The organism is Paenibacillus sp. LK1 (assembly GCF_002750415.1).
Lineage (GTDB): Bacteria > Bacillota > Bacilli > Paenibacillales > Paenibacillaceae > Paenibacillus > Paenibacillus taichungensis.
The window spans coordinates 1-57,671 of the sequence record NZ_PEII01000005.1; the positions used below are offsets into that span (position 1 = coordinate 1).

51 protein-coding genes and 1 pseudogene are annotated in these 57,671 nt (G+C 45.2%); 8 read left to right on the top strand and 44 right to left on the bottom strand.

Annotation, left to right across the window (positions count from 1 at the left end; all coding sequences use genetic code 11):
* The 5 genes and pseudogenes from CS562_RS12235 to CS562_RS12255 all read right to left on the bottom strand — a co-directional run.
* Positions 1–187 (bottom strand): annotated as a pseudogene (locus CS562_RS12235) (sugar ABC transporter substrate-binding protein); the annotation flags it as partial.
* A gap of 164 nt (positions 188–351) precedes the next feature.
* Positions 352–1,890 (bottom strand): response regulator transcription factor, encoded by a 1,539-nt coding sequence (locus CS562_RS12240; protein ID WP_099855974.1) that lies wholly within the window; start codon positions 1,888–1,890, stop codon positions 352–354.
* Positions 1,880–3,703: a sensor histidine kinase gene (locus CS562_RS12245; RefSeq protein ID WP_246318093.1), complete on the bottom strand. Its 1,824-nt coding sequence runs from the start codon at positions 3,701–3,703 to the stop codon at positions 1,880–1,882. The genes CS562_RS12240 and CS562_RS12245 overlap by 11 nt, the downstream gene beginning before the upstream one ends.
* 43 nt (positions 3,704–3,746) lie before the next feature.
* Positions 3,747–5,273: a response regulator transcription factor gene (locus tag CS562_RS12250; protein WP_099855977.1), complete on the bottom strand. Its 1,527-nt coding sequence runs from the start codon at positions 5,271–5,273 to the stop codon at positions 3,747–3,749.
* Positions 5,274–5,687: 414 nt separating this feature from the next.
* Positions 5,688–6,041 carry a VOC family protein gene (locus CS562_RS12255; RefSeq protein WP_076289331.1) on the bottom strand — a complete coding sequence of 118 codons (354 nt, stop codon included), beginning with the start codon at positions 6,039–6,041 and terminating at the stop codon, positions 5,688–5,690.
* Between the two features lie 217 nt (positions 6,042–6,258).
* Here CS562_RS12255 and CS562_RS12260 point away from each other — a divergent pair, with 217 nt between their 5' ends.
* Positions 6,259–6,723: a CBO0543 family protein gene (locus tag CS562_RS12260; RefSeq protein ID WP_076289330.1), complete on the top strand. Its 465-nt coding sequence runs from the start codon at positions 6,259–6,261 to the stop codon at positions 6,721–6,723.
* 25 nt (positions 6,724–6,748) lie between these two features.
* On the opposite strand, the gene CS562_RS12265 is transcribed toward CS562_RS12260, so the two are convergent.
* Entirely contained in the window at positions 6,749–8,035 is a 1,287-nt protein-coding gene (locus CS562_RS12265) for a cellulase-like family protein (protein WP_076289329.1), read from the bottom strand.
* A gap of 97 nt (positions 8,036–8,132) precedes the next feature.
* Positions 8,133–11,528, bottom strand: a complete 3,396-nt coding sequence (locus tag CS562_RS12270) for a tetratricopeptide repeat protein (protein ID WP_099855979.1) — start codon at positions 11,526–11,528, stop codon at positions 8,133–8,135.
* A gap of 127 nt (positions 11,529–11,655) precedes the next feature.
* Between CS562_RS12270 and CS562_RS12275 the strand changes: the two genes are divergently transcribed.
* Positions 11,656–12,552 (top strand): AraC family transcriptional regulator, encoded by an 897-nt coding sequence (locus CS562_RS12275; RefSeq protein WP_099855981.1) that lies wholly within the window; start codon positions 11,656–11,658, stop codon positions 12,550–12,552.
* Between the two features lie 118 nt (positions 12,553–12,670).
* Here the strand turns inward: CS562_RS12275 and CS562_RS12280 are convergent, their stop codons facing one another.
* From CS562_RS12280 to CS562_RS12435, 32 genes are all read right to left on the bottom strand, one after another.
* Positions 12,671–13,900 carry a multidrug effflux MFS transporter gene (locus tag CS562_RS12280; RefSeq protein WP_099855983.1) on the bottom strand — a complete coding sequence of 410 codons (1,230 nt, stop codon included), beginning with the start codon at positions 13,898–13,900 and terminating at the stop codon, positions 12,671–12,673.
* Between the two features lie 395 nt (positions 13,901–14,295).
* On the bottom strand, positions 14,296–16,554 hold the full coding sequence (locus tag CS562_RS12285; RefSeq protein WP_099855985.1) for an FAD-dependent oxidoreductase: 2,259 nt from the start codon (positions 16,552–16,554) through the stop codon (positions 14,296–14,298).
* A gap of 19 nt (positions 16,555–16,573) precedes the next feature.
* Positions 16,574–17,401: a carbohydrate ABC transporter permease gene (locus CS562_RS12290; RefSeq protein WP_064637560.1), complete on the bottom strand. Its 828-nt coding sequence runs from the start codon at positions 17,399–17,401 to the stop codon at positions 16,574–16,576.
* Between the two features lie 15 nt (positions 17,402–17,416).
* On the bottom strand, positions 17,417–18,301 hold the full coding sequence (locus CS562_RS12295) for a carbohydrate ABC transporter permease (protein ID WP_076289323.1): 885 nt from the start codon (positions 18,299–18,301) through the stop codon (positions 17,417–17,419).
* Positions 18,302–18,430: 129 nt separating this feature from the next.
* Complete coding sequence (locus CS562_RS12300) at positions 18,431–19,738, bottom strand: ABC transporter substrate-binding protein (protein ID WP_099855987.1); 1,308 nt, start codon at positions 19,736–19,738, stop codon at positions 18,431–18,433.
* A gap of 93 nt (positions 19,739–19,831) precedes the next feature.
* Positions 19,832–20,599, bottom strand: a complete 768-nt coding sequence (locus CS562_RS12305) for a response regulator transcription factor (RefSeq protein WP_099855989.1) — start codon at positions 20,597–20,599, stop codon at positions 19,832–19,834.
* Positions 20,577–22,418, bottom strand: coding sequence for a cache domain-containing sensor histidine kinase (locus tag CS562_RS12310; protein ID WP_099855991.1), 1,842 nt, complete (start codon positions 22,416–22,418; stop codon positions 20,577–20,579). The genes CS562_RS12305 and CS562_RS12310 overlap by 23 nt, the downstream gene beginning before the upstream one ends.
* A 165-nt stretch (positions 22,419–22,583) precedes the next feature.
* Positions 22,584–23,414, bottom strand: coding sequence for a phosphoenolpyruvate hydrolase family protein (locus CS562_RS12315; protein ID WP_099855993.1), 831 nt, complete (start codon positions 23,412–23,414; stop codon positions 22,584–22,586).
* Between the two features lie 25 nt (positions 23,415–23,439).
* Positions 23,440–24,654, bottom strand: a complete 1,215-nt coding sequence (locus CS562_RS12320) for a Tm-1-like ATP-binding domain-containing protein (protein WP_099855995.1) — start codon at positions 24,652–24,654, stop codon at positions 23,440–23,442.
* Positions 24,655–24,775: 121 nt separating this feature from the next.
* On the bottom strand, positions 24,776–26,002 hold the full coding sequence (locus tag CS562_RS12325) for a phosphoenolpyruvate hydrolase family protein (RefSeq protein WP_076289372.1): 1,227 nt from the start codon (positions 26,000–26,002) through the stop codon (positions 24,776–24,778).
* A gap of 167 nt (positions 26,003–26,169) precedes the next feature.
* Complete coding sequence (gene map, locus CS562_RS12330) at positions 26,170–26,910, bottom strand: type I methionyl aminopeptidase (RefSeq protein WP_099855997.1); 741 nt, start codon at positions 26,908–26,910, stop codon at positions 26,170–26,172.
* 181 nt (positions 26,911–27,091) lie between these two features.
* Entirely contained in the window at positions 27,092–27,610 is a 519-nt protein-coding gene (locus CS562_RS12335; protein WP_099855999.1) for a hypothetical protein, read from the bottom strand.
* 226 nt (positions 27,611–27,836) lie between these two features.
* A complete protein-coding gene (locus tag CS562_RS12340) occupies positions 27,837–29,147 on the bottom strand; it encodes an ABC transporter substrate-binding protein (protein ID WP_099856001.1) in 1,311 nt (436 codons plus the stop codon).
* Between the two features lie 24 nt (positions 29,148–29,171).
* Positions 29,172–29,996, bottom strand: a complete 825-nt coding sequence (locus tag CS562_RS12345) for a carbohydrate ABC transporter permease (RefSeq protein WP_064637538.1) — start codon at positions 29,994–29,996, stop codon at positions 29,172–29,174.
* A gap of 18 nt (positions 29,997–30,014) precedes the next feature.
* Positions 30,015–30,887, bottom strand: coding sequence for a carbohydrate ABC transporter permease (locus CS562_RS12350; RefSeq protein ID WP_076289313.1), 873 nt, complete (start codon positions 30,885–30,887; stop codon positions 30,015–30,017).
* On the bottom strand, positions 30,884–31,972 hold the full coding sequence (locus CS562_RS12355; RefSeq protein WP_099856003.1) for an ABC transporter ATP-binding protein: 1,089 nt from the start codon (positions 31,970–31,972) through the stop codon (positions 30,884–30,886). The genes CS562_RS12350 and CS562_RS12355 overlap by 4 nt, the downstream gene beginning before the upstream one ends.
* Positions 31,973–31,996: 24 nt before the next feature.
* Positions 31,997–32,833: a metallophosphoesterase family protein gene (locus tag CS562_RS12360; RefSeq protein ID WP_180287115.1), complete on the bottom strand. Its 837-nt coding sequence runs from the start codon at positions 32,831–32,833 to the stop codon at positions 31,997–31,999.
* Between the two features lie 38 nt (positions 32,834–32,871).
* Positions 32,872–33,705 carry an HAD-IIA family hydrolase gene (locus tag CS562_RS12365; RefSeq protein ID WP_099856007.1) on the bottom strand — a complete coding sequence of 278 codons (834 nt, stop codon included), beginning with the start codon at positions 33,703–33,705 and terminating at the stop codon, positions 32,872–32,874.
* Positions 33,706–33,723: 18 nt separating this feature from the next.
* On the bottom strand, positions 33,724–34,437 hold the full coding sequence (locus CS562_RS12370; RefSeq protein WP_099856009.1) for a glycerophosphodiester phosphodiesterase: 714 nt from the start codon (positions 34,435–34,437) through the stop codon (positions 33,724–33,726).
* 144 nt (positions 34,438–34,581) lie between these two features.
* The gene (locus CS562_RS12375) at positions 34,582–35,121 is read right to left on the bottom strand and encodes a glycerol-3-phosphate responsive antiterminator (RefSeq protein WP_099856012.1); all 540 of its coding nucleotides are present in this window, start codon (positions 35,119–35,121) and stop codon (positions 34,582–34,584) included.
* Positions 35,122–35,309: 188 nt separating this feature from the next.
* A complete protein-coding gene (locus tag CS562_RS12380) occupies positions 35,310–36,149 on the bottom strand; it encodes an ABC transporter permease (protein WP_076289307.1) in 840 nt (279 codons plus the stop codon).
* Positions 36,146–37,312, bottom strand: a complete 1,167-nt coding sequence (locus tag CS562_RS12385; RefSeq protein ID WP_099856015.1) for an extracellular solute-binding protein — start codon at positions 37,310–37,312, stop codon at positions 36,146–36,148. Before CS562_RS12385 ends, CS562_RS12380 begins: the two co-directional genes overlap by 4 nt.
* 14 nt (positions 37,313–37,326) lie before the next feature.
* Positions 37,327–38,367 (bottom strand): ABC transporter ATP-binding protein, encoded by a 1,041-nt coding sequence (locus CS562_RS12390; RefSeq protein ID WP_099856016.1) that lies wholly within the window; start codon positions 38,365–38,367, stop codon positions 37,327–37,329.
* Between the two features lie 42 nt (positions 38,368–38,409).
* Positions 38,410–39,234 (bottom strand): ABC transporter permease, encoded by an 825-nt coding sequence (locus tag CS562_RS12395; RefSeq protein ID WP_076289304.1) that lies wholly within the window; start codon positions 39,232–39,234, stop codon positions 38,410–38,412.
* Positions 39,210–40,274 carry a LacI family DNA-binding transcriptional regulator gene (locus CS562_RS12400; protein WP_099856018.1) on the bottom strand — a complete coding sequence of 355 codons (1,065 nt, stop codon included), beginning with the start codon at positions 40,272–40,274 and terminating at the stop codon, positions 39,210–39,212. The genes CS562_RS12395 and CS562_RS12400 overlap by 25 nt, the downstream gene beginning before the upstream one ends.
* On the bottom strand, positions 40,259–41,011 hold the full coding sequence (locus CS562_RS12405; protein ID WP_099856020.1) for a glycerophosphodiester phosphodiesterase: 753 nt from the start codon (positions 41,009–41,011) through the stop codon (positions 40,259–40,261). The genes CS562_RS12400 and CS562_RS12405 overlap by 16 nt, the downstream gene beginning before the upstream one ends.
* On the bottom strand, positions 41,008–42,084 hold the full coding sequence (locus CS562_RS12410) for a CehA/McbA family metallohydrolase (protein ID WP_099856022.1): 1,077 nt from the start codon (positions 42,082–42,084) through the stop codon (positions 41,008–41,010). Before CS562_RS12410 ends, CS562_RS12405 begins: the two co-directional genes overlap by 4 nt.
* Positions 42,081–42,548 carry a hypothetical protein gene (locus CS562_RS12415; RefSeq protein ID WP_099856024.1) on the bottom strand — a complete coding sequence of 156 codons (468 nt, stop codon included), beginning with the start codon at positions 42,546–42,548 and terminating at the stop codon, positions 42,081–42,083. The genes CS562_RS12410 and CS562_RS12415 overlap by 4 nt, the downstream gene beginning before the upstream one ends.
* Positions 42,549–42,810: 262 nt before the next feature.
* A complete protein-coding gene (gene solA, locus CS562_RS12420; RefSeq protein ID WP_076289300.1) occupies positions 42,811–43,938 on the bottom strand; it encodes an N-methyl-L-tryptophan oxidase in 1,128 nt (375 codons plus the stop codon).
* A 178-nt stretch (positions 43,939–44,116) separates the two neighbouring features.
* On the bottom strand, positions 44,117–44,863 hold the full coding sequence (gene map, locus CS562_RS12425) for a type I methionyl aminopeptidase (RefSeq protein WP_076289299.1): 747 nt from the start codon (positions 44,861–44,863) through the stop codon (positions 44,117–44,119).
* 27 nt (positions 44,864–44,890) lie between these two features.
* Positions 44,891–45,613, bottom strand: a complete 723-nt coding sequence (locus CS562_RS12430) for a TetR/AcrR family transcriptional regulator (protein WP_099856025.1) — start codon at positions 45,611–45,613, stop codon at positions 44,891–44,893.
* A gap of 297 nt (positions 45,614–45,910) precedes the next feature.
* Positions 45,911–46,621 carry an SDR family NAD(P)-dependent oxidoreductase gene (locus CS562_RS12435; protein WP_099856027.1) on the bottom strand — a complete coding sequence of 237 codons (711 nt, stop codon included), beginning with the start codon at positions 46,619–46,621 and terminating at the stop codon, positions 45,911–45,913.
* Positions 46,622–46,722: 101 nt separating this feature from the next.
* Between CS562_RS12435 and CS562_RS12440 the strand changes: the two genes are divergently transcribed.
* From CS562_RS12440 to CS562_RS12450, 3 genes are all read left to right on the top strand, one after another.
* Positions 46,723–47,082: a MerR family transcriptional regulator gene (locus tag CS562_RS12440; RefSeq protein ID WP_076289296.1), complete on the top strand. Its 360-nt coding sequence runs from the start codon at positions 46,723–46,725 to the stop codon at positions 47,080–47,082.
* A 321-nt stretch (positions 47,083–47,403) separates the two neighbouring features.
* The gene (locus CS562_RS12445) at positions 47,404–48,231 is read left to right on the top strand and encodes a helix-turn-helix transcriptional regulator (protein ID WP_099856029.1); all 828 of its coding nucleotides are present in this window, start codon (positions 47,404–47,406) and stop codon (positions 48,229–48,231) included.
* Between the two features lie 207 nt (positions 48,232–48,438).
* On the top strand, positions 48,439–48,699 hold the full coding sequence (locus CS562_RS12450; protein ID WP_373561724.1) for a cupin domain-containing protein: 261 nt from the start codon (positions 48,439–48,441) through the stop codon (positions 48,697–48,699).
* Between the two features lie 130 nt (positions 48,700–48,829).
* Here the strand turns inward: CS562_RS12450 and CS562_RS12455 are convergent, their stop codons facing one another.
* Positions 48,830–51,328 (bottom strand): FAD-dependent oxidoreductase, encoded by a 2,499-nt coding sequence (locus tag CS562_RS12455; RefSeq protein ID WP_099856033.1) that lies wholly within the window; start codon positions 51,326–51,328, stop codon positions 48,830–48,832.
* Entirely contained in the window at positions 51,325–51,639 is a 315-nt protein-coding gene (locus CS562_RS12460; RefSeq protein ID WP_099856035.1) for an ArsR/SmtB family transcription factor, read from the bottom strand. The genes CS562_RS12455 and CS562_RS12460 overlap by 4 nt, the downstream gene beginning before the upstream one ends.
* A gap of 857 nt (positions 51,640–52,496) precedes the next feature.
* On the opposite strand from CS562_RS12460, the gene CS562_RS12470 reads away from it, so the two are divergent.
* The 3 genes from CS562_RS12470 to CS562_RS12480 all read left to right on the top strand — a co-directional run bounded on the left by CS562_RS12470 (position 52,497) and on the right by CS562_RS12480 (position 55,384).
* The gene (locus CS562_RS12470) at positions 52,497–53,111 is read left to right on the top strand and encodes a TetR/AcrR family transcriptional regulator (protein WP_099856039.1); all 615 of its coding nucleotides are present in this window, start codon (positions 52,497–52,499) and stop codon (positions 53,109–53,111) included.
* Positions 53,112–53,190: 79 nt separating this feature from the next.
* On the top strand, positions 53,191–54,705 hold the full coding sequence (locus CS562_RS12475) for a DHA2 family efflux MFS transporter permease subunit (protein ID WP_099856041.1): 1,515 nt from the start codon (positions 53,191–53,193) through the stop codon (positions 54,703–54,705).
* A gap of 199 nt (positions 54,706–54,904) precedes the next feature.
* Positions 54,905–55,384, top strand: coding sequence for a DUF421 domain-containing protein (locus tag CS562_RS12480; protein ID WP_099856043.1), 480 nt, complete (start codon positions 54,905–54,907; stop codon positions 55,382–55,384).
* A gap of 128 nt (positions 55,385–55,512) precedes the next feature.
* On the opposite strand, the gene arsC is transcribed toward CS562_RS12480, so the two are convergent.
* The 3 genes from arsC to CS562_RS12495 all read right to left on the bottom strand — a co-directional run bounded on the left by arsC (position 55,513) and on the right by CS562_RS12495 (position 57,657).
* Complete coding sequence (gene arsC / locus CS562_RS12485; RefSeq protein WP_099856717.1) at positions 55,513–55,932, bottom strand: arsenate reductase (thioredoxin); 420 nt, start codon at positions 55,930–55,932, stop codon at positions 55,513–55,515.
* A gap of 29 nt (positions 55,933–55,961) precedes the next feature.
* Positions 55,962–57,257 (bottom strand): arsenic transporter, encoded by a 1,296-nt coding sequence (locus CS562_RS12490; protein WP_076289287.1) that lies wholly within the window; start codon positions 57,255–57,257, stop codon positions 55,962–55,964.
* Between the two features lie 73 nt (positions 57,258–57,330).
* Positions 57,331–57,657, bottom strand: coding sequence for an ArsR/SmtB family transcription factor (locus CS562_RS12495; protein WP_099856047.1), 327 nt, complete (start codon positions 57,655–57,657; stop codon positions 57,331–57,333).
* Positions 57,658–57,671 lie beyond the last annotated feature (14 nt).

Here is a 57,671-nt window from a genome sequence, read left to right on the forward strand (position 1 = left end):
TTGGCTGCTGTCCGGCCTCGTTCAGGAATACCGAGATTTCTAACGGACTATCCGCCCCCACCTCACTACCTTTACTACTCTCCTCTCCGCTGCCTGAATTGCTACCTGAGCAACCTGCTAGCACAACGCTCAATGATAATAACAACGTTGCCCCCATACGGAAAAATGATTTTTTACTGTCCCCCATAAAGCACCTCCAAAGTTTGATCTCACTATATGAAAGCCCTTTCATTTGAATAATTTAATTATAAATTTACATCTTCATGGAAACTATATTCGAATTATAGCTCTTTCCGAGAAAACCTCAGGTTTTCTTAAAATATCGAAATGGGCTTCTTTGAAGATACATCGCTAGACGTTTTTCTTATATTCGTTAGGAGACATGCCCATTCGTTTCTCAAATTGTTTTAAAAAATGATGGTAATTAGCGTATCCAACCTTTTCCGAGACTTCGCTATTTTTGTACTGATTCATATGCAGCAATCGACATGCCTCTTCAACCCGCAGGTTATGAAGCAGTTCATTAAAGCCGATTCCATTTTTTCGTATCAACAGTTGTCCCAAGTAAGCTGGATGCAGGAAGAAACGCTCTGCAAGCAACTTAATGGTCAATCCCTCGCGGAAATGCGCATGAATATAATCGTTAATATCCTGTACAATACCCTGTGCTTCGAAGACGCTCTCTTTAAGCAAAATCTCAAAGCAGACTCTTCCGCACGAACGCAACATGCCAATCAAATCATCAAAGGTTAACAGTGTTTCATCCAGATCCGGAATTTCGAACAAACGGTAATTCTCTGAATCTTCTGCCATTTGCGACCTCACGTAGGCCCGAATTTCATGAAGAAGGTAAATGACAAATTTTCGAGCCTCATCCGGATGGACCCTCATCTGCCGAAACGATTGCTCCATAAACTCCACAGCGGATTGGTAATTGGCGTAATCAATGAGCTGAAGTGCTCCGAGTACTCGCTCAATCAGTTCAACCTGTTTGTTGTGTCTTTGAAAATCACGGTTCTGAAGATCAGCATAATCCATTATGCTGTTCACTTCGGCTTCATAAAAGGCGTGCAGTAACGCCTTCTCTGCTGTTATTCGGGAGTTGCTGATTCGATGAAGAGAGGATTCCGTTGAGCCAATCGCCATATATGTACGAAAGCCCGCCAGACGGCGAGCCAGTCCTTCTAATAATGTTCTTAAATCCTCGCTCGTTCTCTGCGGTCCGGAGGAAACATCGCCGAACACAATGGATACGAGATCATTTCGCATACGAATGAAATAAATGACATGCTTGCCATTCAGAACCTCTGAAGCAAGACTACTCCACTGGCCAAACTCTTTCTCGGATACCTGAACCAGACATACACACCAGGATTCAGCTGACTGAGAAAGGGACTGAATTAGTTGAGTACTTTCTGGAGATCGCACTTTGCCTAATAAAGCCTCCTTCATCGTCAGAATTTCCTGTTCTCTCCATGCAATCTGCCCAATATATAGCTGCTCTTGCTCCTTTAGCAGTTCCATGCCCATTGTACGAATCTCGGACTCCGCCTGTTCCTCATCTAATGGTTTTAACAGATAACCGGAAACTTTGAATTTAAGCGCTTTTCGTGCAAATTCAAAATCGCTGTACCCCGTAAGTATAATGAACTTGGTCGACCAGTTTCCTCTACGACGCCATTCTTCAATCATTTCCAGTCCATTCATAATGGGCATATGAATATCAACCACGACAAGATCTGGCTTTTGCTCTTCCATTCGTTGCAATCCTTCCGCACCATTGCTGCACAAAGCGCATACCTCAAAGCCAAGACTTTCCCATGGAATCCACAGCTGCAAGCCCTCTAGCGCCAATGGCTCGTCATCAATCAACAGTACTTTAAATGCCATTGTCCCTGCCTCCTTCTTTATCCTGATGCTCTAGCAGTTGCAATGGAATTTCGAAGGAAACCTCTGTCCCTTCACCTATTATGCTCACCAGGTTAAAATCCACTTTATCGTCATAATACAACTCAAGACGGCGATATACGTTACGTATGCCAATATGACTCCCTCCGCACTCCTCCTTGCTCCGCATATGGTACAGAACCTCTTGTAAGCGTTCCTTATCCATGCCCTTACCATTATCAGATACAACGACTCGCAGGCGCTCGCTCACAACTTCCGCTTTAATTTTCACATAGCCGAGTCCCTCAATAGCCTGAATACCATGTTTGCAAGCATTCTCAGCCAATTGCTGGATACTCATTTTTGGAATTCTATACTGCCTCGCCTCATCGCTAATATCAATGTAATATTCAAACTTGTCTCGGAAACGAAATTTCTCAATTCCAAGATACATGACCGTAAAACTCATTTCCTCTTCCAGCGTGACCAAATCGTCCTTCCAATTCAATAAACGGCGAAGCAGCTTGGATAAGTCCTTGATAATATCCTTGACATCCGCATAATTGTTTTTGGTGCTAACCACCAACAGCGCATTTAGTGTATTGAATAAAAAATGGGGATTCATCTGGCTCTGCAGCAAATTCAGCTCAGCACGAATGCGCTCAGCCTCCTGACTCCGCTGTTGAATTTCAAGCTTGTACACATTATTGATCAAGGAATGGATCTGAGCGGTCATCATGTTGAAATTACGTATTAGATGACCTATCTCATCCTTTCCACCATCAATGTTGATCAGATCAAATTTCTCGTTACCCACCTTTTGCATATGTCTTGAAAGGCGTTTTACTCGATAATTGTATGATCGCAGCACGACATAGATAAAGATAGAGGTAACCAAGGTAATGATACCAGCGAGCATGCCAAAATAAAGCTTCATGGAAAGCATCGCTTGTTTGACACGTGTTTCTTGAGGCACACCAATGAGTTTCCAACCTTTCACATAGCTGGCATTGCCAATTGGAACGATATGTAGATCCTTGTCCGATGCCTTGCTCATATTGAATAACGCATAATCACTATCGACCTCGCCCTGATACTTGTCATCTGTGGATACGATAATCTGATTTTTGGCGTTGACCAAATACAGATCCAGCGAACTTTTCTCTCTCGCAATAACGTCATAGAATCGATTAAGATAAAAATCAATGCGCACCAGCTTCTTGTAAGAGTTGTCCGAGTTGTAATAGTCCATTTTTTCAATTACGCTAAAATACGACGAGATCGCCGCGCGATCATTTGCTGCCTTATCGCGGTATGCAAGCACACTCAGTGACTCCCCTGACGTTTCCCATTGCCTGAACCAGGTACTGGTGTTCATTGAGCTGTCCAGATAATAATAATCCCCTCCTGAGACAATGGTTGGGTTATCCGTGTAGATGCCAATTCGCTGAATCTGATTGTTCACGGGAATATAGGAAGTCACCCGATGGCGAAGCTGTTCATCGAACGTATTGTAAAAATCCAGTTGACCATTGTATACACGATCCATGGATTCGGACAATAGCTTATCCGTGATTAATGCGTGACTGACAGCGATCCCCCCGTCAATCATGGTGTGAATGTCCTTTCTGGCTCGCTCCAGCGAGATTTGCAAATTCTGTTCTTCCCGCTCCTTGATCAGCCCAGACATACGATCCATGAACAAATAATTGCTTGCTATGATTGGAAGCAAAATACCAATAACGTATATCAGTATAAACTTGTAGTTCAAAGGAATATCGTTCACGATACCGCGAAATCGGAATTTCCTAAACATGTCTTCCATCGCCATCCTTCATTTGTTACTTGTCATATCAGACCTATGATTGTTTTCTGTAAGTAGAAGGAGCCATACCCGTCATTCGCTTGAACTGACTTACAAAATAGTCAGCATTGGGGTACCCTGAACTGACCGCAACTTCGGCTATGCTGGAACAGCTCTGACGTAATAGTCTCTTGGCCTCCTCGATCCGTTTATCATTCAGATATTCCCGAAAAGACTTGCCAGTCTGCTGTTTGAAGGCTTGCCCCAAGTAGTTGGCATTCATATGAAATTTCTGTGCAAGTTCCTGGAGCTGCAGCTTCTGCCGAAACTCATGGTTAACATACTGCACTACACGAAAAATCGTGCTGCATTCCTTTTCTTTTCGCTGCTCCTGCAGAGCTCTCAAAGCGTTGATACTTAATACCAGTGCATATTCCCGAAATGCAGGATAGGAATCAATGTCGGTTAAGCCGCCCAACATATGTTGTAGCTGCAACTTAAACCTGTCTACATCCCCATCCAGCTCCTTCAGGTGCTTGAGAACTCCCATCTCAAGGGCAAGTAATTGTACCCGAACATATTCTATATCCGACACAGGCAGTCCTGAACCTGGATTTGCAAGCAGCTCGTTTACCTCTCTCTCGATCCCGCCCTCTTCACCCGTTAAAATGATATTAAACAGGTTAGTTAGAGTCTTTTGGTTCACAGTCGCCATGATACCATTCCTTGGCAAATCTTGATCGCAAATAATGCCACTCTCTTCTTGATAACGCTTCCATTTCAAGGCAGAAAATGCTTTTTCATATGCCGGCCGCATAGCGACTACTCCACCTGAGTGATATCCAAATGCCGCTATGATTGATGCATGACCGGAGTACATCTCAAACAGGTTTCTCCCTAGCCTCTCAAGCCAACTCAGGGAATCTTCAATTTCAGCAGCAAATACACCCATTCTTCCGTCAGCATCAATAAAAAATTCGTAGTGAGGAGCGCTAGCAAAACGCTGTACGTGTGATTGTATGTCCGCATTACAAGTATCCGCCTCAATTAAAAGACAGGCCATGTTCTCATGACCCTCCATTTGCATTATACTTTCCACTTCGGCTTGCAGTTCACTGCTGTCCTCACCCTCAAACAGACGGTTGAACAAACAGTTTACATATAAATTACGCTCATGTTGATACAGCTTCTCCGAGACAAGCTCGTTCTGAATTTTACGGCTCATCTGTTCTAATACGTTTTCAATCTCAACCTCATCAATGGGCTTGAGTAAATAATCCTCAACACGCTGTTCCAGCGCTGTTTTCACATAATCGAAGCTATCGTATCCGCTTAATATGACAAAACGCGGCGGTTTGGCTAGATTTTGTATCGAACGGTCAATCAGTTCAAGTCCGCTCACTGATGGCATATGAATATCTGTAAACACCAGGTCTGGCCGAAGGTTCTCAATAATGGACCAAGCAGCGTTTCCGTTCTCTGCCTCTCCACAAATTTGAAAACCGTATTTATTCCAATTTACCATTGTTCGCAGACCTTCAAGTACCCATGGCTCATCATCCACCAACAAAACATTCATCATTCTTAGTTCCCCCCGATAATAGTGATGAATAATCTGCTTTTACCTTGGACACAAACGTGGATCATTGCACATTGGAAAATGTGTACCTATATAATTATTCAGATCTTTCAGCTCTTATACAATAGACAATACTTGATTTAGTATCCAAAACTTTACTCTTTTATAGCTTTGGGTATAGTTCTCATTTTATGATAGCCAACTTTTTTCAGCACCACACCTCAGCAGCTTTATGTACCACATTGGCGATGATTCTGGTTCAATTTTGTCATTGTACACCTTGAATTTGCGACTATTAGTTAATCATAACATCCGAGAAAAGAATGCCAATACTTCAAACCAATATACAATAATTTTTAAAGAAAGAACTTTAATTTAAACAGTAACTCTGCTTGTACACACTCTCTGACAACTGATTTAATGTATATGAGCAAGGATATTGATTAACTTACCAAATGGATCACGGACATAGAATCGACGAACTCCCCAGGGCTCATCCGTAAGATCATATTCTATTGTATAACCAGCGCTTTTCATGCGTTCGTACGCTTCATCGACATCATCGACTTCAATTGAAAGGTCAGGTGTAGATGTATTTGAGCCACCTTGTGTGGCTATACTTATTTGAACGTTCTCCTCCCCAAGTAATCCGTATGTTTCAATCCAACCATGATTCATCAATAAATCTAGTTCAAGCACATCCTGGTAAAAGTTTTTTGCTGCTGGAACGTTTTGTGTATTAATATTGGTGACAATTCGTTTTACCCTCATTTTCAAAACCTCGATTCAAATAATATATTTCCCCAATGAGGAAACCTCGCCCTTATTTCACATTATCATCTAGTACCACGTTATTCAATCGACAAAAAGGCCAACCAGAAGATTCTGGCTAGCCTGCTAATACAAAAGTGAGATGCATCCCTTATGAAATTTTAAATTTGGTTAATAATAAGAAATTATTCAGATGAAAACTTATGGGAGTGATTTGATGCTGGGGAATGTCATTTTTGGTTTGGTTATCCCCATCTTAATTGGTGGTTGGATTCTACGCAGAAACGTCAACATCCTCTTAGCTTATTATCCGCTGGGAGTAGCCACCTCTTCTTGTCTAAACGGTGTGGGTTTTAATTTCTTTTGGAATATACTTCCAAACACTCACAACCAGTCATATGCAGGCCTCCCTTTCGACTTAGGTATATACCCTATTGCCGGGTGCCTCATGATCTACGTGATTCTTGAAAAAAATACGAAGTCATGGCTAGCAATTCTAATCACATCTTTTACATTAACGCTGATCGAATGGTTGGCTAAGGAGATGGGTAGAGTTATATATTTTAATGGCTGGAACATCTATTGGACTTTCTTTTCTTACTTTCTTCCTTTAGTCGTAGTATACGGATATAGTAAAGTATTCACTATGATGTACGACGTTTCTAAAAAGAAGAGAACATAAAATTCAATTCTTGCCAACATAACAATTATTGCGATGCAAGAATATATCGATTCCATTTCTGCTGCCAGGCGACATCGTCCCAGAAAGGATGATGTGGTGCACAGTTGGAGCATAGAGTCATTCCCCAGAAGCCAAGAGCCATTCCTTTACGCAGCGCGTACTCTGCAATAAATTTCCCTATAGGCCCCTCTTCGAATCCCGCTAACAACGGCGTGTACCCAACATACCCTTCCCCAATAACGACCGGCAGGCCTGAATGAGCCGCCCATTCGTGAGCTTCCTCGAAGCGCATATCTACCTTTTGCAGCATAGCCAGCTTATGTTTACTATAATTGTCGTATAAAAAAAGATCCCATTTATCGGGCTCCACCCAGTCATGAAGATAGAGCAGTCTTAACCCTACCGGATTTCCATCCATCCTCCATTCCTGGTCACGCGGTAGCGTATACTCTTCAAATGCAGGCGCGTCCTCTCGCAGGAGCGATTGGACGAATGAGCCGGGAAAAGGCGTATGTTTATCATCAATTCCAGCCGCTTCGGTTAATTCATTCAATACCCCTTTGATATAGAGATGGAAATGTGCAACCTGTAAATTTCCCGCTACATAGGATTTGGGATAGGCTTCATTTAGTGTATAACTTGCTGTCATCAGGATATCCGGGTGGACACTTCTAAGATAACCTACGGCCTCTTCAATATAAGGCTGCATGGCTTCCACCAGTGCCGGTACATTGGACTGAGCAATGCCTTGAGCGTTTCCAATCTCGGTCAGTTGCCCGAACTCCACCTCATTATGCAACTCTGTGTAGACGATCTGTTCGTCATATCCTTCCGCTTTTATATACCGGATAAGCTGATCCATGGATCTCGCAATAGCCATAAATCGCTCCTCGGGAGCTATGGCAGCCAGTTCATCGCGCAACCCGGGAAAGGCCAGAAAGCTGGGGCTCTGCTGATATTCCCAAGAAGACAAGATGATATAACAGCCATGGGCCTTGGCCTGTCTGAACAACTCCAGTAAATGCGCATGTCCATCCAGCTCGGCGCCGCCCCGGCAGTTATACCAGCGTGTCCGCTGCCCGATCTCTCCAAGGCTGCCGAAGTGTAACGGACCCGGCCGCTTGCCTTCCGCCGTGAACAATAAAAAGGGCATCGCACAGATTCGGATCGTATTATAGCCCCTCTCCACCGCTTCCTTAAATCTCGCCTCAAGGTCGCTATAGTGTTCTCCCGGTAAGGTCATGGTGTACCAGGAAAAATCCCACATCGTGATGGTCAGTTTGCGCGGCAACTCCCTACGCCCTACATCCATTATCATTACACCCTCCTTTTTGTTTTTAGCAATACAGGTTTATTCTTTGTAATACAGTCAATGAACAATATCTCTACATCTCTTTGATGATGGAGCATTAAGGTTGACATCCTTCGCGCAGTCGCCGGGAATACCGTCTATGAACCATTGCCCCTTGATGATTAGGCTCCATTTCCAGAGCCAACTCAAGTTCGGTTCCGGCTTCTTTGTCACGGCCTAGCCCCAGAAGTCCTAACCCCCTCATGTACCGGCAATGGATTACATTGCGCCGGTTCAGATCATCATCAAATACCAGGAAATCTGGCAAAGATACCGCAAAATAATCCATTTTGATATCGTCAAAAATATGCTTTTCAGCATAATCGATCAGTTTATTAAAACGACGCTTAGCTTCCTTCACGTTACGGAGCTTCAACCAGGCCAACCCTTGGTAAAAAATCATTTCTGGCGGCTGATCGTTGTAGAACAACGCACTTGTCGGCTCAGCTAGACCCTGTGAAGCTATGGTGTAACTAGCGATGGCTTCTGATTCCCGCTGCAGACCTTCGTAGGCCATGCCGAGATAATAATAAATATTATTCTCCTGAGTTCCTTCCAACTTACCTTCTCCCAGATTCAACGGATAGACTAATGCTTGTTGTAAATGCTGAGCTGCTGCTTCATAATGACCGTTTTGCAGCGCTTGTTTACCAAGCTCGGTATGAGCCAACTTATATTGCCCGGGCACTTTCCCCTCTCCACCTTCCCACGGATGGAAATTGCGCCGAGACAAGGCAGCGCTTGCCTCTTGATAACGTTCAAGATTGTTTAACAGGGTTACGTATTCCACATACAGATCATCCCGCTTCTCAACCAGATCTCGCCTCTCTTCAAGAATATGGAGGCGTTTGTCTATTGACCACGCGAGTTTCTTACGCAGCTGATCCAGTTCAAAGAAAATACGACCATCATCCGGTGCACAAGCAAAGGCCTGTTCAAGCGAAGCTAGGGCCGCTTGCGGATTGTTGTGTTTATTATAATAGGCCAACCCCAAGTTTCGGTGTACCGTCGGAAAATCATCCCGCAGTTCGCGGGACTTCTCCCAGCTCGCAATCGCCTCGATAGGCCGTTTTTTGTCATAATAAAAGTTTCCGAGATAGTAATGAGCCTTGTCGTCCTTCGGATTAGCATGAACTGCACTTACCAGCAGCTCAAGTTCATACAAGGTGTTCGGGAAACAATAGGTTGGGTTGGCCAATTGTCCCTTACGACGAGCTTCTTGAGCATGTTCATGTTGTCCGGTACGTTCATATAATTCAGCTAGTGCATAATGCAGCATCGGGTAGACTGAATTCTCCATGTCCACTATGCTTTTCCCTACTCCAATGGCTTCTTCATAGAAACCGCTGTCCATATAGTCTGCGATGACATTCAGATAGTTGTGGGCGTCATTTCTCATCAATTGCTGCAATTCAATCAGAATACCTTGTGCAGCATCCTTGTCTCCCATAGCTGTATGAGCCAAAGCCAACTCATTATAAGCTCCAAAATCCGCAACATCCAATTCAAGGGTTTCAAACGCACAGGCCTTTGCATTATCAATCAGACCAAGCTTGCGCAGCAAGGCGGCTTTCAGATTACGTGCTTTATAGTTTCGTGAATTGCGGATGAGTGAACGATCAACATGCTCCAGAGCCTCAGTGTACTGGCCTTTCAAGCTGGAAATCTGAGCAAGGGAGAAGTACCCTGCATCCTGCCACGCTGCCGACCATACCGATTTGTGAAAAGCAGTAAAAGCCTCCTCCAAACGGCCTTGACCACGAAGTGCTACTCCCAGCTGATAGTAGGCCTCGCTGTCATATGGGTTCGGATTTCGCCAGTTCAACCGCTCAATCGCTTTGCGGAAATACTGTTCGCTGTCTATATATAATCCACGACGAAGCAGTAAAGTTCCATAAGCTACATTCAACCGGATATCACCGTTATCCCGCTTCAATCCTTCCAGATAGTACGCTTCAGGCTCAAACGTAGCATGCCGATATTGCTCCAGATGCTGGCCTGCCAGATACAGTTCTTCGGTCGAACGCAGTTCTTCTGGTGCTGCCAGTGGTTTAGCAGCTTCAGGAATCTGTTCAATATCCGGACGTTTCGGTTGATAGGAAATCAGGACTCTGCCTTCCCTATTTCGAACCAAAAGCTTCAAATCATGCTCCTGCTCCCCACTCTCCAGCGGAATTACCTTTTGATATACATCTACAGGGGACAATTCAACCGTTTCCTGCAAATACCGGGTTGCCGCCCCACTCAACTCCACAACGGCATGTTCGAGTTTAGATGTTGCATATACCTTGATCACTGCCTCTCCGGCTTCAGCATCAACTTCCAGATTGATGGCTGCTTCAATGGAGGCATTTTTTACGACACCGATGTTTTTGTATGGCATGAAATACTGGGTAAAGGTCTTCTCCTCGTAGGGTTGTAGCCAAGTGAAGTCAGGCTGATTGTCTGTGTACACTCCAGTCATGAGTTCAATATACGGTCCATCTTCATCGGTCAATTGACGGTCCCACGCCTGACCGAACTCCCCATTCCCCCACGTCCATTGCTTCTTGCCGGGAGAAATATGATGATTCGCCACATGCAGCAATCCGGCTTCTACGCCGTGATCGTATGCGCCGACGAAATTATAATCGGATTTATAAGCCATGTACGAAGTCGGAACCGGGATGTTTTTATACCGGGAAATATCAACGCCTTCCGAGTAATCCTGTTTGTAATAAGTTCCGGTAGCGATAGGAAAACGCGAGACATCCCTTTTGCCATGATCAAATACAGCCGTTACGTCTGGAGGAAACACGGATTGCGTATATTCATTAACCGCTACGGCCGGATTTGCCCACCACAGAAAGGTCTGCGGCTCAGGTGTCCGGTTGTATAATTGAGCTTGGATCTCCACATAGGCCTTATCCGAATAGAGTTTGAAGGCTGCAGTGACTTTTGTACCGTACATCCGGTCGATCTCACTAACCCAGACTGTAGCACTGCCATCACCAGTTGCTTCGTATTTGTATTCAACCGGACCAAATGTATTAGGACGGTGATGCTGTGGCCAGTTAAATTCAATTCCTCCGGATATCCAAGGACCAGCAAGGCCCACCAGTGCAGGCTTAATGACGCGGTTATAATAGACAAAATCATAATTGTTCGTTTTATCAAGCGCACGATAGATTCTACCGCCGATTTCCGGCATGATCTCAATACGGATATACTGATTCTCCAGGATAACCAATTTGTAATTTTTATCATGCTTCACATCCGAGATACTCTCGATCACTGGATGCGGATACACACGGCCGGTGCTTCCCTGATAGATTCTTTTCTCCAGAAACATAGGATTTGGGTCAGCTTCACCCGCCTCATATGTAGGTATCAACACGTTTGTCTCCCACACTTGTACCTGACTGGATCCGGTTGGATCCGCCTTCAGCTTGTGATCCACAGCCTCATGCTTCATGTTAGAACTGCCTCCCTTGTCTTGATAGTTATACTGTATATTCTGTCAAGGAAGGTTCCAATTGACGAAATGCGGGAAGTGATGGATTATATTCTTATTCGGATTATGAATTATGGGGGTAACTGGAATGAGTCCTGACCACATACGCAAGCGTGAAGGATTTCTAGAGGAGAAGCTATATGTACTTCCAGAATACTGGATGAAAGAATTGGAACAAGAGGAACTAACCTCTACCTTATTTATTACGGACATCGGCTATTTCTCTAACGCTCAATATCATTTCAGGGAGCGCCTGGAAGGTAGCCCCTCGCATATTTTCATCTTTTGCGAAGCGGGAGAAGGATGGGTTGAGTTGAATCATGGAGAACGAATACTCATGCAGCAAGGAGATATGATAATAATTCCACCCGAAACTGCACATCGTTACGGGGCAATGCAGGAAAATCCATGGAGTATCTTCTGGTTTCATTTCAAAGGCAGCCATGCGAATAAATTGGTGAAGATGTTTGGTTTGTCTAACGCATCACTCGCTTTATCCCCAAGCGGCAAAGCCCGTTTAATGGAATGGTTCGCACCCACCTATGAAATACTGGCCGAGCGGACATATGCCCTGACTACCCATGTACATGTGGCCCAAACTACAAGACAGTTGCTCTCTGGAATTGGTTTAAATGCCGTCAAATCGGCACAAGAGAAGAAACGTGAAACTTATCTGGAACAGGCGATTCAATACATGAATGCTCATATGAGTGGCTCTATTTCTCTTACGGAGTTGGCTAATCATGTCGGGGTGTCGAAACAGCATCTGATCTTTCTGTTTAATTCTGAAACGGGAGTCGCTCCAATTGAATATTTCCTACGGCTCAAAATTCAGCGGGCAGGTCATCTTCTGGATCTTACCGAAATGAGCATCAAGGAAGTCAGCTCTACAGTGGGCATCAGCGATCCCTATTATTTCTCCCGACTCTTTAAGAAGATTTCGGGATTCTCCCCTTCCAGCTACCGGAAGATCCCGAAAGGCTAGACTTTCAAAAGTTTCTTTGCCGTCTTTCCATTACCACAATATAAAAAACCGTTGATTCTTTAAATTTAAAGTTCAACGGTTTTTTATATCTAATAGAATCAATCCCTCATATTCTCAATTAAAAGTTAGAATCAGACTGAGCATGTTGAGGTGTGTGATGCGATATTTTTTTAACGAGTAGGAAGTACGTAAGAATCGCAACGAGACTGGTCATTAATAAAGTGAGTCCAAGTGGGACGGCAGTGTCTTCACCTGCGATACCAACCAGAGGAGCAACCAGGGCGCCCAAAAGAAAAGGAACCACGCCGAGCAGTGCTGCTGCACTTCCAGCCATCTTGGCTTGGCTCTCCATCGCAAGTGGAAATGCCGCAGTAGACGTAATACCGATGGAGCAAACAAAGAAGAACAATGGAATGACCAATGCGAACAGCGGGCCATGAACTAAGGTTACCACCAAAGCTGCAACACTTGCCGCTAAAGCAAGCCAGAGTCCAGATAATAGAAGAGTCTGCTCAGGTATACGTTGTGCTAACCGACCCACAATTTGGGAACCGATGATTAAGCTGATCCCGTTCGAAGCAAACAATATAGCAAATACAGTTGGTGTGACTCCATAAATATTTTGGTATATAAATGGTGTTCCTGCTACATATGCAAATACCCCAGCCGTCATGATTCCCTGTGCAAGCATATAGCCAACAAACTTGCGGTCACGTAGTAGCGTTCTGTAATTGCCCAACTGTTGTTTGAAGTTGGGAGCCATGCGTCGTTCAGGCGGGTTGGACTCCTTCAAACCCCATTTGGTCATTATTAATAAGAAAATGCCCAAAAATGAGAGTGAAATAAAGACACCAATCCATGTCGTGAATGAAAGAATGCCACTTCCAGCGATCGGTGCTGCCAAAGGCCCCAAATTCCCTACAAGCAACAGCAAAGAGAAAAATTTAGTGAGTTCATGTCCACTATAAAGGTCCCTAGCTATCGCACGAGAAATGACAATTCCTGCTGAAGCCGCAAATCCTTGAGTGAAACGAAACAAAATCAATAGTCCGATATTAGGAGCAAAAGCGCACGCCAAGGAGCAAATAATATAGGCTGCCATGGAGATTAACAACGGTTTACGTCTACCGTGAGCATCACTCAAAGGACCCATAACGAGCTGCCCCACACCTAGACCTAATAAACAAGCAGTAAGACTAAACTGAACAAGTGATGCACTTGTATTGAAATTCTTTGCAATCTCAGGAAAAGCCGGTAAGTACATATCAATCGTAAATGGACCTAACGTTGAAAATAAACCCAGCAACAATGCCAGGCCAAATACATTCCAATTTTTACTCTTTATCATTGTTGATTAAATCTCCAATTCATTACGTAATTTAGTTTATTTGAATCGTCATTACAACCCATTATGCATTACCTATCCCCCGTCCACACCCCACATCTATTGATCCTAACAAATTGTAACTGCCCTACTCCAGAAAAGCCACTTATTTTTCTTTCCTATTCGGAGTATAAGACATAGAGTTAACTGTAAGTCAAATCATTTATCTTAAAAAAGAGTTGGGCTTAACCACTAGATTCTCTTATTCACTTCATGTTGGAAACCAAAGTTCGCTTAAAAACAAAAATAAGACCCCCTACTAGAGCAAATTACAGTTTTGCTTTAGGTAGGAGGTTATTATTTTATGTGCAGGATATCCCTTAAGATGAGCTAACTCTTAGTAGATCCCCGCAGGGCCGTCATCTATGAGAATCATATAGTCGAATTTCGTACACTTCTGCCCGATCGCCACCGTGCGTTTCCTTGATGATGACCCTAATCCGTTTTGAGTGTATCGGATTCTCAAGACGATGAATCTTTTTGCGAGTAAGGTTATGGCTATCACCAGCAAAACGTTCCCATTCCTCATTAATATATGCCTGCAACTCATAGCTCTTAACCAACTCCGGAATGATCAGAAACGGTGTCTCGTGATGATGCAAATTGATCAAATCCTCATTAACATCGTCATTAAAGGTAAGGTGAATTTCCCGAATATCCACTGGCTCTGGAAGGTTGACTTCAACCCATTCTTCACGGCCATTAGCGATGGGTTCTGATACCCACAGCTGTGGACCGCCAAACGGACGGACATAGCCGTTGATGACTTTATCAGGTGAATACGCGCCAGTCTCAACTGCAAAACAGAATGGCTTTCGGACAAGGCGCTTCATCGACCATTCGATAACGGGCTGATTCGGCTGATGATCCTCCAGATCAGAGCTGACTATTGGCTTGACTCCCCGCTCAAACGCAAGGACACCGCTGATCGGGACAACTGATGTGTAGAGACTGACTGCTTCATTCGCACGAACAATGACAAATACATTACAAGGATCGCCTCCAAACATTGCACTGTCTGCAGGCACATCCAACCATTGTTTTTCACCTACATCGACTTGGATGTCCACAGCTTGCTTGAAGTTTGCCGGTACATAATTCTCATGGCGACCTGTATCCCATAGTTCTATAGTCAGACTTGTCGCTTCCCGGGCAGAGACCAACAGAGTAAATCCTTCAATTCCACCCTCGGTCGGGAACAGCCATCCAACGTCAGCGACCAGCCGGTACTCCTCGGAAGGTTCGTTGATCAAAATTCGACTCATCGTGCTTGAAGCCGTGATGGTTCCCCTTCTCGCAAGGTCAGCAGAATCCATATTTCTCAGTCCTATAATTGAGGCATCGGTCCGCAACATCGTTTGTTGCAATTCGGTCAAATGCTGCTCTCGCAGTTCACGAGGCGTGATGCCTTTGATTACCGACAAGGCAGCGCCTGCACCTGCTGCTTCTCCCATTACCGCACAAGTTGCCATGACGCGGGTTGTTCCGAATGCAACATGCGATGCACTGATATTACGTCCCGCAAACAGCAGATTGCTGACATTTCGGGAGTACAGGCACCCAAACGGAATATGATAAGTGCCATCTGCATGCAGATGCTTGGAGCCGCTCTCGCTTGCATACATCCCTTGTGGGGGATGCAGGTCGATGGACCAACCGCCAAAGGCGACGCGGTCTTCAAATGGACGCTGAGAGATAACATCATTTTGCGTCAGGATCGTATCACCAAGGAAGCGGCGGTATTCGCGTTTGCCTGGAATCGAGCCTACCCATTCCAGCGTCATCTCCTCGGCCTGAAACTTGCCGGAGTTCTTAATATAATCCCAGACACCATAAATAACAGACCATAACTCATCCCGAATCTGCTCATTCTCATGTACCGTATCCAGCTCTCCGCCCCATTCAATCCACCAGTAGTGACAGCCGGAATCTCCACTGCGTATCACACGCTTTAGCGGAATTGGGGTTGTCGTAATGTCTTTAGCAAACGATGGGGCTACAAACCGTACCGGTTTCCCGGTATCTTTCGTATAGAACAGCAGTGTGCTGCCAAGCGTAATATCATCAGCAACTTCCGGTGCCCATTCTTCCCCGAACTCATGACGGGCTTCACGGCCAATCCGGTATGCTGCTCCAGCGAGAAATCCGACGAGTCCGTCACCAGTACAGTCAAGGAACATCTCACTTTCAAACGTAATCTCACGCTCGGAGCCCATCATCCAGCCTTTCACGCTACGAATTATCCTTGCATCCTTCTCACCGTCTGCTTCTACTTCTCTAACATCTGTATTCATAAACAAAGTGAGATTAGGCTCGGCTCTTACTGCCTCCAGCAAAGTAACGTCCCACAAATAGGGGTTACCTTCCGGATTCCGTTGTTGATTCTGAATGAACAATTCCCCCATAATGCCGGTCTCCCGTGCATAACGATTCACGCCATGCCCCGTTGCACCGCATACCCATACACGTACCTCGGAGCTGGAATTGCCGCCAAGTACAGGACGATTATGCACGAGTGCAACCTTTTGACCTAATCTTGCCGCTGCAATAGCGGCACAAATCCCGGAAAGTCCTCCGCCAATGACCGTAACATCGAATAATAGTTTTTCGCGTCTCATGATATAAACCTCCTTTGAATTAGCCTTTTACAGCTGAACTGGATACACCTTGAATAATATATTTCTGACCAAGCAGAAAGATTAAAATCATAGGGATAATCGCTGCCGAAGAAGCTGCCATCATGCCGTTATAATCAACGTTGTTTTCCAAAACGAAATTTTGTAGACCAAGCGGAATCGTATAAAGCTTTGGACTCTGCAGGAAAACCAGAGCATTCTCATAATCATTCCACTGCCAGGAAAAATCGATAATCGCAAACGTTGCAAGCGCTGGTTTCGCTAACGGTAACACCAGCTTGAAGAAAATTCGAAAATGACCCGCACCATCGAGTAATGCAGATTCTGTAATCTCGTTCGGTATACTGAGAAAGAATTGACGGAGCATAAATACACCAAATATCGAGAACATGGCTGGCAGAATTAATGCCCAATGTGTGTTATATATATGAAGCCAGTTAAACAGGATAAACTTCGGAACAAAAACAACTTGTGGAGGTATCATCATCATGGATAGATACACGATGAAGAGGGTATTACGTCCTTTAAATTCCGTACGGGCGAAGCCATAAGCAGCAAAGGCCGACAAAAAAACGGCACCAGCTGTACCAATCACGGCAATCTTAATTGAGTTCAAATAATAAGGGAGAAAATTATAGTTTCCCGTCCAGATTCGCTTATGGCTGGTCCAGTCCAGCTTCGAAGGAAGCCATTGGCGGAATACTTCACTCGGGGTCTGGAAGGAAGTACTGAGCATCCATAAAAAAGGAACAATCATAAACAACCCTGCAATTAACATAAGGATCGTTACAGAAAGCTTAACCGAGCGTGTCTTCGTTGTTCTAAACATTGGGTCAGCTCCTCTCTAGTAATGGACCCAGCGTTTTTGGCCGACCCATTGGATGATGGTAATGACAAGAATAACCGCAAACAGGAACCAGGAAATGGTTGATGCATAGCCCATCTCATAATAGCTAAATGCCGTTTTGTAGACGAACAACGACAGAATCGTGGTGCTTCCGCTTGGGCCGCCGCCCGTAATCGCTTGGATGAGAGAGAAGGATTTGACCGTCATAATCAGCCCCGTAATCAATAGCATAAATGTCGTTGGACTAACAAGCGGCCATACAATCCTCCATGTAATGGTTGCTTTCCCTGCACCGTCAATACGTGCCGCTTCAAGTTGCTCAGTCGAAATCTCCTGCAGGGCTGCCAGATAGATAATCATGTTGTAGCCTAACATAAACCATATTTGCACGACGTCAATGGCATACATCGCCGAACTCGAATCAGCGAACCAGCCCGGAGGCGATACAATGCCGATAAAGCGAAGCACTTCATTAATCGGCCCCTGGGACGGCTGGAACAGCAGCATCCATACAAAAGCAACAGCAACACCGCTAGAGATATATGGCAGGAAGAACATACCTCTAAGCAATCCTTTCAAATACACGCTCCGGTTAAGCACAAGAGCAACGAGAAATGCAATTGCCAATGAGACCGGAACGGACATCAGGAATATGATCGTGTATTTGATTGAAGCATAGAACTGATCATCACCAAAAAGGCGTTTGATATTATCTAATCCGGTGAACGTCCAATTCGGATTGGCGAATTGATAGTCCGTGAACATCATAAAGAAGGAGTACAAGGCTGGCAGAATAAAAAATGCGAGGATACCGAGCATATTAGGCAAAATAAATACGTAGCCAACCCAGCCTTGTTTCCGAATCCAGCTGTTCCTTTTCACAGAAAACGCCGCCTTTCTTCTCGTATGGAACTTTTAAATACAGCAAAGAGAGAAGACGGAAGCGAAGAATCCTTCTTCTCTCTTAGGGATATTGTCAATGTTCGATTATTTGATTATTTGATTATTTGATTATTTGATATATTCCTGATGGCGTTTGGCCATATTCTTAAGCGTTGTATCGATATCCTGCTCATTCAGGAAGTATTTCTCGTATTCTTCCTTGCGGGCATCCAGCGCTTGCTGCGGTACATTTAGCTGGAATGATGGGAACTCTCCGAACACAACGCTATTCATCGACTCTGTATCGTATTTGTCTTCAACACCTTTGAGCAGCAGGTCCATTGCCTGCTTGTTATCAACGCTCTTCGAGGATGGAAGGCGTCCTCCGCTTGCCATCGGCAACATTCCGCCGTCCGCATACCACTTTGCGAATTTCCATGCCGCATCCTGATGCTTGGATTTTGCATTAACGGAGAGCATATCACCTAAACCGCCAGCATATTTATAATCCTTTTGATCGGCAGATACTTTCGGAATTGTAGCGAATGCGATTTTGAAGTCATGAGGAAATTCCTTCAGGTTATTGGCGTTGCGGAAAATAAATTCTCCTGCGGCTAACATAGCTGCCTCTCCTTTGAGAAACATTGTGTCTACTGGCATCTTGCTTGTTACTTGTTCTCCATATTCGGGTGTCGATTTGTCCACAAACATCATGTCATGCACGATTTGAAGCTGCTTTTTCCAAAGATCATTATTGAAGTTAGATGTGCCTTCCGGCGTGGTTACGCCAAGGCCCGCAATGGTACCGTCAATTGCAGCGGTAAAGGCAGCATCATGCTGCATAAGACCGTACACATTCGATTTTGTTAGCGCTTTCGAATATTCTCTCAAGTCATCCCACGTCCAATCAACGGGAGGAATCGGAAGACCGGCTTCATCCAGCATGCTTTTGTTAAGCCAGATGAATAACATGTTTTTCTTTGTCGGAATACCATAATACTTATCCCCGATTTTCCATTGAGCGGCGTCTACCCCCATTTGCTCGTCGATGTTGTAATCTGTTCTGCTGCTCAGATCCAAAGCAACTCCTGCATCAACACGTTTCTGTAAACGATTAATCGTGTAGTTGACGAACAAGTCTGCGTCCTGACCCGTCATGAGCGCCGTATCCAGCTTCAGGTTGCCGGGGTCATCATTTACATAACGGAAGTACTCGACCTGAATGTCAGGATTTTCTTTGTTCCAGCTGTCAATCACTTCTTGAGGTCCAGCCTCAGCAGGAACAGCTCCCCAAAGCGTGAGATTAATGGTCTCACCGGCATTTTGATTCGCCGATCCTGCACTCGCTCCCTCGTTGTTAGCCCCTCCGCATGCGCTGAGCATCGAAGCTGTCAAAGTCGTAATCAAAGCAACCTTTAACCAATTTCTATATTTCATTTACAGTCCCCCTTATCAAGTTGATAAGCTGCTTACTACGTCTTTAACTTTATCACCAGCCTGACATTGGGGGTATGAACGGTGTTTGGATATTCATAGAACGATTTTTTGTTCTTTTCGGTATTCGTTCGGGGTCAACCCGCACCACCGCTTGAATATTTTAATGAAATAATTGTCGTTCTCAAAGCCTACCAACCTGCCTATTTCACTCACCGTTTTCTCCGTCTCTGTCAGCAGCATTTTCGCTGCTTGAACGCGGCGGTTCTGAATAAAATGCGTGATCGTGATCCCCATCTTTTTCTTAAATAAGTCACTGACATAACTGGCATCCATGCGAACATATTCAGCCAATCTCTTTAATGTCACATCCTCGGCGAAATGCTCCTCAATGTAGGTAATCATTCGGTTCAGCTCTGGATGATCTGTTGGTTCTAGGGCAGTCTTGTCTGGGAACCATTTATCTGCCAGGCGAAGCTTATCCATTCTCGTCAGCTCTCCGGCTACTTTGTCCATGGTTTGCTTCAGTTCCTTCAAATCCAGAGAAAGTTTCATCAAATAACCTGAAGCCCCGTATTCCAATGCTTGTCTGGCATACTCGAATTCACTTACTGCCGTCAACATAACGAATCGGCATTCATGTCCTTCCTTTCTCGTGAGCTGGAGTAAACGGATGCCATCCATTAACGGCATGAAAATGTCGGAAATGACAACATCGGGCTGCAGTTCCCGAATCAACTGCAAACCTTCCTCGCCATTTACCGCCTCACCGACAATTTCAAACGGGATATTCGCCTTTGTAAACAATTTGCGCAAGCTTGCTCTTGCGTACTGTTCATCTTCAACGATCAATGTGCGCCACAATGGTGCTCCCCTCCTTCAAATATGGTTTGGATAACAATAATGGGAAATGCATGATGACCTGCGTTCCTTCCTCCGTCGACTCTATCCGAAGTCCTGTTGGCTGGTTCTTAAACATAAGCTCCAAGCTCTCGCGAAGGTTCTGTACGCCAATGCTTTTTCTTTTCCGGTAGGACTGATTCGCCTGGGATTTTTTGATTCCTATACCATTGTCCGCAACCTCCAAAATAAGCAGCGAATGGTGGATTGATGCACGAATGTCGATCCGCCCCTCAAGCTGTGATTGTCCAAACCCGTGAATCAACGAATTTTCTACCAGCGGCTGCAGACAAAATTTCGGAATCAGTGCATACTCCAGATCCCTGGAAACTTCATAGTGGAGCTCGATGCCATGTCCAAATCGTTTCCGTTGGATATCCATGTAGGATTCGATTAGCACAATCTCCTCCTTCAGAAGAATAAGATCAACCTCCAAATTCAGCGTAGTTTCTAATATTTTTCCTAGCGATACACAAATCTCATAAATCTCATCATCATCCTTATCCAGTGCAATGCTCTTGATTGTATTCAGCGTATTCAGCAAAAAATGAGGATTCATCTGACCAAGTAACACCTGAAATCGGACAAACTGCTTTTGCCGCTCCTCAAGCTTTAACTGTTCCAACAGATTATTGATGTCTGCGATCATGAAATTGAAGCTTCGGGTTAGCGCCAGCAATTCACCTCTTCCTTGTTCCGGCAGCTTTGTCTTCAAATTCAATTTTACGGTTGTCTCCATCTTTCGTTGAAGATGCTTTAAAGGACCGGTAACGGTTGAAGAAATGAAGTAAGTCAGCAGCACAAACAGCAGTAGGATGGCCCCATATACGGTATAGAACCTTAGCTTCTGTTTGTTCACTTCTTCAAATAACAAGGACAGGGGTATCTTTTTCACAAGATAACCGTCAAGCTCTTGAATTTTGCTATAGGTATACATCATATAGTTGTTCACAATGGATTGGGAGGAGGTATCCTGTCCCTGTCCCTGTCCCAGTCCCTGACTCTGACTTGCTGCTGTAATGGCAGATGACACGGTAGAGGGTACATTGTCTCCCGACTTGGATTGAAGCATAATATTCCCATATCCATCCATTAGAAAATAGACTCCTTCCCTATCGCTGCCGAATGTGTTTTCCTCTGTTTTTTCCTGAAACCATGCTTCATAATCGATACTAAAACGTCCATAAGCGAATGGTTTTAGTCCGTCGTCACGCAGCACTTCGTAAAGGCTCAGCATCCGATTTCCTTTTCTCTCACGAACGCCGGTCGTCAAATCATTGGATTTCCATACGTACCGTTGTCCCTCAGTCCTCTTCAGTTCCTGTACCCAGGGCTCGGAACTGATGTGGGCATAATTCAGAGAATTCTCTGGCGTATAGGAAGTGTAAGCGTTTCCTTTTAAATCGATCAATGTGTAGAATACGGTAGCTCCCGTAAGGAAAAAGCTGTTTTCAATACTAGCGAATTTATTTTCCACAATTCGCTTTCGATGGATGGCATCATATAATTCCGGCTTCTGCATCACTTCGCGGAGGACAGAATCCTGATCCAACAGCATCCCAGTCTTCATCACAAGACTCATCAAATCAATAAGATCGGCTTTGATGCCTTCGAGTTGCTTGACGTTAATGTCAGAAGCATCCCGCTGGAGCATAATTTCCGTTTCTCGGAAGTTGTAGAGAACTAATATGGCTATAGGCGTCAGGAGGAATAACAGAAACGAAAATAGTATTCGGTGTTTAAACGTGCCTGGCGTTATTCGTCGCAGCCATCTGGTCAACATGATTATTGCTCAGCCCTCCCATCGGTGTATACCTCCCAATTTACTGAACATTAAGGCTGATCGCAACAGTAAATTGTAAGCGCTCATATGAGGAGTTGAGAGTCTCCTCTTCCCCTATGGATAAAAAAACGACAGCCAAATAATTGACTGTCGTTAGGTTGAATACTATGTCCGAATTGACTTGAAGGACTCCGTCTGCTGTGTAATGCCTTTCTCTGCCGCAAAGCGCTCGATGCTGGATGCGCCGAAGAATCCATCGATGCCCTTCGTTCTCTCAATGACATAGGCCGCATCCTCCGGCTCTGCAATGGGTCCACCGTGGCAAATAATCATGATCTCTGGGTTCACAGCCCGCCCTGCTTCAATAATAGCCTCAATTCGTTGTACACAGTCGTCCAGGGTCAGTGCTGTTTTTGCACCAATGGAGCCCTTGGTCGTCAACCCCATGTGCGCAACCAAAATGTCAGCCCCCGCCTCCGCCATAGCTTTTGCCTGAGCAGGATCAAAAACATACGGCGTAGTCAGCAAATCCAATTCATGGGCGATACGGATCATTTCAACCTCCAGGTCGTACCCCATACCGGTTTCCTCCAGGTTTTGTCTGAACACCCCATCAATCAAACCAACGGTTGGGAAGTTTTGAACTCCGCTGAAGCCCTGCTCCTTCAACTGCTTCAGGTAAACCTCCATTATTCGGAAAGGATCGGTGCCGCACACCCCTGCCAGAACAGGCGTATGTTTGACGACGGGCAGCACCTCGGCTCCCATCTCAACGACGATTTGATTGGCATCTCCATAGGAGAGCAAGCCCGCCAGCGAGCCACGGCCAGCCATTCTGTACCGACCGGAATTGTATACGATTAACATATCTGCTCCGCCCGCTTCACTGCTCTTGGCCGTAATCCCTGTGCCTGCCCCGACACCTAGTAGAATTTTACCCTGCTTTACCTCTTCCTTAAATTTGTCCATAATTTCTGATCTGTTCAGCTTATTCATTTCGTTATCCTCCTTATTGGATTGGTTAGGAATTTGATGTCATGAGAGCGATCAGCTTTTGTGCTGCGGCCTCTGCAAAGGCTGGATCGTTGATGGCGCAATCCATTTCAATCACTTCAACAATTGTGCGATCGATATGCTGGCGCAGGGTATCAAACAACATCCGGTCCTCCTGCGGTCCGTAGAAAGGCTCCCCCTCCACATCAATTGCGGATACGCCTCTAAGCGGTAGCATTAGCACGGTGCGTTCCTTTGCCATGTTCAGCTTCTCCGCAAACTTCCTGCCGATCTGCTCATTCTCTTCCACTGTGGTTCTCATCAGGGTTACCGTCGGATTATGCTGATAAAACTTATGATCCTTGAATTTCTCCGGCACAGTATCGCTCGGCCCAAAATTGCACATATCTAAAGCGCCCACTGAGACTACCTGCGGAATGCGATTTTGGCCTGCAGCCTCTAAGCGATTCGGCCCCGCATTTAAAACACCGCCGATGATTTCATCCGCCCACTCCGTCGTCGTCAAGTCCAATACCCCTTCAATAAAGCCTGCTTCAATCAACGCCTCCATCGACTGCCCTCCGATGCCCGTGGCGTGGAACACAAGCACCTCGTAGCCCCGCTCCTCCAAATATTTTCTTGCCGCTGTTACACATGGTGTTGTCACTCCAAACATCGTAGCTGCAACCAGCGGCTTCTTATCCAGTTTGTGCGTATGCTCAAACTTGAGCATGCCCGCAATCGCAAATAATGCATTTGTAAATATTTTCGTAGAAATGGAGTTCAACCCGGCTACATCCACCACCGACGGAATCATGACAATATCACTCGTGCCTACGTATGGAGCTGTGTTTCCAGAAGCAACGGTTGATACCATCACCTTAGGGACTCCAATCGGCAGAGCTCTCATGGCAGGTGTGACCAGTGAGGTCCCACCAGTGCCACCAAAGGAAATGATTCCGTCAAATTTACCTTGTTTGTACAACTGTGGCACCAGCTTCTTCAATCCTATGGACAAAACCTCTGTAGCCAAAGCCCGATCCTTCTTTGCCGCAAGTTCTTCTATGGCCATGCCTGCGGCGTGGGCGACTTCCTGATTGGACACATCCGGAACAAAGGAAGATTCGAATACACCTGTATGAATCATCAATGTCCCCAACCCAAGCTCCTCTGCAATGCTTTTAATGTAAAGGTATTCATCGCCCTTCGTATCAAACGTTCCAATGATTGCGACGGTCTTCATTCCACGGCCTCCTCGTATGACTCTTTAGAAACCAAGCTCGATCGCAGGTAGCATGCTGATTTTTTCGCTAACAGAAAAACCAGTACGATCGCTATAACTTCATCATACTGGTCCTGTTTATTTATGAAAACGCTTTTATGTTCTGTGTTTTTGTGTTTAGGTTAGATCTGTACTTTTTGGGAGAGCAGCCTTTGAGCTTTTTAAACATTTTGCTAAATTGTGCGTAATTGGGATACCCAACCATCCCAGCCACTTCGGATAATTGAAGCTGCGGCGCATGAAGAAGCGTGACGGCTTTATTGATGCGGAAGCTCACCAGATAGGTCTGAAAGCTGCAGCCAACCTCCTTTTTAAACAAACTGCTCAAATAGCTGCGGGAAACATGAGCAACTTTGGCAAGATCCGAAAAAACAATTTCACTACTATAGTTTTGCGCCACATACTCTTTGACAAACTCAACGTAATCATAATGCTGGGTAATGCCTTTCAGCATTTTGACCATAAAATCGTCCTCATCCAGTTTACCCAGGCGTTTAAAATCGCGAGTAATTGCCGTAATCGACTTCTCGGAAGGAATTCGTTCAAAAGCAGACCCGCCAATATACCCCATAATGTCTGTGTTGTCGCTATACATGTACTGGACATCGACCGGCGTCTTTACCGGACCGCCATAAATCATCTTGATCAAATCCGGCTTAAGCTGATTGCAGGTATCAAAAATACGCAATGCCTTTGATTTGGCGGCCTCCAAGGATACAACCTTCCGTGCACCCAATAACCCGCCTTCGGTCAGACCGAGATGAGCACAGATTACATCTGCTCCCGCTTCAATCATCTGGGCCGCCTGAAGCTCATCAAATACGAACGCCACCGTAAACAAATCCTGTCGATGGGCCAGGCGTATGGCCTCAACCTCGATGTCATAACTAATCCCGTCTTCCTCCAGAGCCTCTCTGAACAATCCGTCGATCAGGCCAACTGTAGGATAGTTGTTGACTCCCGAAAAACCTCTCCTCTTGATTACCTCTATATAATCAGCCATTTCTATGGTTGGATCATTCGCATTCAGTCCAAAGAGTACGGGAGAATGCCTCACCAGCGGCACTATTTCTCTTGATGCAAAATCCATCACCATATCATTACTGTTGCAAAACGGCAAAAAGCCGGCTAGAGAGCTCCTCCCCATCTGGCGAAACTTGCCGGAGTTCAGCATTAATATAAAATCCGCTCCACTCTGAGCTGCATACTTCGCTGTAATCCCCGTGCCAGTCGAGACACCGATGATGTGATTTCCCTCGCACAGCTGTGATTGAAGACGCTCCAGTATGACTGTTCTGTTCAAACTCATCCGCTCCTCAACACAATTTAACAATTGTAGTTTTTGTTCCTCAATATTATTATTGTACATCATTCCGTATAGCTCATTCCCTCCTTCCTCGAACCGTTTTGTTAAGGGGCATCAAAAAAAAGCCGATTTCCCACTTGGGAAATCGACCTTAGACAATGGTCTTGATATTATTGTGTGACAATGATCGGACCATTTTTAGTAAGGATAATCGTATGTTCCACTTGAGCTACATAGCTTTTTTCTGTAGCAAAGGTCCATTCGTCTTCTTTTTGATACACTTGTTCTTCTAAAGTTGAGATAAATGGTTCAAATGCAATAACCATGCCTTCTTTTAATAACTCATCATCCGATGTATCGTTATAATTATAAATATGGTCAGGTGCTTCGTGTATGTTACGTCCAACACCATGTCCTGTAAGGTTTTTAATAACGGTTAATCCATGCTGTTTTGCTGTTAAGAATACCGCTTTTCCGATGCCGCTTTTTTTGGAACCAGGTTTTGCTTTCTTAAGACCTGCTTCAAATGCTAGTTTAGCAACGTCGCATATTTTCGTTAACACTTCTTCTCCTTCGCCTACTACAAACGAGATTCCTGTATCAGCGAAATAGCCGTTCTTCGAGCCAGAGACATCTATATTGACTAGATCTCCTTCTTGAATAACCCGTTGCCCCGGAATACCATGTGCCACTTCTTCATTAACACTAATGCAAGTATAGCCAGGGAAATTATATGCACTTTTTGGAGCTGAGACTGCGCCTTCTTTCTCAAAAAGCTCTCCAGCTATATCATCAAGTTCCTTCGTCGTTATGCCAGGAACAGTTCTTTGTACCAATTCATCTCTAATAAAGGCAACAATTCTGCCAATTTCCTTCAAACCATTAAAGTCTTCTTCTGTTTTTGCAATCATTGTTTTCTGACCTCACTATCTTTTATCATCAATTAAATGTATAAGCTGAAACAACCAATTAGATAATCATATCCAAATGGTCAAAGCTTCGCAACTTTTTTTGAAAACTCGATTTATCAATAACACCTTGACACTAAAAAAAGAAAAGCCCCTTCCGTCTTCAAAGGGGCTGAATATCGCATTATACCTCTTCTTCTTCGGCCTGACTAGGCGGAGCCATCAGACCTTTGACGGCACCCATAAATGGATGGATAGATTTGATCATGCCGTAGCCCATTTTCATGACAGGCATGAATTGCTGGATCATGCCAAACAGCCGCATGCCGCCGCCAAGTATACCTCCAGCCGAAGCCGCACCACCAAGCCCGCCAAACAGCGAGCCCATCATCGGTAGAAAGGACGAAACCTGCGCACGTGACACTGCGCGCGAGCGGGTAGACGGCTTGCGTGTACCATTTACCCGTTTCCGATTCGGAGAACGACCGTTTTTGCTGCGTGAAGCGACCTTTCTATTGGTACGCTGGGAAATGTCCCCTGTGGTCGCCGTGCGCGATATTTTTCCTCCCCCGGTAAGCACCACGCCTCCGTTATTCACGTCAGAAATGTAACCGATGTACGTTTCACCATTATGAAGAGTCACGCAGACGGGCCGGGCCTTATACCGCTTTGCCTTTAGGCGTATTTCGTTGGTTTTAGCCATGGATTTTCACCTCGCTCTACTGAATCTACTTCAGTTTACGCGAGAAGTGGACTACTTGCCTGTGCGAATGAGACATACGTGCGGTATTCGCTATAGGTCAATTCATCAATTTAAATGATCCCAATGGAAATATAACTACATATCTCACGGAGCCTACCACCAACAAAAGCAAAGAGCTAAGCAGGACATATGCCGCTTAGCTCCTTGGTCTCTTTAAATTATAACTCTACTTATTCAGCAAGGCATTGGCCTTCTTCGCCGCTTCAGCTACAGCGTCCTCTGCTGAAACGGAAGAATCCACAACCGCACGCAGAATCTCATTCTTGATCATCTCACCAATCTCTGGATAAACCTTCTGCATTGGACGTGGACCCGCATATTCCAGTTGGTCTACCGCCACCTTGAACAGCGGCTTTTCCTCATAAAGCTTCTTCATTTCATCGCTCTCCACTGCACTGATTCGGCTAGGCAAATAGCCCGTGAAGGAGCTTGCATAAATCGTTTGTTCTTTGGAGGTCATCCACTTGATAAACTTCCACGCCGCTTCCTGTTTTTCGGGCGACAGGCCAGAAGTCATAACCAAATTGGCACCGCCTGTCGGCACTCCATACGTATCATTTGCAGGCATAAATGTTGTTCCGAGTTCAAAGCCTTGCTCTTCTGCAACCTTCATATTATTGGTCAGATCCGCAGTTGAGGAGAACAGCATCGCTGAACGCTGATTGTGGAAATCCGTTTTGGCTTGCGTACCTGCATCATCGGTCGTACCGATGCTCATAATGCCTTCATCCTTCATCTTAAGCCACAGCTTCACAGGTTCAATGCCGGTTTCATTATCAAATGCCGCACTTTTTCCGTCCTCGCTGATCATCGTGCCTCCACTCTGTCTCACAAAAGCTTCATAAAGCCAAATATCGACAGGCATCGAGATGCCGTAGCGCTGATCCTTAATCGTTAGCTTGCGTGCATAATCTTCAAACTCTGTCCAATTCTTAGGTCCAGCAGGATCAAGGCCCGCCTCCTTCAGCATCGTACGATTAAAGTACAGGATCGGGGTACTGCGTAAATAAGGAAGAGCATACAGTTTATCATTCACATAGGAATTCCCCATGAGCCCTTGAATAAAATCTTCCATATTCAGCTGATCCTTCTCCACAAAAGAAGTCAACTCCTGCGTCATGCCTGATTCCGCAAACACACCCACTGAAGCAATTTCATTTTGCCATACTTCGGGGGCATTGCCCGCTGCAAAAGCAGCTTGTGCCTTAGAATGCTGATCTGCATACGTCCCTTGATATTCCGCCTTCACGATCACTTCATCTTGGGAATCATTAAACATCTTTACCAAGTTCTCATTGTTCTCAGCGATCTTGTCTCCCCAAGAGTACCAATATGTAATCTCTATTGGTTTATTGGCCGTATCATTGGAATTGCTCCCGGAAGCAGCTCCGGTTGAACCATCAGAATTAGAAGCACCACAAGCAGTCATCGTAAGAGCAAGCGTTGCCGCTAACAAAACAGATCCAAATTTTTTCATGAATAAACCCTCCTGTTAATCTGATTATTTAACACCCGAATAGACAAATGCTTTAATAATTTGACGTTGTCCAAATAAGAAAACAATAAGAATCGGAACGACCAAAATCATGTTTCCAGCCATCAAAATATGCCAGGCAGCTCCTCCGTCAACCTCGCGCAGCTTAGAAATCCCGATCGGAAGCGTTCTTGCTGCATCGGAGGTTGTCATCACGAGCGGCCAGAAATAATCATTCCAGTGTGCAATGAAGCTGAACAATGCAAATGTTACTAACGTAGGACGCGCCATTGGTACCATAATCTTAAGAATGATCTTCCATTCCGGCGCCTGGTCAAGTCGCGCCGCTTCAATAAGCTCTTCCTGTACTTGCTTGAAGGACTGCCTGAGCATGAATATGCCAAAGGCGCTGGAAGAGAAGGGCAAAATGAGTGCCAGCAAATTGTTAATGAGTCCCCACTTGCTCATCAACAAATACACAGGTAGGAAAATGAGCTGACCAGGAATCATCAAGGTCACCATCGTTATCCCGAATAATAGCTTGTCTCCTTTGAAGGAGTATCTTGCAAAAGCATAGGCTGCCAATATTATTGTCGTGAATTGAAGAACGAGTATGCTGACCGATACAACAACGCTGTTCATTAGATATTTCAAAAAAGGCCCCGATTCCCACGCCGCTTGAAAATTGCTCCACATCACTTTGGAGGGAATCCACTTGGGTGGAAAAATCACCGTCTCCGGGTAAGACTTCAAAGATGTTGAAATCATCCATAGAAAAGGGATAGCAAAAATCGCAACCAATGCTATTGTGGCAGTAATATTGAGCGTACGCAGCAATGACTTCCTTGCCATAAAAATCCCTTCTCCTCTCTATTGGTAGTGAACCTTGCGGCTCAGCAATTTGAAGTAAACTAGCGTAAGCAGACCAACGACAACGAGCAGTATAACTCCTGCTGCCGATGCATAACCGATCTTGAAGTAGCGGAATCCATACTCGTAGATGTAAAAGACGAGCGTATTGGTTGAATTGATCGGACCCCCGTTGGTCATAATGGCAATAGTCTCAAACACCTGGAATGAACTGATCAGATTGATGATTATTAAGAAAAATAGTGTCGGCGAAAGCATGGGAAGCGTAATTTTGTAGAATTTGCGCCACCAATTGGCCTCGTCCAGAGCTGAAGCTTCATACACATCCCTGGGAATGCTTTGGAGGCCCGCGATGAAGATGAGGGCGTTATAGCCTACGCCTTTCCAGACCGATACAAGCACAAGCGACAGCAATGAACTGTCTGGACTACTCAGCCATGCCAGCTTAGGCAAGCCAACCATATCAAGCAAACCGTTAAGCAAACCGAATTTGGGATCCATCAGCCACATCCACACCAAGGATACCGATACAAGTGAAACAATATGCGGACTGAAAAGTGCCCCTTGAACAAACCCGTACCATGCCCCTTCCCGATTCAGCCAGATCGCAAGCAAAAGCGAGATCACAATGGATAAGGATACGGAAAGAAGCGTATAGTTCAAGGAATTGCTTAACACCTGAAGAAATGCACTATCCTTAAATAGTTCAACAAAGTTGTTGAAGCCCACGAACTCCTTGACCGGATTAATAAAATCCCAGTTGTAAAAGCTTAAGAAGATCATATAGAAGATCGGATAAAGGAAAAAAATAGAGAATATTGTGATGGAGGGTGCCACCAACACATAGGGACGGAGCTTGGACCAGACGGTCATGAATATCCTCCTCCCAGGACAATCAGCTCTCCCGCTTCGACCAGCTCATGCTGACGAGCACGTTCACCCTTCCGATCAAAATAGTACAGGTCCTGCATAGACACGTTGATGTTTACCTCAAAGGCTGACTCCAACGGTTTCAAGAAGCTCTTCACGGCGATAAGTCCAAGCGCGGAATCCAGTTGATAGATGATCTCTGCTCCCAGTGTCTCGCGTGTCATGATATGAGCCGAGAACTGAATATGCCCGGTCTGCGGTCTGTTCTCAAGCGTCATCGTTGCTTTCTCTGGTCGAAAGCCAATATGGCCAATATCATCATGAAGCTGTCCATTCAACAAAGGCAGGATACGTTCACGATCTATCACATTCATCGGCGGTGTACCAATAAACTGCGCTGTGAAAACATTATCCGGATCATTGTAGATTTTCATTGGACTGTCTGCTTGTTGAATACGCCCTTTATTCATGATGACGATGCGATCTCCCATCGACATGGCCTCAACCTGATCATGAGTTACAAAAACAAAGGTTGCGCCCAGCCGTTTGTGAAGCTGAATCAGTTCCGTGCGCATCTGATGGCGTAGCTTGGCATCCAGATTCGACAATGGCTCGTCCATCAGGAAGACTGCGGGACTTTTAACCATGGCCCGAGCCAAGGCAACCCGCTGACGTTGACCTCCGGACAGAGCCTGCGGCTTCTTATGCAAATACTCTGCCAGGCCGACGACCTCAGTGATCTCCTTTATAAGACGCTCACGTTCGGGCCGAGGCACCTTGCGATTTACTAATCCGAATTCAATATTCTCCTTGACTGTCATCATTGGATACAATGCATAGTTTTGAAATACCATCGCCACATTACGCTTGCCTGGCTCTACTCCATTGACACGATGGTCCCCAATCCAAATTTCACCGCCTGTTTCTTTCTCAAGTCCTGCGATCATCCGGAGTGTCGTCGATTTTCCACAGCCAGACGGACCGACCAATACCGTAAAGGAACCATCCTCAATGGTCAGATCGAGACCTTCGATAACTTTATCCTGCTTGAAGCTTTTTTCGATCTGCTTTAACACAATTTGAGCCATGACATTCCCTCCTTTTTCTTCACATTATTGTGCGGCCGATGTTATTCGAACGGATAAGATAAGGTCGCTTTCTTCACCCTCTGCATTAGCGACGGGTCCAAAGCCCGGCGTATCATGACAAAAGCTCTGAATATCATTCATGAGATCAGCATCCAGCATTCGTTGGTGAGCAACGACTACTTCGCCCTCATGAACTTCAATAACGCGGTATGCTGGTACATCGAGACAAGCTGCAGTTTGTACATAATGCCATTCTTCTTGCTTAACGATGGAGTTCATGTGGTTATGCCCGCAAAAATAGATGCCTCCACCTGGCCGACTATTGAATATACCCCTCAGTTCATTCTGCGGACGGATGTAAAGCTTATCTAGTGTTGAGCGCGCAGTTGTATCGAATACCGGATGATGCCCGAAGACGAGCACTTGCTTTTCATGTGAATTGGCAAGTTGGCCTTTAATCCATGTCAGCTGCTCTTCGTCCAGCTCTCCTCCCCAATCCTCTCGATTCATTTCCTGGGTAGTATCCAGAAAAATCAGCCTGACGTGAGGTGTATCAATAGCCCGGTAGCGCTCCTGTCCTGATAGCGTGTAAATTTCATGCTTTGGCAGTGAATACGTATCATGATTACCCAGCACATGAATGAATTTCCGTTCACTTTTTGTAAGCATGGAGAAAATGGATCGAAGTTCCTCAGCTGTCCCTTCATGCGTTAAATCACCAATTGAGATATGATAGTCCGCATCCTCCTTCAGAAAAGCCTTGAGCATATGCTCGTATGCCCGGAATCTTGCAGCCCTCATTTCTTCCGTCCCGTGACTCATGCATGAATAGTGAAGATCACCAAGTAATGCCAGACGCATAAACGCCACCTCCATCTTTATTTTGGATACCTAGCGGTTCAAGCCTTCTCCACCTGCAACACATTTGAAGGCTTTGGATGGGCCTGCTGCTCCATGATGAATTCGCTGAATGAAGGCCATATATAATCCGGAACGATATCTGTCTTTCCGATATCCTCTCTTGAAGAGATCCCCGTAAGCACGAGCGCAGTCTTCATTCCATTTTGCTGTCCAAATAAAATATCTGTTTCGAGCCTGTCACCTATCATGAGGCATCTGCTGCGATCCACGTCCAATAGCTGAAGCGCCTTCTCTGCATAATAGCGGGAAGGCTTGCCAATCACGACCGATGCTTTCTGCTGGCTGGCCGCCTCAATCGAACTTAGAATGGCTCCGGTATCCGGAATGATATCCCCTTGAACGGGACAACAGCTGTCCGGATTAGTTGCGAGCAAAGCCGCTCCGTGGCGCACTGCTTTTGCCGCCAGATGGAGCTTATCATAGTTAAATTTCCGATCCATTCCGACTAATACATGTGTTGATTGATATGGATCCTCGGTAATGGCTATCCCAAGTGCCCGAAGTTCCCTTCGTAAAGCCATCTCACCTACAACCAGCACCTTGGCGTCCGGCGCATGCTCTGCAAAATACATTCCCGAAAGGTAACCTGCAGTCAGAATTTCATCAGGCTGGCACGAAATGCCCAAACTCAGCAGCCGTTGGTAGCAATCTTCCTTGGTATGAACGGGAGTATTGGTAAGGAACAACAGGCGCTTGCCTCGTGAACGCAAGTTGTTTATAAAGCTATTCACGCCAGGGAGTCTCATCTGGCCAATATAGATGGTCCCGTCTAGATCAAAGCAATAAGCATCGTAAGCATATACATCTTCCATGACATTACTCCTGCCCGCTCACAGTGAGCTGGACAACTCCAATACATCTATGAAGATTTCCAGTTCGTCAGTGCAGACCCATACGGACGGATACTCCTGAAATTTTTTCATGACGGAAGTCTCGTTGACTGTCCAAGCCATCAATTGGATTCCTAATTCTTTGCATTGATGAATGTAATGCTCGGTCACAAAAGCATGGTGTATGGACAAGAACGTCGCACCCATTTCTAATGACCAGTCCAGAATAGCTTTCGAACAGCCGAAAGTAATGAGACCAATGCGTACATCGCCAGATCGTTCCCTGATCTTCTCCAGGGCATCGAAATCAAAAGACGTAATTACCACCTGATTCAGCATGCTCAATTCCTCGATAACTTCAAGTACCCTTTCCTCCAGATGAGGGTAATAGCTTCCCATCTGCTTGAGCTCAATGTTAAGTTGAATCTTACCCTTCAAAGCACGCAGTACCTCTTCAAGGGTTGGAATATGTTCACCTTGCCTGATTTCTAAAGATTGCAGCTCCGAAGCAGTATAATCAGCCACTCTGCCTGTTCCATTTGTCATGCGGTCAAGCGTATGGTCATGAATCACCACTGGAATTCCATCCTTGCTGAGATGAACATCTAGTTCGAGATGTGTGAACCCAAGCTCTACCGCCTTTAAAAAGGAAGAAATCGTATTTTCAGGATACTTACTTGGATAGCCGCGATGCGCAACTGCTTGAATGATCATGTTCTGTTACCTCCTGTTATATATTTTTGGACAACACAAAAAACCCAGCAGCAAATCACCCTCCTTCAACATCAAGGTTGTATTGATTTACTTACCACCGGGTTTTCTCGTCGTCTCCACCCAAGGATAAATGTATGAAATTAATTAATTCCAGAACTTCTCATGGCCTACTGAAACAAAATCTGCCCCGCTCTTTAATGCTTGTTGTATTTCTTCCTCATACCGGATAAGGCCACCCACAATCAAAGGCTGCGAGATGCGTTCTTTCAGTTCTTGTATAACTCGAGGCATTAACCCCGGCATCAGTTCAACCTCATCAGGCTTATAGCTCATAATCATACGAACCGCAGTCGTAATTGCTGCTGTATCAATGGCGAATATGCGCTGAATGCTTAATATGCCCGCTTGCTTGGCCGCAGAAACTGCGTTGCTCTTTGTCGTCACGATCCCGTCGATTTTGAACACATCTGCAAGATATTGAATTGCTGAGGCATCTCGTCCAATCCCGGATACCATCTCGGTATGCACATAAGCTTTTTTGCCACTTTGATGCAAACTCTCTATGATTGAACCCAGATTGGTAATGTTGCCTGTCATCAGAATAACTCGCTGCACATCGCTTGCTATCGCTTGTGAAATTTGTTCATCTGTCGTGATGGAGGCTATGATCGGATAATTCTTCATGTGTGAGTCCTCGTTCCTTTGTTTGTCATCTTAAATGTTAAAGCTAAAGTATTCGTTATGTATCATTGTGATGTAAACGGGTTGTTAATTTTCAACTTTGCCAAATAGAGAAAGTACTGATCCTGTTTTCAATCAAAAAAAAGAAAAGTGCTCCCTATAAAGGAGCACTTCAGCTTTTTGGAACTCGTCTAAATCTTCGCCTTTTCCTCTTCCGCCATCGACCGGATGTAGAAAGCACCCAGCACCGAGCAGAGCAGGAATGAGAAGAAAGCAATCGCTGCGGCTTGTTCACGCTCCTGAAAAACGCTGAATACCTGCTGCATGGAGACACCAAGCATCTGCGGAGAGTTGGCTCCGATCAGATAGGGCGCAGTGAACGAGCCGATGACCCCCATGAAGACAAAGGTCAGGGCAACAAGAAATGTCTTATACGACAGAGGGAAAATAAACCGGGTAAACAGCGTCAGCCTGCCTACACCCACGTCCTTTGCACTCTCAATGATCGATGAAGGAATACCCGAAAGTGCGGAACTGAGCAGCATCGTCGTAAATGGAATGTTGAACCACAGGTTGGCGATGATGATTCCTTTCTCGTCAAAGATGATGCGTGGCAGCGTAATCCCGACCACCTCAAGCATACGGGCCAGCCAGCCATGGTTGCCAAGCAAGTTGATCAGACCGTATGTTGCAATGACTCCAGGGATGAACAGCGGGATCATGTACGTTTTACGAATCAGATTGACGATCGGCCCCTGGTTGAAGCGCATATAGATCGCCAGGGTGTAGCTGACCAAGATCACGGCAACGCACGTAATGGCAGTCACCCGAAGCGTAAATACGATATTGCTGCGCATCCCCTTATCTGTGAACAGATAGGTATAGCGGCTCAGATCGTATCCACCCGAGCCGTTGCTCAGGCTCATGATGAAGGATTGAACAATCGGGATAATGACAACGATCAACAGGATGGCGAAGGAGGGGAGCACCATCGCCAGGCCTGTGATCGACTGTCTGGCTTCCTTACTCATTTCGCGGCAACGTCGCTCTGCCAGCGTTTGTTAATTTCCGTGCCCAGATCCCCGATGTTGAACGTGCGGAAGCCTTCGGCCACACCGTCGAATTTATTCTGCATTTCCTGTGACATGTTGGAGAGCTCAATGCCCGGGAAACCATTCATTTTGTCAACGATCACTTCCTGCGCTTCAGGGGACAGGACAAAGTTCAAGAATTCATTGATCGCTTCCTTCTTGTCCGACTCCTGGTTGACCATCAGGTACGTTGGTCCGCCGTTGAAACCCGGCGTGATCTGCTGCATCTTAATTGTATCCGGCAACAAGCCTTCGTTCAGCTGCTGCAACACCATGTCGGACCAGGCCGGAATTAAAGACACTTCCCCATTCATCAACAGATCCAGCGTGCCCTGGTTTTTCTTCGGATAGATGCCCTGCCCGTAGACATACGGTCCGATTTCTTTGAGCGTGTCGAAACCACCGTCCCACTTCTCCATGATCGCCGGATCAGAGTTGTGGATGTCTTCTTCCGGCAGGTCCTTGTAGACAATCGTCTGCACGAACGAGCTGCCGGAACCACCCGTTGACGGATCATTGTAGGCGAACTGCTCAGGATTGGCTTTGATCCACTGCAACAGCTCGTCCAGCGTAGTTGGCGGATTGGAGATTTTGCTGCTGTCATAGGCCAGAACCACGGCGGACGAACGATACGGAACTGCGAAGTTGTCCACATCCTTCATCGTGTCCGTGTTAACTTTGCTCAGGTTAGGAATGTCCTTCTCGTTCAGCTGCTCCCAAACACCATCCTTGGTGCCCTGCGCGACGGAGGTGATTCCGTCCTCGTACAGGTCAATGTCTCCTGAGCCCTTACCCGCTTTCTTGGCAGCCACGATCCGGTCGTAGGTCGGCTCAGCACCAGTACCGGACGGGATATAGACCAGATTCACGTCGATATCCGGATGCTGCTTCTCAAACATTGGCTCCAGCGAATCCCACAGATCCTTGACGTTCTGAGAGCCCGTAAAGTAGAAGTTAAATTTCACCTGATCGCTCGATGCAGCAGCGCTCCCCTCGGTGGTGGTTGTACTTTTTATCTCACTTCCGTTTCCACACCCGGCCAGCAATGACACTGATAATCCCACAACAGTCAACAATGATAAAAATGGCTTTTTCATACGCATATCATTCATCCTCCTCAGTTCGATTCATCGACCGGGAATCCGGTCATTTTCGAGATCGAGACGCCGACGTCTTTTCCTACCTGCAGCTGCTCAACGAATTCCTTGTTCAGAAAAGCACGTATAATGCCGAATTCTACCAGTTCCACGGTAACTTCGGCGTAATGTCCAAGAATCATGACCTGCTTGACCTTACCCGCCAAAGCACCTTCTCCCATCGTAGTACTGCTCACCTGTACGTCTTCTGGTCGGACCGCAGCCGTCACCTGTCCATTTAATCCCTTCTCGTTCGGCAGGCGAAGATGTCCAATCCGGATGCTCTCCCCTTCCGCCACCCCCTTAAGGAAATTCATTTTGCCTATAAAACCGGCGACATATAATGAAGCGGGCTCATCGTAAATCTGCTGCGGATGAGCAATCTGCTCGATGCGCCCGTGATTCATGACGATAATACGGTCGGACAACGACAGTGCTTCTTCCTGATCATGCGTGACAAAGACCATTGTCAGCCCGGTCTTCATTTGGATCTCACGCAGCTCCTCACGCATTTCGTGCCGCAACTTGGCGTCCAGCGCCGAGAAAGGCTCGTCCAACAGCAGTACTGCCGGATTCAGTAGCAGAGACCGCGCAAGCGCAACCCGCTGCTGCTGTCCACCCGAAAGCTCTGCCGGATATTTCTTCTCGAAACCCGACAGTCGGACCAGTTTGAGCGCATCCTCGACCGCTGTGCGGATCTCTTCCTTCGGCATTTTGCGGATCTTCAGGCCGAAGGCCAGATTGTCATATACCGACATATGCGACCACAGGTTATAGCTCTGGAACACCATCGAGGTCGGCCGTTTCTCCGGTGGCAGTTGAATGACACTCTTGCCCTCGATCAGGATGTCACCGGAGTCCGGTTCGAGAAACCCGCCGATGCTTCGGAGTACAGTAGTTTTCCCGCACCCGGAGGGACCAAGAAGGGTGACCAGCTCGCCTTTTTTGATATCGATGTTGATGCCGCTGACCCCGTCACCCGTTTTGTAGCGTTTGGCTAACTCTCGTACAGACAACTGCATACTTCTGCCTCCCTTTGCTTCGGTATATCGACCGAAACATTTTTATTTCATTTGAAAACCGCTCGCCAGCACGTCCGCGCTCACCAGCCGCTGGGCTGCCACCAGCAGAATAATAGTCGGCAGCGTCAGGATGATCGAGAATACGGCTCCCGCGCTGCTCGGAAAGTCGGAAATAATGGAGTACATGACGATTGGCATTGTTTTGTAATCGGGAATACCGACCAGGAACGTGCCCTGTGCTTCGTCTAGTGAATTGAGGAACGTGAAGATCGAAGCGACCATGATGCCGGGCATCGCCATTGGCAGGGTGATGCTGCGGAACACTTTGAACGGGCTTGCCCCAACGTCCCGCGCCGATTCTTCCTGCGCCCGGTGAACGTTGCGAAAGGCGGAGGTCGGAATCCAGGTCATGAACATCAACACATTGATCATATGGATCAGCACAACGCCGAGCAGCGTATTCATCAGTCCAATCCGGTAGAAAAGAACTGCGATGGAAACATACAACCCCATTTTCGGAAAAGCGTGCGTCAGCAGGAACGAGAACAGGAACATCCGCTTCAGCGGAAACTGGAGTCTTGCGAAGGCATACGCTGCTGGGATGCAGACGACGATGGACAGCAGGGTCACCAGAGTAGCAATAAGGAACGACAGTGAGATCGACGAGACAATATCGTCCTTTGCCAGTACGAACTCCCACCATTTGAAGCCCCATACTTGGGGCAGAATATCCGGATAATTCCACTTTTCACTAAAGGCAAGCACTAGCAGGTTGACCAGCGGACCTGCGAAAAAAATGGCGAACACGGTCAGCAACACAAATTCGATTATTCTTCTCGGACCTACGTGTTTCCAGTACCAAGACATGTTCCGTCCTCCCTTCCATTCGTCGATTGACGAACAATTACTTCGCTTTCGTATTCAATCAGGCGCGGTACGCTCCCCTCGCCGCTAATCAGGCGATCCAGAATCGATACCGCGTCTCGGCCAATACTAGATGCATCCACGCTGACGGTAGTCAGCGATGGATGGTACATGCCGGCCACTTCGGTATTGTCGTAGCCCATAACGGATACTTCCTCCGGAACGCGGACTACGCGCTCCATCAGCACCTTCATCGCACCCAGTGCAAGCATGTCATTTGTACTGAACAGAGCGCTGTATCGTCCCTCCCGGAACGCCACATAATGCTCCTCCATCAACTTCCGACCGGAGTCGAAGCTCGATTCCGATGACTCGACAACGGTAAATCCGTCCTGTTCAGAACTAACGCCGAGGGATTCCAGCCGTTTTCGGAAGCCCTCCAATCGCAGCGAGTGGCTCCGATGTTCGCCCGGTCCGGCGATGATAAAGAATTTGCGGTGTCCACAGTCATATAAGTGCTGTGCCGCCCGTTCTCCACCGGCTTCATCGTTGCTCACGAGATGCACGACGTCCGGATCTTCCGTCGATCCATTCACCATCAGATAAGGGATATTGAAGTTTTTGACGTAATCGATGACGTTCTTCTGCAGCCGGCTGACCAGGATGAGTCCATCCACCCGCTGTTCCAGCATATAATCGGTGGAGCGCAGCGACATTTCCCTATCGGTCTTCAGAAAAATTGAGTATCCCATCTCTTCAGCGGACATCAGTATCTCGTCAATGATTCTGCCATACAGCGTGTGAGACACGATCGGAAGCCGGTCACGGAAAACGATGACTCCGATGTTGTACGTGCGCTTGGCAACCATCGCCCGGGCGACGGCGCTCGGCTTGTAGCGAAGCTGCTCTACCGCCTTGAGAACGCGATCCCGGACTTCAGGACTTGCATATCCATTCCCGGAGATAACCCGAGAAGCAGTCGATTTCGATACACCAGCCAGTTGGGCCAGCTCCCGCAAACTATGATTCAGCTTATTGTCCAATCCCTATTCTCCTTTGCAAAATCCGTCTCTTCCCGGACGGCAATCAGCTTCGCCGGATCACGGGTTGTTATCGAGTCGACGCCCAACTGTGCAAGTCGCCGCATATCGTCCGCCTCCGAAACTGTCCAGACGTAGATAGCCAGACCGCTCCGCTGCACAGCTTCCATAAGTTCTGGCTGAACGACCTGATACGGCACGTTAATCCCAAAGCAGCCGGCTTCGCGAGCATTTTCACACGCCTGCAACACTGCCTCGCCGTAACTCAGACTCCCGAAGCTTTGCTTGTTCACATTAAGAAGCCTGCGTATGCTTGGAGCGTAACGACTTGCTTTAACCGCTGACCCGTAATCGCAGCCACTGAGAAACACCCTCTCCGCCATACCCATCCGATTCACCAGAGTGGAGACCGGCTCCAGAGCGCTATCTGTTTTGATATCAAGATTCATCATTTTGCCGGCTGCGCGTATCTGCTCAAGCACATCCTGAAGCGTCGGAATGGGCGCTAGTCTAGCGGTGTTCAACTCCTTCAGTGTCATTTCTGCAAGACTGCTGCAGCTTCCATCTGCCAAAGTGATGTCGTCATCGTGGGCGAGCACCGGCACGCCGTCCTGAGTCGAACGGATATCGTCTTCGTAAATATCTACGCCAAGTGTTAGGGCTGCCTGAAGTGACTCGAAAGAATGATCGGGATGGCCCATGCAGCCAGTATGGGCCGTGATCAGCGGGAATTTGTTCATCGCGGGTATCCTCCTTCTTCGAAATAGATCGCGTTGGTAAAGGCGATCAGTACATGGACGCCTCGTACAGTTCCCCACAGCTCGGCGCGAATCCACCTGCGGGGGACATCTGAAGTGGACTCCCTCAGTTGGGCTTCAAATTGCATCATCTGTTCGTCCGACGAAGACGGAACTTCAAGATTAAGCTCCTCGCCCAGATTGGAACACAACTTCAATCTGTAAACCTGCTTAGGTAGCGACCACAGTCCGGCACGGGCCGAGAAGTCCAGCATCAAGTTCGCCCGGATCGGCTCCTCTGCAGCTTCCCTTCTCTCGACTACCGTTGGAACGGTAGAGCCAATTGCATAGAATGCACCTCCAGCTTCCAGCGTCAGGGTCAGCAGAGGACCTATCGTTACGGACGCACGCCCTTCCCGCAGCGCTTGGATAAGCGTTTCTTCATGGAGCCAAAGAGCTGTCGAGTCCCCGTTCCCCGTCACTGCGTCGTCCTCGATGCCGAGGTAAGTAACAGAGATCGGATCGTCTGTCTCGCCCTGCGCATGCCAGTCCCTGCCTGAAGTGGCTGCAATCCGATATCCTTCATTCAGCTTGTGAGTCCACAGATCAAAAGCACGCCGATTGTTCGTCTGAATGGAAGGGAACGTGCCGGACCAGACTTCGATGTAATCTACAGCGGACCAGTTCCCAATCTCGTATTCCCAGAAGCAACCGGTACAGGCCGGACTGCCGATTCGGAAGGGATGAGCAAGCCCAGCGATTCCACCGAGGCGATGCACATTCTCGATTCCCTCATCGATTCCATCCCGATTCGCTTGACGCCAGTCGGCAAAAGCGCTCAGTCCTATTGTCACCATATGGCCGTAAAAAGTTGTCCACTCCATACCGGGGATGATTCGTAGTCCGTACCTCTGCTCGATTTCCGCTTTGCCGCTCAAGCCGGACATCGTGTTGTGATCGGTCAGTGCGATGGCATCGAAGCCCAGATTGGCTGCTCCCGCTGCCAGTTCTCCCAGTGTCTGACTGCCATCGCTGTGCAGCGTATGTGTATGTAGTTCACAGGCGAACCACTTCATATCGAATCCTCCTCTGTCGTCCAGACTTCCAGCCGATAAGCGCATGTATCCGTCACGATACAATGCAGGCTTAATGTGACGCTCCAGGGCCCCGGAACCAGCTCGCCCGCCATAAGGCCGGGAGAAGCTTCTCGATCCGATACGTATAGATCCTGCACCTCGTCTTGGCGGTGGCACGCCCCTCGGTATCCCCGCGCATCGTCCAGCGAGAGTGTGATCAGATTTTTCAGGGGGAGATGCTGGTCAGCATTGGCAATTGCGTATTCCCGATTTTCCGGCAAAATGTATAGATCGTAGCTGTCCTTGAGCAGCCGTAGCGCCTTCTCCCGATTCTCGAGCGTCTTCGGCATATATTGTAATCGCAGGTTCAGCATCACGCAGCCCTCATCCAACTCAAAAGGAATGCGGATATGTGTTTTGGAATCCTCCGGAGATGCGTATCCTTGTAGATCCAGCAGCTTCATTGCGCCGCACCACCTTTCATTAATCCGTTATCTTCATGACTTACGTTATGAACGTTTTGCTTAATGTGGGACCGTTCCCACATCTAATACTTATGTTACGCGGAAAAAATCAGATCCGTATCTGCATCGTGTTAATATTCTGTAAATGCAAAAAAGACCGAGCTTCTATTAAAAGAAGACCGGTCTTTTTATCTTTTTATCGCTAGATTGTTTTCGGACTGCATGCGAGTGGCAGCACATAAATTTTCTCTTGAATGGATTCTTAAAATCGATTAATTGAAAATGGAGAAATATTATGTTCCGTTTTCCCTGATATAATCAAATCACTTAAAATCTGTCCAACTACACTACTGAATTTAAAGCCATGTCCTGAGAAACCTGATGCAATGGCAACGTTAGGATAGTTAGGATGTGTATCGATAATGAAATCTTCGTCAGGAGTCATTGTATACATACACGTTTTACCGAACTTCAATTCTTGTGCAAAGGGCATATAGTGTTGTAAAAATTGTTTTAAATCTGTCGTGTCTTCCTCTAGTTCACCAAATCCCAGGATGGCTTCATCTGGATCGATTGTATCTCCTCCATCATGTCGGCCTAATTTTAATCCGGAACCATCGATGCTTGGGAAACCATAATAATGCCCGTGAGATGTTTCAAACGAAAAGGCTGGAAACTCCTTATGATCATATAAATCATCTTTAGTATCAAACCAGGCAAATGTTTTTCTAATAGGATTAAGAGGAAGATTTAGATCCAACATGGAAAGGAGACTTCCTGACCAGGCCCCTGCTGAAACTACTAACGCATTAGCACTAAAAGTATGATCTTCGGTCTTGATGGTAACTCTTTTATCATCATGAACCATGATTTCTATTACTTTACTATTGGTTATGATGGTAGCTCCGTTTTGCTCTGCGAGTTCTCGATATGCTTCAATGCATTCCTCACATTTCAGCACTCCTGAGGTTGGTTCGTAGCAACCAATGTAATTGTTCGGTAAATTGATGCCAGGCCAGCGCTTATTTACTTCAATGGAATCTAAAATCTCCAGTGGCAATGAATAGGTTTTTGAGCTTGAAATAATATTTTGGATAAAATCTGTTTTCTCATAACCCACGTTTATAACCCCGGTAGGAAGAAATAATTGTTTTCCCGACACTTTCTCTAAGTCATTCCATAATTCTTGAGCCTTGAGCGCTAACGGAACATAATTTTCACCTTCACCATACGCATGTCGAATAATTCTTGTCTCTCCGTGATGACTGCCTTTGTTATGGGGCGGGTTAAAGGAATCGATTAATACTGTACTCTTCCCACTCTTGGATAAAAAATAACCCGCCGCCATCCCCATTGATCCTGCTCCTATTACAATTACGTCATAATGCATTGCAAGTTGCCTCCTTGTAAGAAATCCCCATGTAACTTAAGTATTAAGTATGGCTAGTATTCTTCTATATTACTAATGATATTAACACTTAACAATTGCGCTATCCTGGACATGATACCCAAGTCATAATAAAAAAACCGCATAACAACGCGGTTTTCTTAGTTTCGTAAATTTACTATTACTGAGCCGTTAAAATCAGCGGTCCATTCGACGTGATTGCGATCGTATGCTCATATTGTGCCGACAACTTGCCGTCGGCCGTTCTCGCCGTCCACTGATCGTCGTCGATCGTGATACGGAACGTTCCTTCGTTGATCATCGGTTCAATCGTAAACACCATGCCTTCTTTTAATCGAATGCCTTTGCCGGCTACGCCGATATGCTCATAGGTCGGTTCCTCATGCAGGCTCCGCCCGATCCCGTGTGCCAACAGATCACGTACCACCGAGTACCCATGCGCTTCCGCATGCTTTTGAATCGCCGAGGTTATGTCGCCGAGCCGGCCTCCGGGTATAGCCCGAGCAATTCCCAGATCCAAGCATTCCTTTGTCACCTTCATTAATTTTTGCACTTCCGGCCGAATATTGCCTACCGCATAGCTCACACACGAATCGCCGAACCATCCCCCGTATTCCACGACGATGTCGAGTTTTAGCAAGTCTCCGTCCATGATTACCCGTTTCGAAGGAATGCCGTGGGCCACCACATCGTTGATCGAAATGCAAGTTTCGGCGGGGAAACCATTATAGCCTTTCGTAAACTGCTTGCCACCCAGCTTAGTGATGTGCCTGGCAACAAAATCATTGATTTCTAGCGTGGTAATGCCGGGCTCGATTAGTTTGGTCACCTCGCGGTAGCAGTCCGCAACGATTTGGCTCGCCGGCTTCATTTCTTCAATTTCCTTAGGTGATTTTATAATGATCATCTTGTGTTTATTCACTCCTTAGGCATCCTATAATTTTAAGAACCGGACGATATCCCTTGCCTCTTCGTACAGCTTTTCGCGACGCATCGATAGCGAGGCGCAGCCAACCAAGGCAGCCAGCAGCATTTCCGCGCGCTGCAGCCGATAGGGCTGCTCCGCCACATTTCCGCCGGAAGCGGCATCCTCGTCCGCCGCATGCTCGGTGTCCATAAGCGCAGCAAACGGAGCGAGCACCTCATCCTGAAAAGCAGCCGTGAGCTTGGTCGAGCGTGCTTCAGGTAGCGAGGTAAAGCCCTCAAGAGCCAGCTTATACAGCAGGTATAGGGCGTGGTCCTCCGCCCAGAGCTGCAGCAACCGCACGCAGGCCGCCGCGACGGGGCCAAGTTCTGCGGAAGCGGTCGTTTCGTGGCTTCCGCTTTGGAAATCCGCGACAGCTAAGTTCCTAGTATCTACCGCAGAAGCAAAGGCGAGGGGCCCATTCGCTGGCTCCTCCCCCGAAGTCGAAGTGTGCGGGGCTACTGGTGCTCCCCCGACCCGCTCCAATGCGTCCCACAGCAGATCATGGAGCAAATCGCCTTTATTGCTGTAATAATGGTATACCGTGCCATATCCGAGTCCCGCCTCAATGGCCACATCTCTGATTTCGAGTAAAGACCCTTTATTCAAAAACACATCGGCAGCGGCTTTACGGATTTGCGCCAGACGCCGCAGCCGGATCTCTTCGTTTTGTTCTTTCGTGCGTGGAGTCATCTCTTCGGCTCACCTCTTTTGTTTTTGACCTACTCTTATGTCAATATAAAACATTAGCTTGCAAATAACAAGAATTAGCTGGAGGATTACGGAAAAACAGACATACTAAGCGGGTGCCCCGGCTTAATATGTCTGTTACTTAACAAGTATATAGCTTTACCACAACATAATGACAAAGCATTCTAACACTTAGTTCTTGTCCTTCCAAATTAACTCGAACCATTTCACTCCTTGATTAGCCGTTGAATGTTACTCTAACCAAAATACATTTGGATACCATTGTTTTGAAGATGTGGATTACCAGGCATACACACCTTGCTCATTCAAGAATTCGCCGTTATGATGTTTGCCATCTGTCGCATAACCCACGATAATTGCAGCAGCTGCCTCTTTTGATTTACCGCCTTCAGCATTTCCGTTAAGATCTGTTGATGTGAATCCAGGCGTTACCGCAAATACTTGAGCCCTGCTGCTTTTAAGTTCATAAGCCATCGAAACAGTCATAGCATTGTTGGCCGTTTTGGATGAGTTATAATCGAAAGCATTTAAAGCAAATCCAGCATTTTGCATATGATCCAGAGAAGCCATGTCGGTCGATACATTAACGATTGTGCCTTCATTATCTTTGATTAACGGGAACAAACGCTGGTTCAGACGAAAGGTTCCAAAAAAGTTGACTTCAAAAGCGTTCCTTAGATTCTCCTCTTTGGTATCCGTAAATGAACCCGAGAAATCACCCGGCATACCCGCATTATTGATCAAAAGTGTTAAGTCTGGATAATCCTTAGTAATTGTAGTAGCTGCCCGTTCGATACTTTTCAAGTCACTCATGTCGATTTGCACAAATTCTATGTCTAACCCCTCGGAAGTTAACTCGGAAACAGCCGCTTCGCCCCGTTCAGCGCTACGTGAACCAAGGAGGACTTTCCAGCCGGCTTGACCTAATTGCTTAACAATTTCGAATCCGATACCTTTATTTGCTCCAGTTACAAAAGCGGTCTTCTTCATGTGAATCCTCTTTTCTCTAATTTGATTTCATTAACAATGTATAAGTTACTATGCTACACTTAGTGTAGGTCAACCATAAATTTCGATAAATGAGGGTTAGCATGTTAACGATTGGAGAAGTAGCGAAGAAAGTCGGTATCAATATTGGCGCGATACGCTTTTACGAAAGAAAGGGACTGTTGACGCCTGCTGCGCGAAGCGAGCAGAATAACCGTCTTTACTCCGAAGATGATCTGAACTGGCTGGTTTTTATCAAATGTCTTCGCGAAACCGGGATGAGTGTGGAGGATATCAAAACGTATTATGACAAAGTAAATGAAGGAACCTCGACTCTGCCGGAAAGAACCAAACTGATTCAAGATCAAAGGCAAAAGTTGCTGGAAGATATCGAGGAGAAAAAAGCGCAGCTCGTTCATTTGGACCATAAACTGGAGCGCTATTATCGGGGAGAAAATTATTAAGATAAGTCTTTTCCTAAAGACAAAACTTTTGAATTTCATGTAATTAGAATGTTGAACCCAAAGAAGGCAGACGATCACGTTTGATCGTCTGCCTTCTTCATTTTATTTAGCTATAGTTCGCATAAGCTAAAGTTTCAACATGGATCTCCCTTTATATTTGCTATTAGTCATTATCTTACTAAAGATTAACATATACCATCTATCCACAAATGAGAAATTCACCTGCTCGTTAGCTTAATCAAACTATTGTTTAAATAGGTTGACAATGAGAATTGTTATCAATAATGTGAAGTGAGATACTATCGAAATGAGGTACACAACGTGAAAATAGACGTGAATCAGTTAGCACAACATTTTGCACATATTCCTTTTCAAGTAGAAGGAATATATCGATATGCTACAAATCCAGGAGTGACTCACGCTGACTATACCGATTCCTTTCCTGGATTTGTATTTCCCCTTACAGGAAAGATACAATTTCAATTTAATGATACCCCTTATATCCTTTCGCCAGGAAAAGTGGTGCATGGTGGGGCAAAAATGAAATTGGATGAAAAAACGTTTGATAACTCCAATTGGGAATATATCCTTGTTTTATACCGAATATGCAGCTCAGAATTAGAAGAGTCAAGCTTTTCCCATCAGCATTTTGAATTATCAACGGGACAATCCCCTCGTCTTATCGAACTAATTATGCAGCTTTGGCATGTGTACAATCAGGGTGGCGGCATTTCAATGTTTCAGACTGAAATGCTTTTTCGCGATGTGCTGAACGAAGCCTTAATAAGTGTGGCAAATAGACAAATGAGTAGTGAATCACAGGCTTTATTCGAACGGGTATCTAATTATATTCATGAATACTACTATCATGGCCTTACCATAACATCACTCGCAGAACAATATAACGTTAATCGAAATCGACTTTCTTACATATTTAGAAAACATGCAGGCATGGGACCGGCAGAATATCTATTAAAACACCGTCTCAACAGGGCGCAAAATATGCTATTTACAAGTGATGTACCAATACAGCAAATTGCACAAACCGTTGGAATTGTTGACCCCTTTTATTTTAGTAAAGTGTTCAAGAAACAATTTGGCTTTTCGCCTAGTGAATATCGACAAAAGTTCATCAATAATCCATGTTAACTTCAACAGGCATCCATTTTAAAGCCAAAATTAAATCAGTATACTTTTGGCAGACCAAGGAAAACATCATCATGGCTTGAGTTGCGTATACAGCATTATATCGAAGGTGAAAAATAAGGAGGGCTTACTATCCATTATCAAGCGATTAAACTAAGCGAAGAACTATCTAAAATAAAAGATAATTGGTCACCCCAACTAATTGGTGAATTGAATGACCATGAATTTAAGATCGTTAAAATTGACGGGGATTATGAATGGCATGTTCATCCCGAAACCGATAAGTTATTCTTCGTGATTGAGGGTGAGATGATCATTGATTTTCGTGATGGTCAGGTGAGGATTTCCAAGGATGAGATGTTTATTGTCCCGAAGGGACTCGAGATCAAACCCTCCGCCGAAAAGGAATGTCATATCATGTTGATGGAACCTAAGAGTGAAGTAGATGCTGGCGGGACTGAGTCCGCATAAATAGCCAACTACGTTTCATCGAACGGACATTGTAATAAATGAAACTAAGCCCCTTCAGCAATGAAGGGACTTTTGCTTTTTAAGATAACACATGTGACTGAACAGTTGAATGGTTTACTAACAAACCGATTTATATAAACAGATTATGATTTGCATGAGCTGCCTGCCCCAGATAGTAACCCACTCCACCGATGTTAACCGAATCCATTAATTCTTCACGCTGAATCCCCATTAAATCCATGGACATCTGGCAAGCGACAAACTCAACTCCCTGCTCAGTTGCGGTCTGCATCAGTTCTTCCAAAGAAGCAACATTGTTATTCTTCATAACGCCGCGGATAATCTTTGGTCCAACTCCGAGCATATTCATTTTGGACATGCCAAGCTTGTGGCTGCCGCGCGGTAACATCATGTCAAACATGCGGCCGATCATTGTTTTGGATACAGGCTGTGGCTGATGCTTACGAATAATATTTAATCCCCAGAAAGTGAAGAACATGGTTACTTTACGTCCACTTGCTGCTGCCCCATTTGCAATAATCAGAGAAGCAATCGCTTTATCTAGATCACCACTGAAGACAACCATCGTGCTCGCAGGCTCCTCTTTAGGAGTTTCCATAGCTGAAGATACGGTCTGCGCAGCATTCTTGGCAATTACCGCTTCAATAGTACCGCCTTTGGATCGTTCCAAGTGTAGAAGTGAGGAACCAGACATCGTTGTCCATGCTTTCACATCTTCATAAAATCCTGGATCGGAAGCTTTCACCCGCAGGGTCTCTCCATTCGATAGTTGATCCATTTTCTGCTTGAGTTGTATCAGCGGACCGGGACAACTTAAACCGCACACGTTCAACTCATTATCGATACGTTGTGGCTGTGCAGAGATTGGATTGGAGAGCTCTGTTTCCTTTACAGCATGTATCGGATTATTGTTCTGATCCTGCCCGTCATTATTTTCATCGTTTCTCATAGGAATTGGAGCAGGCTGAAATTGTGCTTGGCGGTATGTCTTATAACCTCCGCTCAGATTTTTCACATTAAAGCCATGCTGACGCAAAATCTGCGAAGCTGTATATCCTCGTAAACCAACCTGGCAGTATACCCAAATATCTTTGGTTGGGTCTAATTCATCTAACCGCTGACGAAGCTCATCCACTGAAATATTTATGGAGTCCGGAATATTCCCATTGCGATGCTCCAGCTCACTGCGTACATCCAACAATATCGATTGCTCCAGCTGGCGATCAGATAGCTGATCATAGGTGAACGTTTCAACACGTCCAGCCGTAATATTTTCAGCTGCATAACCAGCCATATTAACTGGATCTTTCGCAGAAGAATACGGTGGCGCGTAACTCAACTCGAGCTCTGTCAAATCACTGATGTGGCCCCCAAAATGAATGGCTACAGCAATGTCATCAATCCGTTTATCCACACCGTCATAACCAACTGCTTGTGCGCCTAAAATTTTACCTGTCGGTGTAAACAGTAGTTTAAGAGTAATCGCGCTGGAACCCGGATAATACGATGCATGAGATGCAGGATGCACGACTACAGTTCGATAATCGATGCCGAGACGTTTTAGTGTTTTCTCATTACTGCCTGTAGCTGCCCCGGTCATTCCAAACACTTTAATAATGGCTGTCCCTTGTGTTCCTTTGTAGATGGAACTTAGTCCAGCAATTCGATCTGCAACAATGCGTCCCTGTTTGTTGGCAGGTCCAGCAAGCGGAATAGCTGTCTTTGTGCCATGAATGGTTTCAGTTACTTCGATTGCATCGCCAACAGCATAAATATGTGGCACACTGCTTTCGAGTGCTTCGTTGACCATAATATGTCCACGTGTTCCTAGGGAAACTCCGCTATTTCTCAGAAAAGCTGTATCTGGAGTTACTCCTATCGCAAGAATAACCAGGTCAGCTGTCAGAATACGACCATCTGCAAGCTCAACACCAATTCCCTGCTCAAGTTCCTGAAAGCCCTGTACACGTTGGGAAAACAGCAGCTTTACCCCATTTTGCTCCATTTCCTGTGCCAATGCTGCGGCCAGTTCAGCATCAAATGGAGTGAGTAGCTGACCATTACCCTCTACTAACGTTACATTCAATCCGGCTTCCTTCAAATTTTCTGCCATTTCAACACCAATAAACCCTCCACCAATAACAATTGATGATGCGTTGTTAGATGAATTTATTTGCTTCTTGATCCGATCAATATCTGGAATGCTGCGCACTGTATAAATCAGTGGATTATCCGTACCCGGCAGATCTGGAATGATTGGCTTGGCACCCGGTGACAAAATTAATTCGTCATAGCTTTCTTCATATTGACCGCGCTCCTGGCTTTGTACCTGAACTGTACGAGTATGCGGATCAATAGCGATGATCTCACTTTGAGTACGTACATCAATATTAAATCGATCGACCATACCTTTGGGAGTTTGTACCAGCAAACGCTCTCGATCCTCGATCGAGCCACCAATATAATAAGGTAAGCCGCAATTGGCAAACGATATATAGGGTCCTTTTTCAAATATGATAATTTCGGCATGTTCATCCAGACGGCGCAGACGGGCAGCTGCTGATGCACCACCCGCTACTCCGCCCACAATCAGTACTTTTTTACTCATGATTCACAATCTTCCTCTCCAAACAAAATAGGTATTATTTGTTCAATCCGTTGGTCGGCAAGCACGTAATTTACTTCAAGGCCATTGCGCTCAGTCGCTACAATACCTGCACTACGCAGCTTCTGCAAATGCTGAGACACTGTTGATTGGGGAAGGTCCAGACACTCCTGCATATATGAAACGTTACATTTCTTTTTTCGCATCAACCCGCGCACAATGCACAGGCGAATTGGATGAGATAAAGCTTTCAATAAATTAGCAGGTTCATCGAACTGTATTAAATTAGTGCTATCAAAAGCTTCTGTATTCAAAAATATCCCTCCTGAATCGTTATATCGTAATATTACGATATTTAAATTGAGATGTCAAAATATTTTCATTCCCCTGTTTAACTTCCACTTAGAATCAGTAGAATGTCGTATCAAATACTATTAGATCCAGTACTATCAAGACATTTACAAAAAACCGATAAACACACAGTAGATGTGGTGTTTATCGGTTTTTTTAACTGCCCTTATATCATGAATGAATAATTCCCGTTCTGGGGAATCAATATAAAATTAAAGACCTGATAAGAAAGAACATACACAGAACTCCCAGCAATAGAAACATCATTGCTGACTGACGTTCACTCTTCCACAATCGAAATGTATTAGCAATACTCAAAATTGCCAATGCAAGCATATTAATTCTAGTATTCATTTCAAAAAAATTAATACACAGTAGAATAAATACCACGATCCCGACAAAAAGAAACCATATCGGTATATTCTTAGTAATCCGTTTATTCATTTCATTCCCCTTTTAAAATTTATATTCTATCTCTAATAGGGTATTCTTCAAATTTATTGAAATACCTTCATAATTTCAGAAAAGTAGGAATCGTAGGCGTCCACGCTAGTCACGAAAATGCGTGCTTTAATCCCCACTCGTAGCCGTTAACTCATACTCCTGCTTAATAGGGGAATAGCCGATTATTGCGGTGTTTCTACTTCCAAGGTTGAATTTTTATACGAAACATCGGATTCCGAGCCCATGCATCATGAGGTGCCTTTTCAACATATGACACGGTGTCATTTTATTGTTGACGTATGACATTGGTGTCATATATAATTCATTAATCAGCAATTGTGACACGGTGTCACTTATTAAGATTGGAGGATCATATTTGCCAAAAAAAACATTTTTCCACTTATCGAAAGATAAACAGGACACGTTAATTCAATGTGCCAAAAGGGAATTTTCTCGAGTTCCATTACACGAAGCATCCATTGCCAATATCATCAAAGACGCGGGGATCTCTAGAGGAAGTTTTTATCAATACTTCGAGGAAAAAGAGGACCTATATTATTATCTGTTGAACCAATCCTCACAAAAAAATAGTGACCGATTTATTGCAGCTTTAAAGGAGAAAAACGGAGATGTATTCGAAGCTTTTATTGATTCATTTCAATTTATGATTCAGAATCACACCAATCAAGAACACAAAAACTTTTTTAGAAATGCCTTTTTAAATATGAATTATAAAACGGAAAAAACATTTACGAAGAACATCTATGAAGAAAATCGGGATAACCATCTTTTACCTATCATTGGGTTAATGAATACGGAAACTTTGAATATACAAGGGGAACGAGAATTGCAGCATATTTTAAAAATCATTATAGCTGTAACCTTTGATAACCTGATTCAAGTGTTCGTAAAGGATTTAACCTATGAAGAAGCTTCAAAAAATTATGGTGAGCAAATGGAACTGCTAAAAAGAGGATTTAAAAAAATTTAATAGATAGAAATATTTATACACATATATTTAAACGAGCTAAGGGATTAAATGAAGTGTCAAAAAAGGAGAAAAGACATATATGGATTCAGCTTTACACGAAAAAAAACCACCCTATTTAATGATTGCGATTCTTTTTATCGGTGCATTTGTTTCATTTCTAAATAACTCGCTCTTAAATGTAGCACTGCCATCCATCATGGTGGATTTGAACATTAAAGATTATTCCACGATCCAGTGGTTGTCTACTGGCTATATGCTGGTCAGTGGTATATTAATTCCGGCGTCAGCATTTTTATTAACACGTTTCTCCAATAGAAGTTTGTTTATTACTTCCATGACCATTTTCACTTTAGGTACGGCCATAGCAGCCGTTGCCCCAAACTTTGGTTTATTGCTTACAGGAAGAATGGTTCAAGCAGCAGGCTCTTCAGTAATGGGACCACTGTTAATGAATATTATGCTGGTAAGTTTCCCACGAGAAAAACGCGGAACAGCAATGGGTATTTTCGGGTTAGTTATGATTACCGCCCCGGCAATCGGGCCAACATTATCAGGTTTCATTGTAGAATATTATGACTGGCGTTTACTTTTCGAAATGATTTTACCGTTAGCCGTTATTAGTTTACTGTTAGGGATTTGGAAATCCAAAAATGTAATGCAGCAAAACAAAAATGCAACACTGGACTATTTCTCGATCATATTATCTTCCATCGGTTTTGGTGGTTTGTTATATGGGTTCAGCTCTGCAAGTTCAGATGGCTGGACAGATCAAGTTGTCTTAATCACTTTAATCGTCGGAGCTATTGCCCTGATCACCTTCGTTGTCCGTCAATTGAAAATGGAAACACCATTATTGGATTTACGAGTTTACAAGTATCCGATGTTTGCCCTTGGCTCTGTTATTGCGATTGTAAACGCAGTAGCGATGTTTTCCGGAATGATTTTAACACCGGCATACGTACAAAACGTAAGAGGTATTACACCACTTGATTCAGGTTTAATGATGTTGCCAGGTGCGATAATCATGGGGATTATGTCACCTATTACAGGTAAACTGTTTGATAAATATGGCCCACGTGTTCTTGGAATAATCGGGCTTACAATTACAGCGATCTCAACGTACATGTTGGCAAACCTGCAAATCGACTCGACTCACACTTATATTATCCTTGTGTACACTCTACGTATGTTTGGTATGGCAATGGTGATGATGCCTATTATGACTAACGGCCTGAATCAATTACCAACACGCTTAAATCCACATGGTACAGCTGTCAACAATACAGCTCAGCAAGTGTCCGGTTCAATTGGTACGGCCATTCTGATTACGATTATGAATTCGGTGACAAAAACAAAAGCTGAAGATTTAATGACTGGTGTTGATCCAACAACTTTGACAGCAGCCAATAAAGCTTTATTAACCCAAGAAGCGTTATTAGCCGGAATCCAATATTCATTCTATATCGCTCTTGGCATTAATATTGTCGCATTAATATTAGTTTTCTTCATTAAACGAGCGGAAGTCAAAGATGAACCTGTCGAGGCTTTAAAAAATCAGCAGGGTAAATCTAAAACAAAACCCGCAGTAAATTAATTAAAAGCAATTGATCAAAACAGAACGCAGCCAAAATAAGAAACTAAATTAAAGAATATATAATAAAAATGGAGCCTACTATCGTTAAGATAGCAGGCTCCATTTTTTCTCTCCTCTAAACTTACATGTTATGTATGTTTTCAATCTAATCGACCGGGTATATATTCATCAATGATCTGTTCACTTGGGAGGCTAGGTAATCACCCGATTTGTAAAATTCGGCTATGTAGCAGAAGGACGGGTTGCTCTTTTAATTGATAATGGAGAGGTAAATCAGAGCTTGCTCAAGAAATATGATATTGAGTATAAACAATTACTCTCCATGCTTCGAAAGCAGAGTGTTTTTTCGCTTCAAGAGGTCAAACATGCCGTTTTAGAAATAGATGGGTCTCTGTCCGTCCTTCGCAAACCTGAATATGAACCACCATCTGCCCAAGATTTGGGACTCGAAACACCTTCCGATAATTTTGCTATTACAGTGATTGATAAAGGGGAATTGCTGAAGATGTCGATGAAAGGAAAGGAAATGGATACGGATAAGGTAAGAATCGAGATGCAAAAGCAGGGATATGACAATATTAAAGATATAGCTTACGCGGAATATGGTGAGGATGGAACACTTTATATCATACCGAGAAAGAGGAAGAAAAACCGAACAATCATTAGAAATATGACATAAAACTTTAACTTTACTCCGTAGAATATCCGTTTGAGTGATTCGCATATTGAGTAGATCCATAGTATTTTCATTTCAATTATTCCTTTCAAACACAAAAAGCCGGGAAAAGTTACTCCCGGCTTTTCGTGTTATTTTCCAGTTTCAGCAAATGTCTGTATCCGTTCCCCAATCTGGTCACGAACCCTTTGGAATACAGCCCATTTCTCTTCTTCTGTACCTTGCGCTTTCGCGGGATCATCGAATCCCCAGTGTTCTCGCTTCACTTGTGGAGGGGTCATTGGACATTTATCTGCCGCATCCCCGCATAATGTGACGACGAAATCTGCACTTTTCAGTAGCTCGGAGTCAATGATGTCCGAAGTTTGGCTCGAAATATCAATACCTACTTCGTTCATCGCTTCCACTGCTTTTGGATTCAAACCGTGTGCTTCGATTCCTGCGCTATAAATGTTCCAGTCCTCACTCAGGCACTTTTTAGCCCAACCTTCAGCCATTTGGCTCCGACACGAATTGCCTGTGCATAGGAAATAAAGTATTTTTTTGCTCATGTTCATCATCTTCTCCTTGTGGTTTGAATTTATAGAATGCTTAACCACAGATATAGACCCACTAGCGTAATGAGTAAAGTCGGAACTGTGATAATGATACCTGTCTTAAAGTAGGTGCCCCATGAAATCTTGACGCCTTTGGTGCTGAGCACATGAAGCCAGAGCAGTGTTGCCAGTGAACCAATCGGTGTAATCTTGGGACCTAGATCGGAACCAATAATATTGGCGTAGATCAATGCCTCCCGAACGGTTCCCGTAGCCGTTGTTGCGTCAATGGCGAGTGCGTCAATTAAAACCGTAGGCATATTGTTCATCAGAGATGAAATGATCGCAGCAATAAAGCCCATACCAACCGTTGCGACAAACAATCCTTGATCTGCCACGGCCTGGATGGCTACGGCCAGCAGATCCGTCAGACCCACGTTACGCAAGCCATAGACCACGACATACATACCAATAGAGAAGAATACGATTGCCCAAGGCGCTTCCTTAACGACTACTTTAGTCGGTACAGCAGAGCTTCGAGAAGCCATAATCAGGAAGAATATAGCCACGACTCCTGCGACAATAGATACAGGCACACCAACAAATTCACTGCCAAAGTAACCGACCAGCAGGATACCAAGTACAATCCATGACAACCGGAACATCTTCAGATCTTTGATCGCTGTTACAGGCGCTTTCAGTTCACTGGCATCAAACCGTTTGGGAATGCTTTTCCTGAAAAAGAGATACAATACACCGATACTTGCAGCCAGTGAAAACAGATTCGGAATAAACATTCTGCCTACATACTCCATGAACGTAATACCGAAGAAATCGGCAGATACGATGTTTACCAGGTTACTTACAACCAGTGGTAATGAAGTTGTATCCGCAATAAATCCGCTGGCAATAATGAAGGGAAACACTTTTTTCTCATCAAAATTCAGTGCGCGGACCATTGCCAGAACAATTGGGGTCAGAATCAGTGCTCCCCCGTCATTGGCAAAGAAAGCAGAAACTACAGCTCCTAAGATGGAGACATATACAAACATCCGAACCCCTCTGCCATGAGCTGCCTTCGCCATATGTAAAGCTGCCCATTCAAAGAAACCGATACGATCCAAAATCAATGAGATGATAATAATGGCCACAAAAGCAAGCGTGGCGTTCCATACCATTTGCGTAACATCCCAAACATCATGGAAATGAACTACGCCTACAAGCAACGCCAGAATGGCTCCGCCGCAAGCAGACCACCCTATGGACAGGTTTTTAGGCTGCCAGATGACGAGCACTAACGTGATCAAAAAGATGAAGCAAGCAAGAAAAGTAGAAAACAAACATATACGCCTCCGATCAAATTAGTTCCATTTGTATAATCATATAACAATATACTTATATATTGCTCAAAAATTAATTACATACGGATGAAATGTTCTCTTTATTTAAAGACTTAAGAATGGCTGCAGAATCTGGCATAAATTCCAACACAGATTTAATATAAGGTTTATCCTCTACATTCAAAGAGTAGTATACCCATTGTCCACGTTTATTCTCTTTGACCAAGCCTTGATCCTTTAACTTGCGTAAATGCTGACTGACCCCAGGTTGTGACATGTCCAGAATGTCTACAAACTCACACACACACCATTCACGTTCTTGGAGGAGTGTAAGTATCGTCAGACGAGTCTTATCCCCCAGCAATTTCAACTTTTCCGATGCTTCTTGAATAGAATCCATATCACTTACCCCTT

Bases quoted from the DNA above. Each gene is read 5' to 3' on its own strand.
- CS562_RS12240 (WP_099855974.1), bottom strand. From the start codon at position 1,890: ATGGCATTTAAAGTACTGTTGATTGATGACGAGCCATTGGCGCTAGAG.
- CS562_RS12245 (WP_246318093.1), bottom strand. From the start codon at position 3,703: ATGTTTAGGAAATTCCGATTTCGCGGTATCGTGAACGATATTCCTTTG.
- CS562_RS12250 (WP_099855977.1), bottom strand. From the start codon at position 5,273: ATGATGAATGTTTTGTTGGTGGATGATGAGCCATGGGTACTTGAAGGT.
- CS562_RS12255 (WP_076289331.1), bottom strand. From the start codon at position 6,041: ATGAGGGTAAAACGAATTGTCACCAATATTAATACACAAAACGTTCCA.
- CS562_RS12260 (WP_076289330.1), top strand. From the start codon at position 6,259: ATGCTGGGGAATGTCATTTTTGGTTTGGTTATCCCCATCTTAATTGGT.
- CS562_RS12265 (WP_076289329.1), bottom strand. From the start codon at position 8,035: ATGGATGTAGGGCGTAGGGAGTTGCCGCGCAAACTGACCATCACGATG.
- CS562_RS12270 (WP_099855979.1), bottom strand. From the start codon at position 11,528: ATGAAGCATGAGGCTGTGGATCACAAGCTGAAGGCGGATCCAACCGGA.
- CS562_RS12275 (WP_099855981.1), top strand. From the start codon at position 11,656: ATGAGTCCTGACCACATACGCAAGCGTGAAGGATTTCTAGAGGAGAAG.
- CS562_RS12280 (WP_099855983.1), bottom strand. From the start codon at position 13,900: ATGATAAAGAGTAAAAATTGGAATGTATTTGGCCTGGCATTGTTGCTG.
- CS562_RS12285 (WP_099855985.1), bottom strand. From the start codon at position 16,554: ATGAGACGCGAAAAACTATTATTCGATGTTACGGTCATTGGCGGAGGA.
- CS562_RS12290 (WP_064637560.1), bottom strand. From the start codon at position 17,401: ATGTTTAGAACAACGAAGACACGCTCGGTTAAGCTTTCTGTAACGATC.
- CS562_RS12300 (WP_099855987.1), bottom strand. From the start codon at position 19,738: ATGAAATATAGAAATTGGTTAAAGGTTGCTTTGATTACGACTTTGACA.
- CS562_RS12310 (WP_099855991.1), bottom strand. From the start codon at position 22,418: ATGTTGACCAGATGGCTGCGACGAATAACGCCAGGCACGTTTAAACAC.
- CS562_RS12315 (WP_099855993.1), bottom strand. From the start codon at position 23,414: ATGAATAAGCTGAACAGATCAGAAATTATGGACAAATTTAAGGAAGAG.
- CS562_RS12320 (WP_099855995.1), bottom strand. From the start codon at position 24,654: ATGAAGACCGTCGCAATCATTGGAACGTTTGATACGAAGGGCGATGAA.
- CS562_RS12325 (WP_076289372.1), bottom strand. From the start codon at position 26,002: ATGAGTTTGAACAGAACAGTCATACTGGAGCGTCTTCAATCACAGCTG.
- map (WP_099855997.1), bottom strand. From the start codon at position 26,910: ATGATTGCAAAAACAGAAGAAGACTTTAATGGTTTGAAGGAAATTGGC.
- CS562_RS12335 (WP_099855999.1), bottom strand. From the start codon at position 27,610: ATGGCTAAAACCAACGAAATACGCCTAAAGGCAAAGCGGTATAAGGCC.
- CS562_RS12340 (WP_099856001.1), bottom strand. From the start codon at position 29,147: ATGAAAAAATTTGGATCTGTTTTGTTAGCGGCAACGCTTGCTCTTACG.
- CS562_RS12345 (WP_064637538.1), bottom strand. From the start codon at position 29,996: ATGGCAAGGAAGTCATTGCTGCGTACGCTCAATATTACTGCCACAATA.
- CS562_RS12350 (WP_076289313.1), bottom strand. From the start codon at position 30,887: ATGACCGTCTGGTCCAAGCTCCGTCCCTATGTGTTGGTGGCACCCTCC.
- CS562_RS12355 (WP_099856003.1), bottom strand. From the start codon at position 31,972: ATGGCTCAAATTGTGTTAAAGCAGATCGAAAAAAGCTTCAAGCAGGAT.
- CS562_RS12360 (WP_180287115.1), bottom strand. From the start codon at position 32,833: ATGCGTCTGGCATTACTTGGTGATCTTCACTATTCATGCATGAGTCAC.
- CS562_RS12365 (WP_099856007.1), bottom strand. From the start codon at position 33,705: ATGGAAGATGTATATGCTTACGATGCTTATTGCTTTGATCTAGACGGG.
- CS562_RS12370 (WP_099856009.1), bottom strand. From the start codon at position 34,437: ATGATCATTCAAGCAGTTGCGCATCGCGGCTATCCAAGTAAGTATCCT.
- CS562_RS12375 (WP_099856012.1), bottom strand. From the start codon at position 35,121: ATGAAGAATTATCCGATCATAGCCTCCATCACGACAGATGAACAAATT.
- CS562_RS12380 (WP_076289307.1), bottom strand. From the start codon at position 36,149: ATGAGTAAGGAAGCCAGACAGTCGATCACAGGCCTGGCGATGGTGCTC.
- CS562_RS12385 (WP_099856015.1), bottom strand. From the start codon at position 37,312: ATGCGTATGAAAAAGCCATTTTTATCATTGTTGACTGTTGTGGGATTA.
- CS562_RS12390 (WP_099856016.1), bottom strand. From the start codon at position 38,367: ATGCAGTTGTCTGTACGAGAGTTAGCCAAACGCTACAAAACGGGTGAC.
- CS562_RS12395 (WP_076289304.1), bottom strand. From the start codon at position 39,234: ATGTCTTGGTACTGGAAACACGTAGGTCCGAGAAGAATAATCGAATTT.
- CS562_RS12405 (WP_099856020.1), bottom strand. From the start codon at position 41,011: ATGAACAAATTCCCGCTGATCACGGCCCATACTGGCTGCATGGGCCAT.
- CS562_RS12410 (WP_099856022.1), bottom strand. From the start codon at position 42,084: ATGAAGTGGTTCGCCTGTGAACTACATACACATACGCTGCACAGCGAT.
- CS562_RS12415 (WP_099856024.1), bottom strand. From the start codon at position 42,548: ATGAAGCTGCTGGATCTACAAGGATACGCATCTCCGGAGGATTCCAAA.
- solA (WP_076289300.1), bottom strand. From the start codon at position 43,938: ATGCATTATGACGTAATTGTAATAGGAGCAGGATCAATGGGGATGGCG.
- map (WP_076289299.1), bottom strand. From the start codon at position 44,863: ATGATCATTATAAAATCACCTAAGGAAATTGAAGAAATGAAGCCGGCG.
- CS562_RS12430 (WP_099856025.1), bottom strand. From the start codon at position 45,613: ATGACTCCACGCACGAAAGAACAAAACGAAGAGATCCGGCTGCGGCGT.
- CS562_RS12435 (WP_099856027.1), bottom strand. From the start codon at position 46,621: ATGAAGAAGACCGCTTTTGTAACTGGAGCAAATAAAGGTATCGGATTC.
- CS562_RS12440 (WP_076289296.1), top strand. From the start codon at position 46,723: ATGTTAACGATTGGAGAAGTAGCGAAGAAAGTCGGTATCAATATTGGC.
- CS562_RS12455 (WP_099856033.1), bottom strand. From the start codon at position 51,328: ATGAGTAAAAAAGTACTGATTGTGGGCGGAGTAGCGGGTGGTGCATCA.
- CS562_RS12475 (WP_099856041.1), top strand. From the start codon at position 53,191: ATGGATTCAGCTTTACACGAAAAAAAACCACCCTATTTAATGATTGCG.
- arsC (WP_099856717.1), bottom strand. From the start codon at position 55,932: ATGAGCAAAAAAATACTTTATTTCCTATGCACAGGCAATTCGTGTCGG.
- CS562_RS12495 (WP_099856047.1), bottom strand. From the start codon at position 57,657: ATGGATTCTATTCAAGAAGCATCGGAAAAGTTGAAATTGCTGGGGGAT.